Annotated in this window: 38 protein-coding genes; 22 read left to right on the forward strand and 16 right to left on the reverse strand. The window is 71.7% G+C overall.

From position 1 onward, the window contains the following. Window positions 1–264: 264 nt before the first annotated feature. The 3 genes from GEV28_RS18215 to GEV28_RS18225 all read right to left on the reverse strand — a co-directional run bounded on the left by GEV28_RS18215 (window position 265) and on the right by GEV28_RS18225 (window position 3175). Window positions 265–1041, reverse strand: a complete 777-nt coding sequence (locus GEV28_RS18215; RefSeq protein ID WP_291413283.1) for an ABC transporter permease — start codon at window positions 1039–1041, stop codon at window positions 265–267. Between the two features lie 205 nt (window positions 1042–1246). After that, window positions 1247–2281, reverse strand: a complete 1035-nt coding sequence (locus tag GEV28_RS18220) for an ATP-binding cassette domain-containing protein (RefSeq protein WP_291413284.1) — start codon at window positions 2279–2281, stop codon at window positions 1247–1249. A gap of 240 nt (window positions 2282–2521) precedes the next feature. After that, on the reverse strand, window positions 2522–3175 hold the full coding sequence (locus tag GEV28_RS18225; RefSeq protein WP_291413285.1) for a PadR family transcriptional regulator: 654 nt from the start codon (window positions 3173–3175) through the stop codon (window positions 2522–2524). A gap of 77 nt (window positions 3176–3252) precedes the next feature. Here GEV28_RS18225 and GEV28_RS18230 point away from each other — a divergent pair, with 77 nt between their 5' ends. Then, a complete protein-coding gene (locus GEV28_RS18230; RefSeq protein ID WP_291413286.1) occupies window positions 3253–3951 on the forward strand; it encodes a histidine phosphatase family protein in 699 nt (232 codons plus the stop codon). 3 nt (window positions 3952–3954) lie between these two features. Here GEV28_RS18230 and GEV28_RS18235 read toward each other — a convergent pair whose 3' ends face one another. The 3 genes from GEV28_RS18235 to GEV28_RS18245 form a co-directional block, all read right to left on the reverse strand. Then, window positions 3955–4899, reverse strand: coding sequence for a LamG-like jellyroll fold domain-containing protein (locus tag GEV28_RS18235; RefSeq protein ID WP_291413287.1), 945 nt, complete (start codon window positions 4897–4899; stop codon window positions 3955–3957). A 5-nt stretch (window positions 4900–4904) separates the two neighbouring features. After that, a complete protein-coding gene (locus tag GEV28_RS18240) occupies window positions 4905–6977 on the reverse strand; it encodes a PQQ-dependent sugar dehydrogenase (protein ID WP_291413288.1) in 2073 nt (690 codons plus the stop codon). A gap of 163 nt (window positions 6978–7140) precedes the next feature. Beyond that, window positions 7141–7794: a TetR/AcrR family transcriptional regulator gene (locus GEV28_RS18245; protein ID WP_291413289.1), complete on the reverse strand. Its 654-nt coding sequence runs from the start codon at window positions 7792–7794 to the stop codon at window positions 7141–7143. A gap of 64 nt (window positions 7795–7858) precedes the next feature. Between GEV28_RS18245 and GEV28_RS18250 the strand changes: the two genes are divergently transcribed. Further along, window positions 7859–8170, forward strand: coding sequence for a hypothetical protein (locus tag GEV28_RS18250; RefSeq protein ID WP_291413290.1), 312 nt, complete (start codon window positions 7859–7861; stop codon window positions 8168–8170). On the opposite strand, the gene GEV28_RS18255 is transcribed toward GEV28_RS18250, so the two are convergent. The 4 genes from GEV28_RS18255 to GEV28_RS18270 are packed head-to-tail and all read right to left on the reverse strand — an operon-like array spanning window position 8163 to window position 12069. Continuing rightward, window positions 8163–9455: an extracellular solute-binding protein gene (locus GEV28_RS18255; RefSeq protein ID WP_291413291.1), complete on the reverse strand. Its 1293-nt coding sequence runs from the start codon at window positions 9453–9455 to the stop codon at window positions 8163–8165. The two genes, GEV28_RS18250 and GEV28_RS18255, sit on opposite strands and share 8 nt — an antisense overlap. A 15-nt stretch (window positions 9456–9470) precedes the next feature. After that, on the reverse strand, window positions 9471–10373 hold the full coding sequence (locus GEV28_RS18260) for a carbohydrate ABC transporter permease (RefSeq protein ID WP_291413292.1): 903 nt from the start codon (window positions 10371–10373) through the stop codon (window positions 9471–9473). Then, on the reverse strand, window positions 10370–11278 hold the full coding sequence (locus tag GEV28_RS18265; RefSeq protein ID WP_291413293.1) for a carbohydrate ABC transporter permease: 909 nt from the start codon (window positions 11276–11278) through the stop codon (window positions 10370–10372). Before GEV28_RS18265 ends, GEV28_RS18260 begins: the two co-directional genes overlap by 4 nt. Then, window positions 11275–12069 (reverse strand): IclR family transcriptional regulator, encoded by a 795-nt coding sequence (locus tag GEV28_RS18270; RefSeq protein ID WP_291413294.1) that lies wholly within the window; start codon window positions 12067–12069, stop codon window positions 11275–11277. Before GEV28_RS18270 ends, GEV28_RS18265 begins: the two co-directional genes overlap by 4 nt. Window positions 12070–12166: 97 nt before the next feature. Here GEV28_RS18270 and GEV28_RS18275 point away from each other — a divergent pair, with 97 nt between their 5' ends. The 10 genes from GEV28_RS18275 to GEV28_RS18320 all read left to right on the forward strand — a co-directional run bounded on the left by GEV28_RS18275 (window position 12167) and on the right by GEV28_RS18320 (window position 26115). Next, on the forward strand, window positions 12167–13321 hold the full coding sequence (locus GEV28_RS18275; RefSeq protein ID WP_291413295.1) for a mandelate racemase/muconate lactonizing enzyme family protein: 1155 nt from the start codon (window positions 12167–12169) through the stop codon (window positions 13319–13321). Between the two features lie 13 nt (window positions 13322–13334). Continuing rightward, window positions 13335–14228, forward strand: coding sequence for a dihydrodipicolinate synthase family protein (locus GEV28_RS18280; RefSeq protein ID WP_291413296.1), 894 nt, complete (start codon window positions 13335–13337; stop codon window positions 14226–14228). Further along, entirely contained in the window at window positions 14228–14938 is a 711-nt protein-coding gene (locus GEV28_RS18285) for an SDR family oxidoreductase (protein WP_291413297.1), read from the forward strand. The genes GEV28_RS18280 and GEV28_RS18285 overlap by 1 nt, the downstream gene beginning before the upstream one ends. 100 nt (window positions 14939–15038) lie before the next feature. Continuing rightward, window positions 15039–15851 carry a DeoR/GlpR family DNA-binding transcription regulator gene (locus GEV28_RS18290; RefSeq protein WP_291413298.1) on the forward strand — a complete coding sequence of 271 codons (813 nt, stop codon included), beginning with the start codon at window positions 15039–15041 and terminating at the stop codon, window positions 15849–15851. Window positions 15852–16008: 157 nt separating this feature from the next. Further along, window positions 16009–17094 carry an ABC transporter substrate-binding protein gene (locus GEV28_RS18295; protein WP_291413299.1) on the forward strand — a complete coding sequence of 362 codons (1086 nt, stop codon included), beginning with the start codon at window positions 16009–16011 and terminating at the stop codon, window positions 17092–17094. Window positions 17095–17115: 21 nt separating this feature from the next. After that, window positions 17116–18660, forward strand: coding sequence for a sugar ABC transporter ATP-binding protein (locus GEV28_RS18300; RefSeq protein ID WP_291413300.1), 1545 nt, complete (start codon window positions 17116–17118; stop codon window positions 18658–18660). Then, on the forward strand, window positions 18653–19615 hold the full coding sequence (locus tag GEV28_RS18305) for an ABC transporter permease (protein ID WP_291413301.1): 963 nt from the start codon (window positions 18653–18655) through the stop codon (window positions 19613–19615). Before GEV28_RS18300 ends, GEV28_RS18305 begins: the two co-directional genes overlap by 8 nt. Before the next feature lie 50 nt (window positions 19616–19665). Then, the gene (locus GEV28_RS18310) at window positions 19666–20634 is read left to right on the forward strand and encodes an ABC transporter permease (RefSeq protein WP_291413318.1); all 969 of its coding nucleotides are present in this window, start codon (window positions 19666–19668) and stop codon (window positions 20632–20634) included. Between the two features lie 114 nt (window positions 20635–20748). After that, window positions 20749–23169, forward strand: a complete 2421-nt coding sequence (locus tag GEV28_RS18315; RefSeq protein ID WP_291413319.1) for a LamG-like jellyroll fold domain-containing protein — start codon at window positions 20749–20751, stop codon at window positions 23167–23169. 3 nt (window positions 23170–23172) lie between these two features. After that, entirely contained in the window at window positions 23173–26115 is a 2943-nt protein-coding gene (locus GEV28_RS18320) for an NEW3 domain-containing protein (protein WP_291413302.1), read from the forward strand. A 2-nt stretch (window positions 26116–26117) separates the two neighbouring features. Here GEV28_RS18320 and GEV28_RS18325 read toward each other — a convergent pair whose 3' ends face one another. Beyond that, a complete protein-coding gene (locus GEV28_RS18325; protein WP_291413303.1) occupies window positions 26118–27260 on the reverse strand; it encodes a glycoside hydrolase family 16 protein in 1143 nt (380 codons plus the stop codon). A 14-nt stretch (window positions 27261–27274) separates the two neighbouring features. Then, a complete protein-coding gene (locus tag GEV28_RS18330; protein WP_291413304.1) occupies window positions 27275–28072 on the reverse strand; it encodes an IclR family transcriptional regulator in 798 nt (265 codons plus the stop codon). A gap of 66 nt (window positions 28073–28138) precedes the next feature. Here GEV28_RS18330 and GEV28_RS42390 point away from each other — a divergent pair, with 66 nt between their 5' ends. Further along, window positions 28139–28423, forward strand: a complete 285-nt coding sequence (locus GEV28_RS42390; protein WP_367115123.1) for a YbaB/EbfC family nucleoid-associated protein — start codon at window positions 28139–28141, stop codon at window positions 28421–28423. A 9-nt stretch (window positions 28424–28432) separates the two neighbouring features. Further along, entirely contained in the window at window positions 28433–28921 is a 489-nt protein-coding gene (locus GEV28_RS18335) for a gluconokinase (protein ID WP_291413305.1), read from the forward strand. Here the strand turns inward: GEV28_RS18335 and GEV28_RS18340 are convergent. Further along, the gene (locus GEV28_RS18340) at window positions 28918–30354 is read right to left on the reverse strand and encodes an Nramp family divalent metal transporter (RefSeq protein WP_291413306.1); all 1437 of its coding nucleotides are present in this window, start codon (window positions 30352–30354) and stop codon (window positions 28918–28920) included. The genes GEV28_RS18335 and GEV28_RS18340 overlap by 4 nt on opposite strands. Before the next feature lie 133 nt (window positions 30355–30487). On the opposite strand from GEV28_RS18340, the gene GEV28_RS18345 reads away from it, so the two are divergent. The 6 genes from GEV28_RS18345 to GEV28_RS18370 all read left to right on the forward strand — a co-directional run bounded on the left by GEV28_RS18345 (window position 30488) and on the right by GEV28_RS18370 (window position 40813). Next, entirely contained in the window at window positions 30488–31471 is a 984-nt protein-coding gene (locus GEV28_RS18345; protein ID WP_291413307.1) for an o-succinylbenzoate synthase, read from the forward strand. 139 nt (window positions 31472–31610) lie between these two features. After that, entirely contained in the window at window positions 31611–32573 is a 963-nt protein-coding gene (locus tag GEV28_RS18350; RefSeq protein WP_291413308.1) for a hypothetical protein, read from the forward strand. A gap of 102 nt (window positions 32574–32675) precedes the next feature. Continuing rightward, window positions 32676–34247, forward strand: a complete 1572-nt coding sequence (locus GEV28_RS18355) for a TIGR02677 family protein (RefSeq protein ID WP_291413309.1) — start codon at window positions 32676–32678, stop codon at window positions 34245–34247. Next, window positions 34244–35437: a TIGR02678 family protein gene (locus tag GEV28_RS18360; protein ID WP_291413310.1), complete on the forward strand. Its 1194-nt coding sequence runs from the start codon at window positions 34244–34246 to the stop codon at window positions 35435–35437. The genes GEV28_RS18355 and GEV28_RS18360 overlap by 4 nt, the downstream gene beginning before the upstream one ends. A gap of 2 nt (window positions 35438–35439) precedes the next feature. After that, window positions 35440–39591 carry a TIGR02680 family protein gene (locus tag GEV28_RS18365; protein WP_291413311.1) on the forward strand — a complete coding sequence of 1384 codons (4152 nt, stop codon included), beginning with the start codon at window positions 35440–35442 and terminating at the stop codon, window positions 39589–39591. After that, a complete protein-coding gene (locus tag GEV28_RS18370) occupies window positions 39575–40813 on the forward strand; it encodes a TIGR02679 family protein (protein WP_291413312.1) in 1239 nt (412 codons plus the stop codon). Before GEV28_RS18365 ends, GEV28_RS18370 begins: the two co-directional genes overlap by 17 nt. A 73-nt stretch (window positions 40814–40886) precedes the next feature. Here the strand turns inward: GEV28_RS18370 and GEV28_RS18375 are convergent, their stop codons facing one another. Further along, window positions 40887–41780 carry a ribokinase gene (locus GEV28_RS18375; RefSeq protein WP_291413313.1) on the reverse strand — a complete coding sequence of 298 codons (894 nt, stop codon included), beginning with the start codon at window positions 41778–41780 and terminating at the stop codon, window positions 40887–40889. Beyond that, window positions 41777–42805, reverse strand: a complete 1029-nt coding sequence (mgrA, locus tag GEV28_RS18380; protein ID WP_291413314.1) for an L-glyceraldehyde 3-phosphate reductase — start codon at window positions 42803–42805, stop codon at window positions 41777–41779. Before mgrA ends, GEV28_RS18375 begins: the two co-directional genes overlap by 4 nt. 45 nt (window positions 42806–42850) lie before the next feature. Here mgrA and GEV28_RS18385 point away from each other — a divergent pair, with 45 nt between their 5' ends. Beyond that, entirely contained in the window at window positions 42851–43435 is a 585-nt protein-coding gene (locus tag GEV28_RS18385) for a DUF1361 domain-containing protein (protein ID WP_291413315.1), read from the forward strand. 146 nt (window positions 43436–43581) lie between these two features. On the opposite strand, the gene GEV28_RS18390 is transcribed toward GEV28_RS18385, so the two are convergent. Beyond that, entirely contained in the window at window positions 43582–44013 is a 432-nt protein-coding gene (locus tag GEV28_RS18390) for a DUF6319 family protein (RefSeq protein ID WP_291413316.1), read from the reverse strand. A gap of 138 nt (window positions 44014–44151) precedes the next feature. Between GEV28_RS18390 and GEV28_RS18395 the strand changes: the two genes are divergently transcribed. Next, on the forward strand, window positions 44152–45135 hold the full coding sequence (locus GEV28_RS18395) for a hypothetical protein (RefSeq protein ID WP_291413317.1): 984 nt from the start codon (window positions 44152–44154) through the stop codon (window positions 45133–45135). The last annotated feature ends 64 nt before the right edge of the window (window positions 45136–45199 follow it).

The raw sequence follows: 45199 nt of genomic DNA on the forward strand, positions 1-45199 counted from the left end.
AACCAGACCCGACGTTGCCGCTCAGTCAGGTGCGGCTTGACCGCGTCATAGCGGCGGGCGAGAGAATCCATGACCAAGCTCATAGCACAGACCGTAAGCGCCCCGAGGCCAGAAACTAACTTATTTCGCTACGGGCCCTTATCTCGCCGGCCCAGCTTCCCGCCAGCCGCCGCGCGGGCGCCGGAGGTGGTGTCGAATCTCCGACTCAGGACACTAGAGGTGCCCTGCCGGAAGTCACCGGCAGGGCACCGTGTCCCGACGGGTCTACATCGAGCGCTGGTAGGAGCGGAACGCCCGGGTCGCCAGCCAGACGGCCACCACGGCCACGACCAGCAGACCGCCCATGCGGGGCCAGACGGCCGACCAGTCCGGGTCGGCGGACAGGGCCTCGCGGCTCGCGACGACCGTCCAGTCGACCGGGTTGTAGCTCGACACCGTCTGGATCCACCCTGGCGCGGCCTCGCGGGCCATCATCGCCGAGGACAGGAACGACAGGGGCAGCGTCAGCATCGTCGAGAAGCCGATCAAGGACTCCTGGGTCCGCACGATCAGTGCCATCCCGTTGGACAGCGACGCGAACGCGGCCGCCAGCAGGACCGCCGCCACCAGCATGATCAGCACGCCGAGCACCCCGCCGGAGAACGACGCGCCCAGCAGCAGGCCGATGACGACCACGATCAGGCCCTGCACGACGATCGTCACCGCCTGGTTCGCCACCGACGAGATCATCATCGCCATCCTGCTCACCGGCGAGGACAGCATCCGGTCCATCACCCCGCGGTCCATGTCGTCGATGAACGCCATGCCGGCCCACCCGCTGGTGAACAGCACGGTCATCACGACCACGCCGGGCGTGAGGAAGTCGATGTAGGACCCCGACGCGAAGCCGGGCAGCTCCACCACCCGCTTGAACAGCTGCCCGAACAGCAGCAGCCAGATCATCGGCTGGATCAGCATGATCACCACGAACGCCGGCTGGCGCCCGGTGGCCCGCAGCAGCCGAGCGGTCAGGTACGCCGAGTGCGGCAGCACTGTAGTCATGGTCGCTTGGCCCCTCCGCTACTCGCCGTCTTCCTCCGTGCGCTCCTCGGCGCTCGTCCCTCAGGCCTGCGGTGCCCTGTATCCATTGGCTCGCTGCGCTCCTCCACTACTCGCCGTCTTCCCTCCTCCCGTGCTCGGCGCCGGCGCGCCTGCGCGCGCTCGTCAGTCCAGACGGCGAACGCTCCGTCGCTCTCGCTCATGCTGGTCATCGGACCGCCACCTCCTCCGCGGCGGCGAACGAGCGGCCGGTGTGGCGCAGGTAGACGTCGTCGAGCGCGGGCCGCGCCACGGTCACCGCGGCGACCGCGACCGACTCCCGTTCCAGTGCGGCGAGCACGGCCGGGACGGCCGAGGCACCGTGGTCGACCCGGGTGCGGATCGTGCGGCCCTCGACGGTGACCTCGCGGGTGCCGGCGAGCTCGTCGACCGCCGCGTTGGCGATCGCCAGGTCCGCGTCCGGCGCCAGCTCGATCACCACCGCGTCTCTGCGCAGCTCGCTCTTGAGCTGCTCGGGCGTGCCCTGCGCGACGGCCTCGCCCCGGTCGACGATCAGCAGTTGGTCGGCGAGGTGGTCGGCCTCCTCGAGGTAGTGCGTGGTGAGCATGACCGTCAGCTGCTCGTGCTGGGCGAGCCGGGCGATCTCCGCCCACATCTCCGCGCGGGCCTGCGGGTCCAGCCCCGTCGTCGGCTCGTCGAGGAAGAGCACCTTCGGGCTGTGCACCAGGCCCATCGCGACGTCGAGCTTGCGCTGCATGCCGCCGGAGTAGGTGCGCACCACGCGCTTGGCGGCCGCTGTGAGGCCGAACCGCTCGAGCAGCTCGTCGGCCCTGGCCTTGACCGCCTGGCCGCGCATGCCGTGGATCTTGCCGGCCAGCAACAGGTTCTCCCGGCCGGTGGCCTGCGGGTCGGTGCCCGACCCCTGCGTGACGACGCCGATCGCGCGGCGCACGTCGCCCGGCCGGCGCAGCACGTCGACACCCGCCACGCTCGCCGTGCCGCTGGTCGGGCGGGACAGCGTGGTGAGGATCTTGATCGTGGTCGACTTGCCCGCGCCGTTCGGGCCGAGCAGGCCGAACACGGTGCCGGTGGACACGGTGAAGCTCAGCCCGGCGAGCGCCGTGACGTCGCCGTAGGTCTTGACGAGCGAGTCCGCCTGGATGGCCGGCTCCCCCGCCGGTCCTGTGCTGGCCGTGGCGTCTGCCGCGGGTCTGGCGGTCGCCCGCCCTGTGGGCACTGTCATCTACGTGGACCTTCCTGGGTCGGTGACCAGGTCGATCCGCGCAAAACGGCCAGCTATGGTGGAAAGTGCAGCCTGGGTCAGCGAGCCTTCGCGGGTCGAGCCTGGGTTTCTGGTCGCCGGCCGGGTGTTGCCACACCCGGCCGGCGCTGTCTTCGGGATTCCCCTCTTCGAGAACGTATATCCGAGTTCGAGTATGGCGCTGACGTCAGCGTGACGTCAATACTGATGTCACCGCGATGCTCAGTTGACGCTGCGTAGGTCCGCGACGGCGCGTTCCCAGTCGCTCTCGGCCGGCAGGCCGCCACCCTCGTGCACGTGCCGCCACACGTCGACGCCGTCCAGCGAGCCGTCCTTGATCTTGTCGATCAGCCCCTCGACGAACGCGAGAGCGGCCCTGCGCAGCACCTGCACGTAGTCGGCCTCGATCGCCCACAGGTAGGGCATGCCCTGCTTGGCCATCTCGTCGATCACCGCGGCCGTGCCGGCGACCTCGGCGGCCAGCCGGATCCGCCTGGTCTCCAGCAACCGCACCACCTCGTCCGTCGGCAGCGCGGGCATGAGCGACAGCGCGGCCTCGAACTGGGTGAACTCCTTGACCGGCATGGAAAGCAGCTCGCTCTCCCAGTCCACGAACTCGATCCGGCCGGCCTCGGTGATGGCGTAGACCGTGCGTTCGGGGCGGCGCCCCTCGCGAACGGTCTCGTGCACGTCGATGAGCCCGTGCCGGCGCAGCGACTCGACCACCGAGTACAGCGAGCCGTAGTTGAGCTTGATGCTCTCTTCCTTGGCCCGCTCCCGCAGGGTGTTGGACATCTCGTACGGGTGCATCGGCTTCTCGGTGAGCAGGCACAGCACCGCGAGCGCGAGGGGGTTGGAGACTTTGCGCTTGCCCATGCCGACATCGTAGCCCAAATATCCGAGTCGGAATATTTCGGTCGGATACTCAGCGGACGGTGATTGAATGGGGCACCGTGACAGAACCCCAGACGGAGTACCGCCAGTTCCGCTTCACGCTGCCGCCCGGCGGCACCGACCTGCTGCTCGTGCGCCACGGCGAGTCCGCGCCGGCCCGCGAGGACCACCCCTTTCCCATGGTCGACGGGCACGGCGACCCACCGCTCGCGGCGGGCGGCGAGCGCGAGGCCGAGCTCGCCGGCGACCGGCTGGCGGTCGAGTCGATCGAGGCCATCTACTCCTCCGGCCTGCGCCGCACCAACCAGACCGCGGCGCCGCTCGCGAAGCGGCTCGGCCTCACCCCGGCGATCGAGCCCGGGATGCGCGAGGTGAGGCTGGGCGACTGGGAGGGTGGTCTGTTCCGGATCAAGGTCGCCCAGCACAACGACATCGCCCAGCAGATGTTCACGACGCAGCGCTGGGACGTCATCCCGGGCGCGGAGTCCACCGAGGACCTGGCGGCCCGGGTGCGCGCCGCGATCGAGCGGATCGCGGCGGCGCACCCCGACCAGCGGGTGGCCGTGTTCACCCACGGCGGCGTGATCGGCCAGGTGGTCGCGACGGCCACCGGCTCGGCCCCGTTCGCCTTCATCGACGCCGACAACGCGTCGATCACCCAGCTCGTGGTCGTCGGTGATCGCTGGATCGTCCGCCGCTTCAACGACACCGCGCACCTGCACCCGTCGTTCAGCGTCCGCGCGGAGCCACCCGCGTAGCCGCTAACGGCGGGAGACCAGGTACTGCAGCCACACCTCCCGCGGCGACGCCGCCCGGTCGAGGAACATCAAGCCGTCCATGCGGCAGTCGCACGGGTTCCGCTCGTTGGTGTTCTGGGGAAAGCTGCCGCCGATCTTGATGCCGGCCGGGTCGGACGCCGTCGTGACGTCCGGCTCGGGCGGCCCCTCGACCACCCACGGGTCGCCCGGGACGGTGTAGAAGCCGTCCAGCGGGCGGCCGTTGCGGTACAGGGCCATCTCCCCGGTGTCGAAGTCGAACGTCGCCGCGAGGTGGACCCACCGGCCGCGGGGCAGCACGGACTGCCAGTCCATGGACGCCGCGAACGTCTGCGAGCTCGCGCCGTCCACCCGGCGGCCCAGAGCCACCACCCGCAGCTCGCCGGCGACGTCGATCACCTCGAGGAGCGCGCGTACCGCGTGGCCGTCGGAGTCCCCGGTGAGCACGCCGGCCAACCCGATCGCGTTGTACCGGTCGTCCGGCGCGGGGGTCGTGGAGTTGAGGGCCGGCAACGGGCCGGTCACCGTGAACCAGCCCATCACCGTGGCCTCCCGGGCCGCGTTGAACGCGCGCAGCGACGGCAGCCCACCGGCCGAGAACATCCCCGCCTTCCAGTCGTCGTTGCCGGCGACCGTCGGGTCGATCTGCCTCGTCTGGATCACGTGCCCGCCACGCTCACGCACCCGCATGCCGGCACCGCCGTTGACCAGCGGCATGTCAGTGCCCGAGTGGCCGAGATCCCGTTCCAGCGCAGGGTTTCCGCGCACCGGATGCTCGAAGTCGTAGTACGCCACGAGATCCGGCACGAGGCTCGGGAAGACCCCGGCCCGGGTGCCCGCGGGGGTGGCCCCCGCGGGCACCGGGACCGACAGCACCGCGAGCGCCACACACGAGGACACCGTTGTCACGTGGCGAACGAACCGGCGCATCACCATCACCCCCGGGCCGCCGTGCCGGTGACGCGGAACTCCCGCGCCCTGCCGATGTTGTCGAACGAGCCGAACCCGGTCCGGCCGGAGCCGAACGTCGGGTCGACCGCGGTCATCAGCGGTTCCCGCGCGCCGTCCACGTACACCGCGATCTCACCGGATCCCGCGCAGTGCACCACGCGCACGTCGTGCCAGTCCGCGTCGGTGATCGCCGGCTCGGCGCCGCGGGACAGTGCCTCGTCCCACTGGTCGTCGATGCGCAGCCGGTCCGCGTCGTTCACCACGAAGATCCCGTTGTGCGGGTAGATCGTGTTGTCCGTGGAGAGATGCGCGTAGTAGTACCGGGTGTCCGACCGGTACCCGAACACGATGATCACGTCCCGGTTCGTCACCTCGACCGGCGTGTCGAGGCGCACCTCGGCGTCGATCCGCGTCGAGGTCAGCTCCGGTCCCTTGTCCAGCACCGCGTACTCGAACGGCCGGCGCGGACCCGGCGGGGCCACCCCCGCCTCGGCGAGGATCACCTGGTCGCCGCGGAACTGCCACTTCTCCGGCGTCACCGGCGACCAGCTGCGCGCGCCGCCCGTGCCGGAAACCCTGGTGTGGCCCACGTCGCAGCTCGCGAACCGCTTGGTGCCGGTGACCGTCCAGACCTTGCCGTTGGCCTTCGCGAGCAGGAACAGCTCGCCGTCGCGGTCACTGCCGAAGCGCAGGTCGACGCGGGCGTCGCCGGCCAGCTGCTGCATCGTGGTCCGCTCGCCCGCGGCGTTGTAGACCATCAGCTCGTGGATCTCGGCCATCGGCCGGCCGCGGCGCATCTCGCTCGCCTCGGTGTAGAAGATCCGGCCGTCGACGAGGTCGGTGAACACGTACTTCCCGCGCAGGTCCGGCAGGTCGTGGCCGCGGTAGACGAAGCCGCCGCTGATCGCGTGGCCGGAGTCGGAGCAGAGCGGGTGCCCCGGCGGTGGGTTGTGGTCGAACGCCGCGACCGGGTAGACGTAGCCGTACTGCTCGTCGTCCTCGGGCAGCGGGTAGACGCCGCACTGCGGGTCGCCGCGCTTGTACGCGAACGGGCCTTCCCGCTCGCTCCAGCCGAAGTTGTCGCCGGGGCGCACGTCGTAGACGGACTCGATCCGGTGCTCGCCGATGTGCCCGAGGAACATCCTGTTGCCGGCGCCGGAGTCCCAGCTGAACCGGTGCGGGTCACGCATGCCGATCGCGTAGATCTCGTCGAGCACGCCGTCGTCACCGGCGAACGGGTTGTCCGGCGGGATGCCGAACTGGCCGCCGGTCCCGTTGGTGCCCAACGGATCGATGCGCAGGAGCTTGCCGTAGGGGTGGTCGAGCTCCTGCGGCCCGGTGGTGGACGCGCCCTGCCCGCCGTCGCCGGAGGCGATGTAGAGGACGCCGTAGTCGCGGCTGCCCTTACGCGCGGTCGGGTTGAAGTCGATCTGCTGGATCGCGTGGACCTGGCCCCTGAAGCCGATGCGGACCACCTCGCGGTGGGTGCCGCTGAACGTGTCCGCGGCCGGGTCGTCCGCGGTCCACTCGGTGATCACCGAGTGCAGGATGGGCGTCGGCTGGGAGGGCCAGGTCGTCGGCTTGGCGAGTCCTGCGCCGTTCTCGCTGTGCACCGTGTACAGCTTGCCGTTGCGCTTGAAGTCCGGGTGGAAGGCCATGAACCCGGAGCCGGTGCCGAGGCCGCGGCCGGAGAAGAAGTCCGGCGCGAACAGGGTGCCGATGTCGAGGTAGACATGCTGGGTTCCGTGGTCGATCAGGTACATCTTGCCGTTGAGGTCCGGCACGTACAGCCGGCCGGAGCCGTCGGGGACCTCGCCGAGGTAGTTGATCCGCGCGTGGCGCATGAGCCGCGGGTCGATCGGCGGCGGAACGGGTTCGGTCTTGGGGAGCTGCGCGAACTCCTCGACGGTCAGGCCGAGGCCGGACTGCACGGGATCCGGTAACGGATCTTGGATCGGTTCGTCGGCGGCCTGCGCGACCGCACTGGTCGGCGCAATCAGGCCGGCGGTCAACACCGCACCGGCGATCGCCACCAGCCACCGTCTCGATTCCGACATTTCGCCCACCACCTTGGGGGTCGACATGGTCAGGAGTGGAGCAGGAAAGCGCTTTCCGGCAAGCGCTTTCCTGACCCTACCGACGGCCTCCACCCCAACGCAAGAGCTGACCCCGCGAGTCCAACCCCCAGAACCCGCGGGTCCGGAACGTTGGACACGCGGGCTATCGGTGGTCGAGGAGCAGGCGGGTCCAGGCGTCCACGAGCCATGCGCCGTACCGCTGGGCGGTCCAGCCCCGGTCGTGCACGAGAAGGGTGTAGTACTCGGCCGCGTTCATGCTCCAGATGATGTCCGCCACCTCACCGTCGGACAGGTCCTCGCGCAGCTCGCCGGTCGCCCGCAGGTCCGCGGCGAACATCCGCATGTTGGCCGCGCGGCGCTCGGCGATCTCGGTCCACAGCGCGGCGCAGTCGGCGTCGGTGACCGCCGCGTCCCGCAGGGCCAGGAAGATCGGCGCGAGCCGCGGCTGCAGCTCGACCATCCCGTCGGCGTACGCGGACAGCTTCTCCGCCGCGGTCGGCGCCGCCCGCGCCCGCCGCACGTAGTCGCGGCGCAACGCGGGCACCGGCTCGTCCTCGCCGGAGAGCGCGACCTCGACGAGCTCGCGCAGCAACGCGGGCTTGCGGCCGATCGTGGCGTACACGGTGTCCACCGCGACCCCGGCCGCGCGGGCGATGTCGGCGACCGTCGTCGCGGCGTACCCCTTGCCGACGAGCTGCTCGCGTGCCGCGACCAGCACGGCGCGCCGGGTCTCGGCGGCCTGCCGGGCACGCCGCGGCGAGTGGTAACGCCGCGACCCCTTGACCGAGTCCGACATCCAACCTAGCCTTCCTGTATTCATCCGATACAGATTCGGACTAATACTACCCAGGAGGGTCGCCGTGGTCTACGCCTACACCCAGGACGTTCCGATCAAGGAAGACGTCTACCGCCGGATCGTCGAACGGCTCGGCACCGAACCGCTCCACGGCTCGCTGTTGCACCTGTGCGTGCGCAGACCCGACGGCGGCCTGCGCTACATCGACGTGTGGGAGTCCGAAGAGGACTGTGCGCGCGCGTTCGAGGAGCGGGTCCATCCCGCCGTGCACGGCGTGTTCCGCGAGATCGGCTTCGACCCCGGCGCGGAGCCCGGCGTCGACCACCTCGAGGTACTCGACGCGACGGGCTCGCTGCTCAGCCGGGCGACTACTTGATCAAGGCCTGCACGCCTTGCCTGGCCGTGCGCATGGCGTCGGCCGGGCTCGCGCTGCCGATCAGCACCGCCTGCACCTGCTCGGCCACCACCGTCTCCATCTGGGCGTACTCCGGGAACTTCCAGAACGGGCTCGGGCTCGCCGTCGCCGTCACGCGTTCGCCGAACGCCTTCGTGTAGGGATCGCTCGCCACCGCGGCCGAGGCGAGGCCGCGCTCGGTGGTCGGGGGCAGCGCCAGCTTCTCGAAGAACGCCGACGTCGCCTCGTCGTCGGAGGTCATCCACTGCGCGAAGCTGGTCGCGGTGTTGGCCGCCTCGCCCTCGATCACCACGATCACGTGGCCCCACAGCAACGCCTGCGGGGTGTCGCCCGACGAGACGATCGGGCGGGCGATCGGGTCCAGCTTGTCGGCCAGCTCCTTGTCCGGGGAGTCGGCCACCACGGCGCCCTTGCCGACGATCGCGTCGTCGTAGATGGCCGCGCGGCCCTGGCTGAACAACGCGCGGGCGTCGAACCGGTCCACGTCGGGTGCGATCAGCTTCTGGTCGTACAGCTTCTTGTACCACGTCACCGCGTCGACCGAGGCCTCGTCGCCGATCGTCACCTCGTCGCCGTCGAGCAGGGTGCAGCCGAACGTCTGCATCCACACCATGATGTCCTTGAGCTGCGCCACCTTCGTCGACGCCGCGTAGGGCACCACGCCGTTGCCCAGGCCCTTCAGCTCGACCAGCGCCGCCTCGAAGTCCTCGATGGACCGTGGCTGCGCGCCGATCCCCGCCCGGTCCATGAGGTCCTTGTTGGACACCAACCCGATCGCGCCCGTCGTCCACGGCAGACCGAACTGCTTTCCCTCGTACTGGCCCGAGGTGAGCGCGGTCTGCGTGTAGCCGCGGCCGGCCGCGGCCGGGCCGAGGTCACGCAGCTTGCCCAGCGACGCCAGCGCGCCGAGCCACGCGATGTCCAGCTGGGCGGCGCCGACCAGCTCGCCGCCGCGCACCTGCAGGGTCAGCTGGTTGAGATACTCGTTGTAGGGGTAGGAGATCCCGTCGATCGTCAGCCCGTCCCGCGCCGACACCGTGTCCAGCAGTCCCTGCACGACCGGTTTGCCGGCCTCCTCGTTGAGCGTCCACGACGCGAACGAGAACGACTTCTCGTTGGCCTTCGGGTCGTCGGCGGCCAACGGCGCGGTCGCCTCGGGCGTCGGCGCGCATGCGGCGAGACCCGCGGCACCCAGGCCCGCGGCACCCATCAGCTGGAGCATCCGGCGGCGGCTGTAGGTAGTCATGGTGACCTCCGAGAGTTAGCCCTTGACGGCGCCGGCGGTGATGCCGCCGACAAGGAAGCGCTGCAGGGCGATGAACGCGATCACGACGGGCAGCGAGACGACCAGCGACGCGGCCATGAGCTCCGGCCACGCGGTCTGCGCCTCGCCGAGGTAGGTGTTGGTCAGGCCGGGCGGCAGCGTCTGCTTGTCCGGTCCGGCAAGGGTCAGCGCGAAGATGAAGTCGTTCCACCCGCGGACGAACGCGAACAGCCCCGCCGCGACCAGACCCGGCCCGGACAGCGGCACGACCACGGCGTGGATGATCCGCAGCTGCGACGCGCCGTCGATGCGAGCCGCCTCGATCAGCGAGTCGGGGATCGTGTCGAAGAAGCCCTTCAGCATCCACACGCACAGCGGCAGGGTGAACGTCGTGAACGACAGCACCAGCGCGAGGTAGGTGTTGAGCAGCCCGTACGCGTCGAACAGCGCGTACAGCGTCACCAGGAGCAGCGCCTGCGGGAACATCTGCGAGGACAGCACCAGGTACATCAGCGAGCGCCGGCCGCGGTAGCGGAACTTCGAGAACGAGTAGGCCATGTAGGCCGACACGACCACCGACAGCACCGCGGTGGCGACCGACACGACCGCGCTGTTCACCAGGTACTCGAACAGCTGCGAGTTCCCCGCGATGGCCGCGAAGTGCTCGAACGTGACCGACGACGGGAACAGCGACGGCGGGTAGGCGAACGTCTTCTCGTTCGGGGTCAACGAGGTGACGAGCATCCAGTAGATCGGCAGCAGGCCGAACCCGCCGAACACGACGATCGTCGCCCACGCGGCGACCCGCACCCCCGGCCGTTCCCGGTCCAGCACCGACCGGCGCCGCGGGCGTGGCGGCTCGACCAGCACCGGGGCGGGAGCCGGCATCGTGGTGGTCACGACCTCTCCTCCCGGTCCACGACGCGGAGGTAGACCACGACGAGCACGAGAAGCAGCACCATCCACAGCAGACCGATGGCTCCCGCGCGACCGAGGTCGTGTCCTTTGTAGAACGTGTCGTAGACGGCGACCGCGAACGTCTCGGTGGTGCCGGCCGGGCCGCCGCCGGTCATCACGTAGATCGTGTCGAAGTGCTGGAAGTTCCAGATCAGCTCCAGCAGGAGGACCAGCCCGATGATGCCGCGCAGGTGCGGCAGCGTGACCGAGCGGAACCGCCGGACCGTGCCGGCACCGTCCACCTGGGCCGCCTCGTGCAGCTCCGGCGGCACCGTCTGCAGGCCGGCCAGCAGCATCACCATCATCCACGGGAAGCTGGCCCAGGTCTTCGCGATGATCACCGCGGCCATGGCGGTGCCCGGCCGGGACAGCCACGCCCGCGGCTCGTCGATGACGCCGAGCGCCTCCAGCAACCCGTTGGCCACGCCGTAGTTGGCGTTGAAGATCCACAGCCAGAGGAACGACGTCACGACGGCCGGCACCAGCCACGGGAACAGCAGCGCGCCACGGAGAATCGCCCGACCCCGGATGCGTGTGTTCAGCGCGAGCGCGAGACCGAACCCGACGACGAACGGCACCAGCGTCGTGCCCGCGGTGAACACGAGCGTCTGGCGCAGCAGCGGCCAGAACTCCGCGTCGAGCACCGAGCGCAGGTTGTCGAACCCGACGAAGGTGCGGCCGGGTGCGACGAGGCTCTGCTCGAAGAACGCGGTGACCAGCGAGGAGACCAGCGGGTACAGCACGACCGCGGCGAGCAGTGCCAGCCCGGGCAGCACCAGCACAATGGCGAACAAGCCGCCCGACAGCGGGTGCCCGCGGTGGGTGGCGGTGGTCGGCGCGGTGGTCACCGCCGGCCCCCCGAATGCACGGGACCGAGGTAGCCGAGGCCTACGCTGATCGAGTCGGCCGCCTCGATCACCCGACCGGCCAGCTCCTCCTCGCGGCGGTCGAGGTCCATCGCGGACAGGGGGCCCGAGATCGAGATGCCGGCGACCACACTGCCGGTCCGGTCGAGGATCGGCGCGGCGATGCACGCCCGGCCCAGCGCGAGCTCCTCGACCTCGGTGGCGTAGCCCTGGGTGCGCACCTTCTCGAGGACGCGGTCGAGCTCGTCGTGGCCCGCCGTGGTCGACGGGGTGAACCGGCGCGGCTCCGGGCCGAGCAGCTCGCGGCGGTCGTCGGCGGCCACACCGAGCAGCAGGCACTTGCCGATCCCGGTGGCGTGCAAGGGGTTGCGCTGTCCCATGAGGACGAACGACTTCGGCGCGAGCCGGCCCTCGAAGTTGCACAGGTAGAACATGCTGTCCTCGCGGCGGACGGCCACGTTGGCGCCGAGGCCGAGCGAGCACGCCAGGTCCTGGGCCCGCTGCCGGGCCTCGCGGTGCACCGGGTGCTGGTTGATCGCGACACCGGCGAGCGTGATCAGCGCCGGGCCGAGCCGGTAGAGGCTGCTCACCGGGTCCCGCTCGACGAACTCGATCTGCTCGAGGGTGGCCAGCAGGCGCGACGCGGTGGACTGGCCGAGCCCGGAGTGCTTGGCGACATCGGACACCCGCAGCTCGGCGCGCCCGTCCAGGAACGCGCCGAGCACCGTGGCGGCGCGCTCCACGCTCTGGTTCGTGCCTGCTTCGGCGGCCACACCGGCTCCTCATCGACGCTGATCGGTTGAATGCACCCGCAACATGTGCGACTCTTGCGCACATGCTGGATGGCGTCAAGCGCATGTTGGATACGAAATGAAGATAGTGGATGTCGATACCTACATCCTGAAACTGCGCGCCGACAGTGCCTACCTGGGCGCCCTCGCCGACGGGTCCGCGCCGAGCACGGGCTACGCCGTGCGGCCGCCGTGGCGCAGCATCTACTCCGACCGCTACGAGACGCTGCTGGTCCGGGTCACCGCCGAGGACGGCACCGCGGGCTGGGGCGAGGCACTGGCCCCCGTCGCGCCCGAGGTGCCGGCCGCGATCGTGAACCTGTTACTCGCGCCGGTGCTGCCCGGGATGGACGCCACCGCGCCGCGGCCGGCCTGGTCCCGGCTGCGCGACCTCATGCGCGAGCGCGGCCACCTGGTCGGCCACCAGGCCGACGCGCTCGCCGCGGTCGACATCGCGTTGTGGGACCTGGCCGGGCGGATCGCCGGCCTGCGGGTCGTGGATCTCCTGGGCGGCGCGTTCCGCGAGGATGTGCCGGTCTACGTCTCCGGCCTGCCGAAGCCGACCGACGCGGAGCGTGCGTCGCTGGCCGCGGAGTGGGCCGGGCGCGGCGCGCGCCGGGTGAAGCTGCACCTCGGCCACGGCGTCGCCGCCGACCTGGCCACTGTGGACGCGGTACGCGCGGCCGCGCCGGACCTGCGGATCGCGGTCGACGCGCACTGGGCCTACGCGGTGACCGACGCCCTCCGGCTCGCCGACGGGCTCGCGGCGCGGGACGCCTGGTTCCTCGAGGCGCCACTCCCACCCGAGGACGTGGCCGGCCACGCCGAGCTGGTCGCGCGCTCCACGATCCCGATCGCGGTCGGCGAGGCGCTGCGCAACCGGTACGAGCTCGACGGCTGGCTCGCCGCCCGCGCGCTGCGCATCGCCCAGCCCGACGTCGCCCGCACCGGCATCACCGAGGCGATGGCGATCGCCGAGCTGTGCCAGGCCAAGCACGTGCCGGTCGCGCCGCACCACTCGGTCGGCCTCGGCGTCGCGCTGGCCGCCGGGCTGCACGTGTCGGCCGCCGTCGAGGACCTGGTGGCGTTCGAGTACCAGCCGACCTCGGCGGCGGTCGGCGCCCGGATCCTTCGGGCCCCGCTGATGCTCGGCGCGCACACCATGCCGCTACCCACCGGCCCCGGCCTGGGCATCGAGGTCGACATCGACAAGGTCATCGAGCTTGCGCAGTAAGGAGTCCCAGCCAGTGCCGCACACCGTGCACGGTCTCGTTCCCATCCTCGCCACCCCGTTCCAGCCCGACGGCACGCTCGACCTGCCGAGCCTGCGCAGGCTCACCGAGTTCCAGCTCGTGTCCGGTGTGGATGGTGTGGCGGTGTTCGGCATGGCGAGTGAGAACTTCGCGCTCACCGCGGCCGAGCGGGCGGTGATCCTCCGCGAGGTCACCGGGGTCGTCGCCGGGGCGGTGCCGGTCGTCGCCGGGGTCGGCGCGACGGGCACGGTCCCCGCGATCGAGCAGGTGGTCGCGGCCGAGGCGGGCGGGGCGAGCGCGTTGATGGTGCTGCCGCCGTATCTCGTCAAGCCGGGGCCCGCGCAGCTCGTCGACTTCTACGCCGACGTCGCCGCCGCCGCCGGCATCGAGGTGATGGCACAGGACGCCCCCGGCGCGACCGGCGTCCAACTGCCCGTGCCGGTGGTCGTCGAGCTGTCGAAGCTCCCCCGGGTCACCTCGGTGAAGGTCGAGGCACCGCCGACCGCACCCAAGGTCGCGGCCGTGGTCGACGCGGTCGCCGACCCGGAGTTCGCCGTGCTGGGCGGGCAGAACGCGCAGTTCTGCCTGGCCGAGTACGCGGGCGGCGGGGTGGGCACGATGCCCGCGTGCGAGTTCCCCGACCTGCTCGCCCCGGTACTCGCCGACTGGACCGCCGGTCGCACCGACGACGCCCGCGCGGCGTTCCGCGGGCTGCTGCCGCTGGTCCTCTGTGGACTCCAGCAGGGCGTCGCGTGGGCGATCCACAAGGAGGTGCTCGTGCGTCGCGGGATCATCGACCACGCCACCGTCCGCGCCCCCGCCGCCGTCCCGACCGCGGCCACGCTAGCCGAGCTCGACGCCGTGCTCGCCGACCTCGGGCTCGGCTGATGCGGGGCGTGCTCGTGGTCGGCGCAAGCTCCGACATCGGGGTCGCGATCGGTCGGGCGTTCACCGTCGCGGGCGACCGGGTGGTCGGCGTGTCCCTCGAGCGGCACCGGGATCCGGCCTTCGTCGAGACGTTCGCCGCCGACTGCGCCGACCCGGCCGCCGCGACCACCGCGGTCGAGTCCGCGCACAACCTGCTCGGCCGGTTGGACGTCGTGGTGCTCGCCGCGGCCGCCCAGCCGGTCGCCGCGGCCGTCGACACCACCGACGAGCAGTGGCGGCTCGCCATCGGCTCCACAGTGGACTCGGCGTTCTACGTGTCCCGCGCGGCGCTGCGCCGGTTGCCGACCGGCGGCGCGATCGTGGCGGTGTCGTCGGTGAACGCCACGCTCGCCGCGCCCGGCCTGCCCGGCTACGCGGCCGCCAAGTCCGGAGTGGAGGGTCTGGTGCGCCAGCTCGCGCTCGAGTACGGGCCGGCGGGCGTACGGGTGAACGCGGTGGCACCCGGGATGATCGGCAACGCGGACCTGCCGGGGGTGGCCGAGGGCTACCCGCTCGGTCGGGTGGGCCGGCCGGACGAGGTCGCCGCGGCGGTGGTGTTCCTCGCCGGCGCCACGTTCGTCACCGGTGCCGTGCTCCCGGTCGACGGCGGGCTGTCGATCTCCTCGCCGGCCGCGTGGTTGCGCCCGGACCTGCGCGCCCGCTGGCTGTAGCGAACGTTGGACTCGCGGGTCCTGGGTGTTGGACTCGCGGGTCCTGAGCGTTGGACTCGCGGGTTTGTTGGGCTGGTGTTTGACGGTGGGGGTTACTGTCGTGTCCGTGTTCGCGGCGGAACGACGGCAGCGCATCCTCGAGCTCGTGCGCTCGAGCGGCGCCATCTCATTGCGGGAGCTGGCTCGCCAGGTGCAGACCTCGGAGGTGACGGTTCGCCGCGATCTTCGGGCCCTCGAGGCACAAGGGCTCCTCGACCGCCGGCACGGCGGCGCGGTGCTGCCCGGCGGCCTGTCGCACGAGCCGTCGTACTCGGAGAAGTCGCTGGTCGCGGCCGACGCGAAGGCAGCCATCGCCCAGCTCGCGACCGAGCTCGTGAGCGACGGCGACGCGATCGTCGTCGGCGCCGGGACCACCACCAAGGCCTTCGCCGCGCGACTCACCCGGCACGCGGAGCTGACCGTCGTCACCAACTCGCTGCTGGTGGCCGAGGGCCTCGCCGGCGCGCGTGGCGTGGACGTCGTGGTCACCGGCGGCTCGCTGCGCGGCTCGATCCACGCGCTCGTCGGCGGCACCACCGAGCAGGCGCTCGCGACCGTGCAGGGCACCCGCGCGTTCATCTCCGGCAACGGGCTGACCGCCGCCCGCGGACTGTCCACGCCGAACCTCGCGGTGGCCGGCGTCGACCGGGCGCTCGCGGCGGCGGCCGACGAGGTCGTCGTGCTCGCCGACCACACCAAGATCGGCACCGAGGCGCTCCTGCAGACCGTCGCCGCCGAGGACATCCAGCACCTGGTCACCGACGACCAGGCCGATCCCGGCGAGCTGGACGCGCTGCGCGAGCTCGGCATCCAGGTGCACGTGGCCGGTGTGCCGGCCGCGCCGCGGCCCCGGGCCGCCCGCAAGTCCGGCTGATCCGGACTTCGTTCACCCGCTGAATTTGTTCGACCTCTGATCGAACATGTGGGAAAATCGCGCGCGGTCTTGACAGATAAGTTTCGGTTGTGACTGAATTTGATCGGCGAGGTCGCCGATCCGGCTGCGACCTCCGTGATCGGCCAGGAGTGAGCCAATGGCGGCCTTCCATTCCCTTCGCCCCGTCCGCCTCGCCGGCGCCGCCGCCCTGTGCGCGGCGCTCGCGCTGAGCGCCTGTACCAAGTCCGAGGACTCCGGCGGCGGCGACTCGACGCCGGGCACCGGCGGCCAGCAGGTGGCGGAGACCCCGAGTGGTGAGGGCCCCACCTGCACGCTCGACCAGTACGGCGCCATCAAGATCGACCTGGCGAGCGCGATCGTCGGCTTCTCCCAGTCGGAGAAGGAAGCCAACCCGTTCCGGATCGCCGAGACGCAGTCGATCAAGGACGAGGCGGCCAAGGTCGGCGTGAAGCAACTGCTCACGACCAACGCGAACTCCCAGCTGAGCAAGCAGATCTCCGACATCCAGGACATGATCAACAAGGGTGCGCAGGCACTGATCGTCGCGCCGCTGAACTCCGACGGCCTGGAGCCGGCGCTGGACGCCGCGCGGGCCAAGAACATCCCGGTGCTCACGATCGACCGCAAGGTCAACTCCGAGCCGTGCAAGGACTACGTGGCCTTCCTCGGCTCGAACTTCGTCGAGCAGGGCAAGCGGGCCGCGCAGGAGATGGCGAAGGCGCTGGACAACAAGGGCAAGGTCGCGATCCTGCTCGGCGCGTCCGGCAACAACGTGACCACCGACCGCACCAAGGGCTTCGTCGACGAGATGGCCGACATCGCGCCGGACATCGAGATCGTGGCGCAGCAGACCGGCGAGTTCGCCCGGGACAAGGGCCAGCAGGTGATGGAGCAGATCATCCAGGCCCAGCCCGACATCAACGGCGTGTACGCGGAGAACGACGAGATGGCGCTCGGCGCGCTGGTCGCGTTGACGAGCGCGGGCAAGGCCCCGGGCACCGACGTGCAGGTCGTGTCGATCGACGGCACCCGCAACGCCGTGCAGAAGATCGTCGACGGCGAGATGTACGCGGTGGTCGAGTCGAACCCGCGGTTCGGCCCGCTGGCCTTCGAGACGCTGCAGACGTTCCTGTCCGGCGCGCCGGTGTCCCAGGACGTCGTGATCAGCGACAAGCTGTACGGCCAGAACAACGCCGGCGGCGAGGTCGCGAACGCGTACTGACGGCCGGGACGGCACGAGCCCATGGAAGACAGCACGGTAGCCAGCGGCACGGCGGTGCTCACCGCCACCGCGATCGGCAAGCGGTTCCCCGGAGTCGTCGCGCTGTCCGATGTGGATCTGGCGCTGCACGCCGGTGAGGTGCACGCCCTGGTCGGGGAGAACGGCGCTGGGAAGTCGACCCTGATCAAGGTGCTCACCGGGGTGTACGCGCCGGACGACGGCTCGCTGACCTACCAGGGCACACCGGTCCACTTCGGCAACAACCCGTCACACGCGCAGGCGGCCGGCATCAGCACGGTGTACCAGGAGGTCAACCTGGTGCCGCTGCAGTCGGTGGCGAGCAACCTGTACCTCGGCCGCGAGCCACGGACCAGGTTCGGGCTGGTCGACTTCCGGGCGATGAACCGGGCGGCGCGGACCCTGCTCGACTCCTACGGCGTGCGGGTCGACGTCACCCGGCCGCTGCGCACGCTCGGCATGGGCGTGCAGCAGATGGTCGCGGTGGCGCGGGCGGCCGATACCAAGGCCCGCGTGGTGATCCTCGACGAGCCGACGTCCTCGCTGGAGCCGCGCGAGGTCGACACGCTGTTCGCGATCATCGAGCGGCTGCGGGCGGACGGCGTCGCGGTGCTCTACGTGAGCCACCGGCTCGACGAGCTGTACCGGATCTGCGACCGGGTCACCGTCCTGCGCGACGGCCGGCTCGTGCACACCGGGCCGCTGACCGACCTGCCGCGGCTGCGGCTCGTGGCCATGATGCTCGGCCGCGACCTGGAGGAGGTTCGCCGCGAGGGCGCCACCAAGTTCGACGGCGAGCACACCGCGGCCGAGACCGAGCCGGTGCTCGACGCCACCGGGCTCACCGCCAAGCACCGGCTCGACGGCGTGGACGTCACCGTCCGGCCCGGCGAGATCGTCGGGCTCGGCGGGCTGCTCGGCGCGGGCCGCAGCGAGACCGCGATGGCGATCGCCGGCGCGCTGCCGCTGGACTCCGGCGTGGTCTCGGTGGCCGGCAAGCGGTTGCGCACCGGCTCGGTGGCCGCGGCGATGCGGGCCGGCGTCGTGATGCTGCCCGAGGACCGCAAGGCCGACGGCATCCTGCCGGAGCTCTCGGTGCGGGAGAACATCGTGCTGGCCGCGCTCCCCCGGCTGTCCGCGGCCGGGCTGGTGTCGCGCCGCCGCCAGGACTCCATCGTGGACACGTTCATGCGCCGGCTGCGGATCAAGGCGGCGAGCCCGGACCAGCGGGTCGGCGAGCTCTCCGGCGGCAACCAGCAGAAGGTGCTGCTCGCGCGCCTGCTGTGCACCCGGCCCAAGGTGCTGCTGCTCGACGAGCCGACCCGCGGCATCGACGTGGGCGCCAAGGCCGAGGTCCAGGCGCTGGTCGACGAGCTGGCCGCGGACGGCCTCGGCGTCGTGCTGATCTCCTCGGAGTTCGACGAGGTCGTCGAGGGTTCGGACGCGATCGTGGTGCTGCGCGAGGGAAAGGTCGTCACCCGCCTGGAGGGCGACGAGGTCAACGAGGCCGCCCTCCTGGCCGCGCTGGCGGAGGATGCCGATGGATAGCACCGTCACCGCCCCGCGCCGCACCACCGGCACCCGGGCTTGGTTGCGGGACAACGGGGTCTACGCCGCGATCGCCGTGCTCGTCGCGTACAACCTCGCGTTCACCACCAACTTCGCCACCGTCGCGAACCTGAACACCCAGCTCGTTCAGGTCGCGCCGGTGCTGATCGTCGCGCTCGGCATGGCCATGGTGATCGGCACCGAGGGCGTGGACCTGTCGGTCGGCTCAGTGATGGCGATCGCCGCCGCGATCCTGCCGCTCTACCTGGGCTACGGGATCCTGCCGGCGGTCGGGCTCGCACTGGTGGCGGGTGCGTTGTGCGGCCTGCTCAACGGCACCCTCGTCGCGGTCGTCGGCATCCAGCCGATCGTCGCGACGCTCGCGCTGCTGGTCGGCGGCCGCGGCCTCGCGCTCGTGTTCGCGGACGGCCAGCTCAAGGACATCCGCAACGCGGAGCTGCTCGACCTCGGGTCGGCCAAGGTGCTCGGCATCCCGGTCGTCGTGTGGATCGCGGCGCTGCTTGCCGCACTGGGGTGGCTCCTGGTGCGGTACACGACGTTCGGCCGGCAGCTGGTCGCGGTCGGCGGCAACAGGTCGGCGAGCGCGCTGGCGGGTCTGCCGGTGCGCCGGGTGCTGATGATCACCTACGTGCTGAGCGGCGTGCTGGCCGCGATCGCCGGGATCGTCGCCACCGCCCGGCTCACCGCGTCCGACCCGTCCGCGATCGGCAACCTGTACGAGCTGTCCGCGATCACCGCGGTCGTGGTCGGCGGCACGCCGCTGTCCGGCGGCCGGGTGCGCATCCTCGGCACGGTCGCGGGCGCGCTGCTGATGCAGATGATCACCGCGACGCTCATCAAGCACAACCTGCCGGACTCCACCGCCCAGATCGTCCAGGCGGCGATCATCGTGGTCGCGGTGTACCTGCAACGGACCCGGGCAGGTGGCCGGTGACCGCGACCGAGCAGGCACGCACGACCGACGACTCGCCGGCCGCGGCCGAGATGACCCGCAAGGAGTGGCTGGCCGGGCTGGTGCAGCGCCGCGGCTCGGTCGTCGTGCTCGCGCTGCTGGCGGTGGTCGCGTCGTTCTCCTTCGACGCGTTCGCCACCCTCGGCAACGCGCAGAACGTCACGATCCAGAGCGCGTTCCTCGCGATCGTCGCGCTCGGCATGACGTTGGTGATCATCTCCGGCGGCATCGACCTGTCCGTCGGCTCGGTCTACGCGCTCGGCGGAGTCCTTGCCGCGTACGGGAACCAGTGGGGCGGCATCGTCGGACTCCTGCTGCCGCTGGTGGTGTGCGGCGCGATCGGGCTGCTGAACGGTTTCCTCGTGGCATACGGGCGGCTGGCGCCGTTCATCGTCACGCTCGCCACCCTGCTCGGCGCGCGCGGGTTGCTGCTGGCGATCACCGACGAGGGCGCGACGACCCGGCTGATGCCGCGCGAGGACTGGCTCACCCGGCTCGGTCAGGGCACGTTCCTGGGCTTCGGCATCCCGGTGTGGATCACCGTCGTGCTGTTCGCGGTGGGCGTGGTCGTGTTGCAGCGCACCAGGTTCGGCCATTCGGTCTTCGCGATCGGCGGCAGCCGGGAGGCGGCCACGCTGATGGGCCTGCCGGTCGCGCGCAACACGATGCTGCTCTACGTCGGCAGCGGGATCACCGCGGGCCTGGCCGGCGCGCTGGCCGCGGCCTACTCGGCGTCGGGCGTGACGATCGTGGGCGAGGGCCTCGAGTTGGAGGCGATCGCGGCGGTCGTGATCGGCGGGACGCTGCTCACCGGCGGCGCCGGCACGGTCGGCGGGACGCTCGCCGGCGTGCTGCTGCTGCGCGTCATCCAGAACGTGATCAACCAGATCGGCACGCTGTCCACTCACCTGCAGTCCGTGGTGAGCGGCGCGTTCCTGGCCGTCGTGGTCGCCGTCCAGGCCTATCTGAGCCGCGCCTACCTACGTGGTGGGAGGCGGTAGCGGCCCGTTCCACCCAACCGGAGGAGGTCGATCCCTGCCATGAGGACCCCCGTTCGACGAAGAGTGCTCGGTGCGCTCGCGGCTACTGTCACCACCGTGGCACTGATACCCGCGATGGCCGCGCCCGCGACCGCGGACCAGGTGTGGCAGCCAGGCACGCCGCCGCTGTCCACGCCGTGGACCGACCAGGTGGGACCGGACAACGCCTTACCGGAGTACCCCAGGCCGCAGCTGACCCGCGACCGCTGGCAGAACCTCAACGGAGTCTGGGAGTTCGCCGCGGCCGGCTCGCTGGGCACGCCACCGGTGGGCGAGACGCTCGGCGAGCGGGTCCTGGTGCCCTACCCGATCGAGTCGGCACTGTCCGGGATCCAGCGCAGCGAGGACCGGATGTGGTACCGCCGCACGTTCGAGGTGCCGTCCCGCTGGCGCGGCGACCGGCTGATGCTCAACTTCGGCGCGGTCGACTACGAGGCCAAGGTCTGGGTCAACGGGAAGCTCGTCGCCGCGCACCAGGGCGGCTACGACAAGTTCAGCGCGGACATCACCGACGCACTGACCAAGCGCGGCCCGCAGGAGGTCATCGTCGGCGTCGAGGACCTCACCGACGCGACCTGGCAGCCCGTGGGCAAGCAACGCCGCACGCCCGACCGCGGCATCTTCTACACCGGCAGTTCGGGCATCTGGCAGACGGTGTGGCTGGAACCCGTGGCGCCCAAGCACATCACCCAGCTCGACATGACCCCGCACGTGACCGACGGCGGCCTGGCGCTGACCGCCCGCACCTCGGGCGGGTCCGCCACGGTCGAGGCCGTCGCCTACGACGGGCGGCGTGAGGTCGGCCGGGTGCGCGGGCCGGCGAACAGCGAGCTGCGGCTGCCGGTGCCGCACGCCACGCTGTGGTCCCCGGAGTCACCGTTCCTGTACAACCTGAAGGTCACGCTGCTCGACGGTCGCAAGAAGACGGTCGACAACGTGGGCTCGTACTTCGGCATGCGCGAGATCGGCATGAAGCCGGGTGCGGACGGCAAGCTGCGGATGACGCTGAACGGCGAGATCCTCTTCCAGATGGCCACCCTGGACCAGGGGTTCTGGCCCGACGGCATCCACACCGCGCCCACCGACGAGGCGCTGCGGTTCGACCTCGAGCAGCACAAGGTGATGGGCTTCAACGCGGTGCGCAAGCACATCAAGGTCGAGCCGGACCGGTGGTTCTACCACGCCGACCAGCTGGGCCTGTTGGTGTGGCAGGACATGCCGGCGATGAAGACGTCGAACGAGCTCCCGCCGAAGTACGCGCAGACCCAGTTCGAGGCCGAGCTGCACACGATGGTGGACCAGCACAAGAGCTGGACGTCCGTGGTGGCCTGGGTGCCGTTCAACGAGGGCTGGGGCGAGTGGGACCGCGGGGCCACCGGGCGCATCGCCGACGAGGTCAAGGCGCAGGACCCGAGCCGGCTCGTGAACGCGCACAGCGGGGTGAACTGCTGTGCCTCCAAGGGTGACTCCGGCCGCGGCGACATGATCGACCACCACGCCTACACCGGGCCCGCCCAACCGGTGCCGGACGCGCGCCGGGTGTCGGTGGACGGCGAGCACGGCGGCTTCGGCCTGGAGGTCGAGGACCACATGTGGTTCGGCGAAGGCCACGCGTACGAGATGACGCCCGACTCGGAGACGCTCACCCGCCGGTACGTCGAGAACCAGCGCGACGTGCTCGCCTCCGCGCAGAGCTGCGGGATCTCCGCGGCGATCTACACCCAGATCACCGACGTGGAGCACGAGGTCAACGGCTTCTTCACCTACGACCGGCAGGTGGAGAAGATGGACTTCGCGCAGGTGCGGGCGGTCAACGAGGAGATCATCGCGGGCGCCGACGGCTCCGGGGACAGCGCGGAGCCGCCCCCGCCCGGCACGCCCGGCGAGGACGGCATCCACTACTACCCGTTCAGCGAGGGCTCCGGCACGACGACCGCCGACGAGGTGGGCGACGCGGACGGCACCCTGGTCAACGGTCCCACGTGGACAGAGGGGCACGACGGCCAGGCGCTGCAGTTCGCCGGAACGGCCCATGTGGACACCGGGACCCCGCTGCTGGACACCACGGGCAACTACTCGGTCGCCGCGTGGGTGAAGCTCGACAGCCTCGGTGGGTTCGCCACCGCGGTGAGCCAGGACGGCACCGCGGACAGCGGGTTCTTCCTGCAGTACTCGGGTGCGGACAACCGGTTCGCGTTCAGCTTCGTCGGCGTGCGCGCGCTCGCACCCGCCGCGCCGGAGACCGGACGCTGGTACCACCTGGTCGGCGTCCGGGACGTGGTGTCGGGGACGATCAAGCTCTACGTGGACGGTCAGCCGGCCGGCCAGCAGACCGCGTGCGTCGGCAGTGACGCGACGGGGAACACGGTGATCGGGCGGGCCAAGTTCGGCGGCAACCCGGTGGACTACTGGCGCGGCGCGATCGACCAGGTCCACGTGTACGACCGGGCGCTGCCCGACGCCGAGGTGGCCTCGCTGTACCAGTCCGGGCGGTAGGCCATGCGCCGCATCGCCCTCGCGATCGCGGCGGTGCTGGTGACGACGGTCGGGTCGGCCGTGGCGTCCTCGAGCGCCACGGCCGGCCCGGCCGGGTCGTCGCCGTACCCGTCCATCGGCCGCGGCACCTCGTTCCTCGATCACGACGCCCTGCTCGCCGGGTTCGCCGAACCGGAGTGGTACAAGGCGAACATCCCGTTCCTGGAGGTACCGGACTCCTCGATCCAGGACGTCTACTACTACCGGTGGAGCACGTACAAGCGGCACCTGCGCTACACCGACCAGTCCACCGGCTACGTCGTGACCGAGTTCCACAACCCGCCGGGCTACTCGGCGCCGCTGGGCGGGATCGTCGCGGCGGCCGGGCATCACATCGCGGAGGGCCGGTGGCTGCGGGACCGCGGTCCGCTCGATGACTACCTGCGGTACTGGTTGCAGGGTCCCGGCGCCGGCCCGAAGCCGAAAGAGGACTACCTCAACGAGGACACCGACGACTGGGCCCACCAGTACGCGTTCTGGGCCGCGACCGCTGCCTACCAACGGTATCTGGTGACCGGGGACCGGTTCGAGGTCGTCGGGCTGCTGCCGGACCTGGTGCGGCAGTACGACAAGTGGCGCCACCAGTTCAACCCCGAGCTGGGGCTGTACTGGTCGGTGCCGGTGTGGGACGCGATGGAGTTCACCGCGTCGTCCTACGAGACGGACCCGGCCGACCCCTACCACGGCGGCGCGGGCTACCGGCCGACGCTGAACGCCTACCAGTACGGGGACGCGCGGGCGATCGCGGCGATCGCCCGGCTGGCCGGCCGGCCCGACGTCTCCGCCGACTTCGAGCACCGGGCGTCCGCGTTGCGCGACGCCGTGCGCCGGTGGCTGTGGGATCCCTCGCGGAAGTTCTTCTACCACAAGGCACGCGCCGACCTGGATCCCGCCGAGGGCCTCGTGTCGTCGCGGGAGGAGGTCGGGTTCGTGCCGTGGATGTTCGACATGGCCCGGCCCTCGACCGACGCGGCGTGGGCATCGCTGACCGACCCCGAGGGGTTCGCGGCACCGTACGGTCCGACCACTGTGGAGCGCCGGTCGGACTGGTTCATGCACGACGCGCTGTCCGGGTGCTGCCGGTGGAACGGGCCGAGCTGGCCGTTCTCGACCTCGCAGACGCTGACCGGCCTCGCGAACCTGCTGAACGCGCGGCCGCGGTCCGCGGTGTCCCGGGAGGACTACTACGCGCTGCTGCGTGGCTACGCGGCGACCCAGTACAAGAACGGCCGGCCCTACGTGGCGGAGGCGCATCACCCGGACGAGGACCGGTGGATCTACGACAGCCGCGGGCACAGTGAGCACTACAACCACTCGACCTTCACCGACCTGGTGATCAACGGACTGATCGGGCTGCGCCCCGGCGACCGGTTGACGGTGAACCCGCTCGTACCGTCCACATGGGACTACTTCGCGCTGGAGAACGTCCCGTACCGCGGGCACAACGTGACCGTGCTCTGGGACCGCGACGGCACGCGGTACTCGCGGGGCGCGGGTCTGCAGGTCTTCGTGGACGGCCACCGGGTCGCGCGGCGCCCGTCGCCGGGCGCGCTCTCGGTCGAGGTCCGCACCGCCCCGGTGGCCGAGCCGGTCCTGGTGAACGACGCGGCCAACCCGTACGGCACGGGCTACCCGCGGCCCTTCGCGTCCTACACCAACGCGATCGACAGCACGTGGGAGGCGGTGGACGGCCGGATCTACTACGACGACATCCCGCACAGCCGGTGGACGAACTACAACTCCCCCAACGCGTCGGACCACCTGGGCGTGGACTTCGGCGTGCCGACCCCGGTGAGCGACGTGCGCATGTACCTGTACGACGACGGCGGCGGGGTGCGGACTCCCGCGGACTACTCCCTGGAGGCGTGGGACGGCACATCGTGGCGCCCGGTGACCGGCCAGCGCCGCTGGCCTGCCGCGCCGACGGGGAACGCGCTGAACCGCATCACGTTCCCCACCGTGGTGACGTCGAAGATCCGGGTGCTGTTCACCAACCCACCTGGCGCTCATGTCGGCGTGCCGGAGCTGGGTGCGTGGTCGTCCTCCACCGGCACGGTGTCGGTCTCCCCCGACCTCACGACCACCTTCGTGAACGACACCCGCCACCCGGCGGTCGACGTGCGTACCGCGCTGGCCGTGCCGGACGGCTGGACGGCCCGGCCCGCGAGCCCTTCGGCCACGCATGTCGTGCGCCCTGGCGGGCGCTTCAGTACGAAATGGACGGTCACGCCACCGGAGGGCGCCCGTCCCGACCGCTATCCGATCCGCGCGTACACGACGTTCAAGGGCGGCCGGGCGTCGAGCCCGTACGCGTGGTACACGGTGCCGCTCGACCCGCTGGCCTACCCGTCCGTGGACGCGCAGGACACCTTCGACACCGACACGTCCGCGTCCTACCGGCCCAACCCGTCCGAACGCCTGCCGACCCTCACGGCCGGCGGCGGCGCGTACACCGCGAGCTCCTCCGACCCGTTCTTCGCGGTGGTGGCCGGTCCGACTCCGGCACCGGGCACCGACGCGATCTCCATGGTGACGATCGGCGCGATGGCCGGGACGGGCGCCCCGGAGGACAGCGTGTTCGTGGGCTGGGCCAAGGACGCCGACAACTACGTGACGGCCTGGTACAACCACACCCGTCACCAGTCCGGCATCAACGTCCGGGTGAACGGTGAGTTCCTGGACACCCCGGGCGACGCGCCACTCACCCTCACCCCGGGTGACCGCTTCGCGCTGACCGTGTCCGGCGACGAGATCAGGTCCTACGCCTATACCGACGGCGGGTGGCAACCCTTGCGCACCAACACGATCGGCGACGTGGTCACCGGCGAGCTCCGCTACGGCTTCGGCCTCCGCGGCTCGTCCGGCAGCATCTCGCTGGCCGCGTTCGAGGGGAGGTCCCGCGCGTAGCCTCAGGCGCGGACGAACTTGACGGCGTCGGCGCGGGCGCAGCCGGTGCCGCTGGCCGTCAGCTTGACGTACCCGCTGGTGCCGGCGGGAAAGCTGTAGGTGCCGAGCGACACCCACCCGCTGGCGCCGTTGGTGCCGTTGACGTAGGTCGTACTCGTCGCTCCATTGTGGACGACGTCGTAGCGGCCGTTGGGGTCGCTGCCCGAGTGTGCGATCTTGTGGACGGAGACCTGGTAGGTGCCGGCGGTGTTGAGGTTGGGCCGCCACGTGGCGGTGTTGCCGATGGCGTGGCATGTGGCGTAGCGACTGGGCGAGCCGTAGTTCCAACCGGCGAGGGCGGAGTCGAGCCAGGTGCCGGTCTCGCTGTAGCCGTACGCGGCGGGGCCGTCGTTGTCGAGGTAGTAGTCCTTCTGCCAGTAGCGCACGTAGTCGAACTGGGCGACGGACGGGCCGCTGGCGGACTCCGGGTAGGCGATGCTGGTGAGCCAGACGTTGAGGTAGTCGTGCGTCCACTGGCTCGGCGAGTACGGCGCGGTGTAGCGGAGCACACCGTCCACATAGTACTTGGCGCTCGTCTCCGACCAGTCCACGCCGTAGGTGTGCCACTGGCGCAGGTCGAGCCCGGAGTCGTAGGTGGTGCCAGGGCTGATGGGCCCGTGGACGCCGCTGCCCTTCCAGGTGATGACTCCGCTGTGGACGGTGCGCTGGTTGGCCGAGTCGTTCTCGAGGACGTCGATCTCGGTGCGCTGCTCGGGCGGGAAGGTGGTGGTGCCGTTGCCGGCCTGGAGCCAGAAGGAGGTGTGCCAGCCGCCGACGGTGGCGATCTTGGCGCGGGTCTCGTAGTAGCCGTACCGGAAGGCGCGCTTGCTGACGAGGCCGCCGCCGGTCCAGTTCTTGCCCTGCACGGCTTCCTGCTTGAGGTTGATGGTCATCACGCCGTTCGCGACGGTGACGTTGCGCGCGAGCTGGGCGCTGCCGGCCTTGACGTCGGTGCGGAAGTTCCACTTGGCGGTGTCGGGGGCGGTGCCGTTGAACTCGTCGCTGAAGACGAGGGCGTAGCCGGTGGTCGGTGGGTCGGCGCCGGCCGGTGCGGCCGCGGTGACCGTCGCCGCTGTCACTATGACTGCCGTGATGGCGCGCCTCATCCTGGACTCCTTTGTCAGGCTTGTAACGCGGACAGTGTCGAAGCCGTGTAGCCGAGTGCGGTGCTGATGGTGTCGGCGGTCTCCACGACGGTCTGCGCCAGCTCGTCCCGCCGGGCGCCGAGGTCCAAAGCGGACAGTGAGCCGGACACCGACACGGCGGCCACCACCTGGCCGCCCCGGTCCCGAACGGGCGCGGCGACGCACGCCCGGCCGAGGGCGAGCTCCTCGACCTCGGTGGCGTAGCCCTGCTTGACCGCGGCCGAAAGCTCCGCTTCGAGCTTGTTCCGCGTGGTGATCGTCTTGGCGGTGAAGGCGGTGAGCTCGTCCCCCAACAGCTCACGCCGATCCGTGGCCGACATGCCGAGGAGAAGGCACTTGCCGAGCCCGGTGGCGTGCAGTGGGTTGGTCTGCCCCAGCAGGGTGAACGAGCGGGGCGCGAGCTGCCCCTCGGCGTTGACGAGGTAGACGAGCCGATCCCCGTGCCGCCGCGCGACGTTGACCCCCAGCCCGAGCCGGGCCGCGAGGTTCTGCACGACCTGCCGGGCCTCCCGGTGCACGGGCGACTGGTTGGCGGCCGCGCCGCCGACCTTCATGGCCAGCGGCCCGAGCCGATAGAGCGAGGTGACGGGATCCCGCTCCACGAAGCCGAGCCCCTCGAGGGTGGCGAGCAGCCGGGAGGCCGTGGAGAGCCCGAGCCCTGCGGCAGTGGCGAGATCAGAGGCCCGTACCCGGACATGCCCGGCGTCGGCCAGAGCCGTCAGAAGCTGAGCGGCCCGCTCGACCGACTGGTTGGTCCCACTATCGACGGCCATTGTCCTCGATCCTGCAACTAGGATTGCAATATCCGTCGATCATAGGCGGTTGACGACAACCGGTCAATCAAACATTGCCGGAAACTACACCCTCACACCGGTTCGCCACCCGCACCAGCCGCCGCCACGACCGCCACGGCGACGACGACCGGCGGTGCCGTCACCGTCACCCTCTCGCCCACCGGCGCGCTGCAGGGCATCTCCTTCTCCGCCAAGGCATCCGCGCACAAGCCCGAGGCGTTGGGACCGCTGGTGACGCGCACCGTCCAGGACGCGCAGCGCCCTGCCTCCGCGCGGGTCGATGCCGCGCGGGCGCGCCTCGACGACCACGAAGAGCCCGCCGGTGCCTAGGGTGGACGCATGCTCGTCGTCGTCATGGGAGTGACCGGGTCGGGGAAGTCGACCGTCGGCGAGGCGCTCGCGCGGCGGCTGAACGTGCCGTACGCGGATGCCGATGACTTCCACAGCGCGGCCAACGTCGCCAAGATGGCCGCCGGCACTCCGCTCGACGACGCCGACCGGCTGCCGTGGCTGCTGGCCATCGGCGCGTGGCTCGCCGAGCATGCGGGCACGGGCGCGGTGGTGACCTGTTCCGCGCTGCGGCGCGCATACCGGGACACGCTGCGGGAGAAGGCGCCGGACGTGGAGTTCGTGCACCTGCACGGGGACGAGGAGACCGTGCGGCGGCGGGTCGCCGGCCGGGCCGGGCACTTCATGCCCGAGGCGCTCGTCGACTCGCAGTTCGCCGCGCTGGAGCCACTCGATGCCGACGAGCGCGGGGCCGTGCTCGACCTCGACGCGCCCGTCGACGACCTCGTGACCGCCGCCGCACGGTCCATACAGGACTAGAACAGCTTCGAACCCTGGTCGATGATCGTCAGGATGCTCAGCACGCCGAACAGCGCCATCGACCAGCCCAGCACGGCCAGGCGACCGCCCCGGATCTTGATCTCCTCCGGCAGCACCCGGCGGTTGACCAGGATCAGCAGGCCCGAGTAGATGAACATCATCAGACCGCCGACGCACGCGGAGATCACCAGCAGGATCAGTGGCTGCGCGAAGCCCACGAGCACGATGACGCACCCGACGAGCACCAGACCCCACACGATGCCGAAGTAGATGTAGCTCTCCTTCGCCTTCTGCGCATAGGAGGTCTTGACGACGTCGGCCACGAGCCGGCTCGTGTAGTCCACGATGCCCAGTGCGGCGGCGAAGAGCGCGAGCGCACCGATGATCCAGAAGAACGTGCCGAACCAGCTGCCGACCGTCTCGCTCAGGACGTTGCCCTCGATCTCGAGGAAGCCGATGCCGTTGGGCAGGTCGTCGCGGCCGTACACGGTCGAGTACGCGAGCAGCGACGTGAACAGGATCGACACGAACGTGATGAGCACGAACGTGTAGAGCTGCTCCCGGTTCGCGAACCGCCACCACGACCGCCAGCGGCCCATGTGCTCGTCGGTGGGCTCGAAGATGAAGCCCGTGCTCGGCGCGGCCTCGGGCTTGCCGGTGACCGGGCTCTTGATCCGCGGCACGTAGCGGCCCATGCCGAAGCCCTTGTCCCGGATCCAGTTGCTCTGCACCAGGTTCTGCCCACCGCCCGCGCCCGCGAACGCCAACGCGCCGAGCAGGAGGGCGAACCCGAGCTCGGTGGGGACACTAGCCTGCGTCACGATCTGTGGCACGTCACCCCATGCCTTGGCGGAGATGGCGACGAACGCGCCGACGATCAGCAGTACCAGCACCGCCGCGACCTTCAGCATCTCCGCGCGTTCCAGCACGACGTAGACCACCGGCGCGAGGGTCAGGATGAGCCCGATGGCGACCAGCATGCCGACGGTGATCCACGTGACGTCACCGCCCCACAGGTAGGTGACGAGCGTGGCCGAGCTGGTCGCCCAGCCGGGCCACAGGTTGGCGAGGATCGTGAGGATCGCGAACACGAGGCCCCAGTGCCGCCAGAACCGGCTGAACCCGGTGAGCGCGGTCTCGCCGGTGGCGAGCGTGTAGCGCTCGATCTCCATGTTCAGGAAGAACTGCGTGACGAGGCCGACGAGTGCCGCCCACACGAACACCAGCCCGACCTGCGAAGCGATGTACGGGAAGAGGATGAACTCGCCGGACGCCAACCCCACACCGGCGGCGATGATGCCGGGACCGATGATGCGCCAGGTCGAGGTCGGCGGCTCCGGTAACGGCCGGAGCTCCGGTTTTGCCAGGTGTTTTGCGGGAAACCGGTCGACGACCGAGGATGTCACGTCATCGTGCTGCCTGGTCACTTTCATCCCCTTTCACCACAGGGTCTGTTGGGGAATTTTATCCATGGTTCCGCCCCGACGACCTAATGATCCTTTGTGGACAGATGTTTGTCCTGGTCGTCGTTCGGCGTGGGGCGTGATCGGGTAGCGTCCGGTACTGATGAAGACGATGATCGACTTTCCCACCGCACGGACGTTCGCCATCCCGATGGCCACCAGGTTCCGCGGGATCGACGTGCGTGAGGGCATGCTCATCGAGGGCCCTGCCGGGTGGGGCGAGTTCTCCGCGTTCGCCGAGTACGACGACCGGGAGTCGGCGTCCTGGCTGACCGCGGCCATCGAGGCGTGCACGGTCGGCTGGCCGGACCCGGTGCGTGGGCGGGTGCCGATCAACGCGACGGTGCCGGTGGTCGAGCCGGAGCGGGCGCACGAGATCGCCGCCACGTCAGGCTGCCGGACGGTCAAGGTCAAGGTGGCCGAGGGCCCGCTCGCCGCGGACATCGAGCGCCTCGCGGCGGTGCGCGACGCGCTGGGCCCCTCGGGTGCGGTGCGCTGCGACGCGAACGGGGCGTGGGACGTCGACACGGCCGCCACGGTGATCCCCGCGCTGGACCGGGCCGCGGGTGGGCTCGAGTACGTGGAGCAGCCGTGCCCGACGATCGACGAGCTGGCCGCGGTGCGCCGCCGGGTCGACGTGCGGATCGCCGCCGACGAGTCGATCCGCCGGGCGTCGGATCCCCTGCGGGTGGCCGTCGCGGAGGCCGCGGACATCGCGGTGATCAAGTGCACGCCGCTCGGCGGGGTGCGGCGGGCGTTGCGGGTCGCGGAGGCGTGCGGGCTGCCGTGCGTGGTGTCCTCGGCGCTGGAAACGAGCGTCGGGCTCGCGGCCGGGCTGGCGCTCGCCGGCGCGTTGCCGGAGCTGGACTTCGCGTGCGGGCTCGGGACCCTGTCGCTGCTGACGTCGGACGTGGTGGGCGAGGCGCGGTCGCTGCGGCCGGTGGACGGGTACCTGCCGGTGGCGCCGGTGCCGCCCACACCCGACCCCGAGCTGCTGGACCGCTACGCGATCGCCGACCCCGCGCGGGCGGCGTGGTGGCACGACCGGCTCGCCCGGCTGGTCGAGCAGGGCCGCATCCTCGACTGACGACGAGCCCCTTGCCGCATGCCCTGAACGACGCGTTCGGGACGTTGAACGTCTCGAGCGCGTCGTTCAGGGCATTGGACTTGTCCACAGGTTGGGCGGAGGGGTGTTGCTGGGCGTGCGCGCGACCGACCATCGGGTCATGCGAAGGGGACATTGGGCGGACGATCAGCAGGTGCTGCAGCAGGCGAGCCGGCACGGAGCGATCCGGGTGGCGACCCTCGCGGAGCTGGGTGTGCCGCCACGGACCGCGTACCGCCGGTGCGTGCCAGGAGGGCCGTGGCAGCGACCGCTGCCCGGCGTCCTGCTGCTCGGCAACATGGATCCGACCAGGCGGCAGCTGACCGAAGCCGCGTTGCTGTACGCCGGGCCGGACGCGCTGGTCACCGGACTGGAGGCGTGCACGCGACACGGGCTGCGGAACACCCCGGCGGACGAGCGGGTGCACCTGCTGGTGCCGGACGGGCGCAAGGTGCACAGCAGCGGCTACGTGGTCATCGAACGGACCAGACGACTCCCGGAACAGGTGGTCCGCGACGGTGTACCGCTCGCACCACTGACCAGGTCCGTTCTCGACGCGTGCCGCCGGCTCAAGGCATTCGACCCGGTCCGAGCGCTCCTCACCGAGGCCGTCCAGCGCGGCGGACTGCATCCGCATTGGCTGCTGCACGAGCTGGAGATGGGCAGCCAGCGAGGAACGGCCATTCCCCGGGAGGTGCTCAAGGACGTCACAGCCGGCGCGCGGTCGGTCGCGGAGATCGACGCGATGCGGGTCTGGCGCCGCACCGGCCTGCCTCAGCCCGTGTGGAACATGCCCTTGCACCACGACCACGGCGCGTACGTCGCCACCCCGGACGCATGGTGCGACGAGGTCGGCCTGGCCTGGGAGATCGACTCCTTCGAGTTCCACTTCCGGCGCGCGGACTACGCCGACACGGTGAGCCGCAACGCCAGGTATGCGGCGGCCGGCGTCGTCGTCGTGCAGACCGTGCCCAACCGGTTGCGTAACGAGCCGGACGCCGTCGCCGCCGAGCTGGTCGCCGCCTACCGAGCCGCCGAAGCCCGCCCCAGACCACCCGTCCACCTCCGACCCCGAGCGAGCTGACCCGTGCCCTGAACGACGCGCTCGAGACGTTGAGCGTCCTAAGAGCGTCGTTCAGGGCATGTGCTCCGCGGGACTGTCGGGGGGCCTCGATACCCTCTGGCGGTGCGCGAACGTGACCTCAAGCCGTTCAGCTATCTCACCGCGCCCAACGCCGAGCTGTATCGCCAGGTGATGCTCGCTTTCGTGGCCGCGAAGCGCCGGTTCATCGTGCACCTGCGCCCGGAGGACGTGCACGACACGCTCGACTCGTCGACCGACCTGGCCGCGGTCGCCGACGCGCTGGAGAAGCTGGAGAGCTGGGGCAACCTGCGCTCGGACCCGGACACGAGCCGGGTCACCACGGTCGAGGACTTCCACCGGGCCCGCTACCTCTACCAGCTGACCAGGGCCGGCGAGGCGGTCGAGGACGCGCTGGCGACCTACGACGAGGCGCTCGGCCGGCGCGGCGCGCTGCAGGCGGTCGCGCTCATCGACATCGCCACCCAGCTCCGTGCGCTGCGGGAGCTGCTCGCCGACCCCGACCCGGCCAAGGTGTACCTGCTGCTGCGCGGGCTGGTCGACCGGTTCACCGACCTCGCGAGCAACGCCCAGGCGTTCATGGGTTCGCTGCAACGCTCGATCGACCTGCACGACGCCGACGCGGACGCCTTCCGCGCCTACAAGGACCGGCTGATCGACTACCTGCAGCGCTTCATCGCCGACCTGGTGGCGACCGGCGCGGAGATCGCCGAGCTGGTCGCCGACCTCGAACGCGAGGGCGCCGGGAAAGGCATCGGCGACCTGCTCGACCTCGCCGCCTGGCGCGAGGCGGCGGACGCCGCCCCCGGCGACACCGAGGGGGCCGACGATCCCCGGCGCGCGGAGTACGAGCGCGGGCGGACGCTGTGGGCCGAGCGGTGGCGCGGCTTCCGCGGGTGGTTCATCAGCGAACCCCAGCACCCGAGCCAGGCGAAGCTGCTCCGGTCCCAGGCCCGCGCGGCGATCCCGCAGCTCCTGCAGGTCGTGGCCACGCTCAACGAGCGCCGGGCGGGCCGCTCGGACCGGTCTGCCGACTTCCGCACCCTCGCGCTCTGGTTCGCCGAGGCGCCGGACGAGGCCGCGACGCACCGGCTGTGGCGCGCGGCATTCGGGCTCAACCCGGCCCGGCACATGTCGGTCGACGCCGACACGCTCGCCGCCCGCGCGGACGACCCGATCCCGGCCACGACCCAATGGGCGGACGCGCCCCCGCTGGAGATCAGCCCCCGGCTGCGCAAGACCGGCAGCTACGAGCGACGGGGCCGGCCGAACCGCGTGGTGGACCGCTCGGAGCTGCGCCTGCGGCTCGCCGAGACCGCCGCCCGCCAGACCGCCGAGACCGCGGCCGCCCGCGCGGCACTCGCCACGGCGCACCCGATCCGGCTCGCCGATGTCGGCGAGCTGCCGGCCGACGCGTTCGCGCTGTTCCTCGGCCTGCTGGGCGACGCGCTGGCCGCGCGGACCCCCGGCCGGCGCAGCGTCACGACGTCCACTTCGGACGGAAGCATGGAGATCCGGCTGACCGCGCTGGACTCCGGCGAAACGGCCACGATCGTCACACCGCACGGCGAGTTCCACGGACCCGACCACATGGTGCACATCATCGACCGCACCACCGACAGCACCATCGACAGCGTCCACGAGCGGTCGGCATGAGGGCCTCGCTGTCCGAGGCACTGGACGCATCCCGCGCCGACGACCTGCGCCGGGCGGCCCGCGCGCTGCTCAAGCGTCCGGTGCTGCGCGCTCGCGGGCCGGGCGGCGACGCACTTGTGCTGGTGCGCCGGCACGCGGGCGAGCTACGCGACTGGTTCGACCGCAACACCGGCTGGCGGCTGCACGTCGACAGCGAGGTCGCGCGGCTGGTGAAGGTGCCGGTGGGCACGGACCACACGCACCCGGCCCGGGACGTCCGCACCCACCTGCCGTTCCACCGCAGGCGCTACGTGCTGGCATGCCTCGCACTGGCCGCGCTCGACCGCGCCGACGCGCAGATCACCCTGGGCCGGCTGGCGGAGCACATCGTGCTCGGTGCGGCCGACCCGGCCCTGGCCGCGGCGGGGGTGGAGTTCACCCTCGGCAACCGGGAGCAGCGCGGCGACCTCGTCGCCGTCGTGCGGCTGCTGCTCGACCTCGGTGTGCTCGCCCACGTGGCCGGCGACGAGGACGCCTTCGTCAAGGACGCCGGCGACGCGCTCTACGACGTCGACCGGCGGGTACTGGCCACGCTGCTCGCCAGCCCCCGCGGTCCGTCCACAGTGGACGCCAACACCTTCGACAAGCGGCTGCGCGAGCTGACCGGGGAGCTGGAGCCGACCACCGACGAGCTGCGCAACCAGCGGCTGCGCCACCGGCTCACCCGGCGTCTGCTCGACGAGCCGGTGCTGTACTACGCCGAGCTGGACGAGGCGGAGCTCGCTTACCTCACCGGGCAACGGCATGCCATCACCTCGCGGATCACCGAGCTCACCGGGCTCGCCGCCGAGATCAGGGCGGAGGGCATCGCCATGGTCGACCCGGCCGACGACCTCACCGACGTCCGGATGCCGGAGAGCGGCACCGAGGGGCACGCGACGCTGCTGATCGCCGAGTACCTCACCGCACGGTCGGGCGAGCCGGTCCCGCTGGCCGACCTCCGCGCGCACACGAGGGAGCTCGCCCGGGAGCACCGCACCTACTGGCGCCGCAACGCCACCGAACCGGGAGCCGAGGCCGAACTGGTCGACAAGGCGCTGGCCCGGCTCGAGGCGCTGCGGCTCGTCGACCGCGCGGGCGAGGTCGTCCACACCCGGCCCGCGCTGAGCCGCTACGCCGTGACCGCGCCGACCATCACCGTGACGAGGTAGGCATGAACCGCCCGCTGCCCGCACCGAACAGGAAGCGCTGGCAACCGCTGCGCGCGGGCCTGGTCGACCTGTTCTACTACGACGCCGAGGAGTTCTGGTTCCACGACGGCCGGCTGCTGCTGCGCGGCAACAACGGGACCGGCAAGTCGAAGGTTCTCGCGCTGATGCTCCCGTTCCTGCTGGACGGCGAGCTCTCACCGCACCGGGTGGAGCCCGACGCCGACCCGAAGAAGCGGATGGAGTGGAACCTGCTGCTCGGCGGCGCGCACCCGTTCCCCGAGCGCCTCGGCTACACGTGGCTCGAGTTCGGCCGGCTCGCCGACGACGGCACACCTGAGTTCCGCACGCTGGGCTGCGGGATGAAAGCCGTGTCCGGGCGCGGTATCGCCCGGCACTGGTTCTTCGTCACCTCGCTGCGCCCAGGAGCCGGACTCGAAGTGGTCGACGCGACCGGAACGGCGCTGCCCCGCGACCGGCTCGCCGACGCGCTCGGCACCGACGGCACCGTGTTCGAGACCGCGCGGGCCTACCGGCGGGCGGTCGACGAAGCACTGTTCGGGCTCGGCGAGCAGCGTTACGGCGCCCTGGTCGACCTGCTGGTCCAGCTGCGCCAGCCGCAGCTTTCCAAGCGCCCCAGCGAGAAGGCGCTGTCCGACGCGCTCACCGAGGCGCTGCCGCCGCTGGACCAGGCGGTTCTCGCCGACGTCGCGGAGGCCTTCCGGAGCCTGGAGGAGGACCGGTCCGAGCTGGACGCGATGACGAGGGCGCGGACCGCGGCGACGACGTTCCTCGGCCACTACCGCCGGTACGCCCGGATCGCGGCGCGGCGCCGGAGCGCGCTGGTGCGCCGGGCGCAGTCGGCCTACGAGTCGGTCAACGCCGGCCTGCGCGACGCCGAGGCCCGGTATACCGCCGCCGAGACGCGCATCGGGTCGGTCGACGAGCGGCTGGGCGCCCTGGATCTGGAGGGGACGAAGCTCCGCGCCCGCGACGAGGCGCTGCGCGCCAGCCCGGAGATGCGCAGCCAGCTGGAGCTCACCCGCGCCGCCGAGAAGGCCGCCGCACTCGCCAAGGCCGCGGAGCGCGCCGCTCGGCAGGCCGTCCAGTCCGGCGACCGGATGACCACCGCGGCGGCGAAACAGGCGCGGGTCGTCGAGGAACTGGCCGCCGAGCTGGCGACCGTCGCCGCCGCCCGAGTGTCCACACAGGACGCGGCGGACGCGGGTCGGGTCGGGCGCGTGCACCGCGAGCAGGTCGACGCGCACCTCGACGGCGCGGACGACCGGGCGCTCGCCCGGCTGCGCACCGAGGCCGACACGATCGCGACGCGGCAGGAGGGCGCGGTTCGCCATGTGGAAGGGCTGGTCACCGCGCTGGCCGGCGCCACAGAGGCGGTCACCGACGCGCGCGGCGCGGTGGCCTCGCTGGCCGACGACGCCGTGGACCTCGCCGAGCGGCGGGAGGCGGCCGAGGCGGCCGTCTCGTCGGCCGGCGCGGAGCTGGTCGCCGCCACCCGCGGCCACTTCGACGGCCTCACCGAGCTGACCGTCGCCGACCCGGCCGGCGCGCTCGCCGCGCTGGAGCTGTGGGTGCACACCCAGGACGGGGCGAACCCCGGCCGGGCCGCGGTGGAGGCGGCCGGGCACGACGCGGCACGTCGCCACGCGTCGGAGGAGGCGCGGCTCGACCAGGTCGAGGACACGGCGCGGACCCGGCGCGCCGGGCTCGCCACGGAGCTGGCGGCGCTCGAAGCCGGCGAGGACACGGCGCCGCCCGCACCGTACACCCGCGATCCGGCGGCCCGCGCGCACCGCGCGGGTGCCCCGCTGTGGCGGCTCACCGACTTCGCGCCGGCGGTGAGCGACGCCGACCGCGCCGGGCTCGAGGCGGCGCTCGAGGCGGCGGGCATCCTCGACGCATGGGTGTCGCCGGACGGGGTGGTGACCTCGGCCGACACGAACGACGTCCTGGTGCGGGCGACCACCGCGCCGCGCCCGACCCGCGGCCTCACCGGGGCATTGGTCCCGGCCGTCGACCGCGACGAGCCGGGGGCGGCCGCCGTGGCCGACGAGACGGTCACGGCCGTGCTCGCCGCGATCGGCCTCGGCGAGCACGAGCACGGCGAGACGTGGGTGGCCCAGGACGGCCGGTTCGGTCTCGGTGTCCTCAGCGGACGGTGGAGCAAGGACGCGGCTGAGTACGTCGGCCGTGGGGCCAGGGAGGCGTCCCGCCGGCAGCGGATCGCGTTCCTGCAGAGGGATATCGCGGCGGTGGACGCCGAGCTCGCCGGCTACGCGGAGGAACGCGCCGCGCTCGCCCGCCGCCGGAGCACCGCGGCCGGCGAGGTCGCGGCCGTTCCGGGCGACGACGCCGTGCGCAACGCCCACGCCGACGTGCTGACCCTGGCCCGCGAGCACGACAAGCTCGGCCGCCGGCAGGCCGAGGCAGACCAGACGCTGTCCCGCGCGGTCCACGGCGAGCAGCAGGCGCGGCGCACGCTCGCGGAGACGGCCGCGGAGCTGGACCTGCCCGACGACCGGGCGTCGCTCGGCGAGGTGGCGGCCGCGCTGAACCGCTACCGGGTGGAGATCGCCGGGCTGTGGCCCGCGGTCCGGTCCGTTCGCGAGACGCGGCGCCGGGCCGCAGAGCTGGCGGCGGAGGTCGCCGCGGCGACGGCGGAGAACGAGGACGACCGCGAGCACGCCGTCGAAGCCACCACCGAGGCCGAGGCCGCCGACGAGCGCCACCGGACGCTTCGGGCGACCGTCGGGACGGCGGTCGCCGAGCTCCAGCGGCAGCTCGGCGACATCGGTGCGCGGCTCCGCCGCGTCGGCGAGGAGAACAAGACCGCGGCGCGCGAGCGGGACGGCGCGGTCGACGAGCGCGGCAAGGCGTCCGGGCTGCGAGAGCAGCTGACCGAGCAGCTGCGCCGGGCGACCGATGACCGCGCCGCCGAGACCGAGTCGATGCGCCGGTTCGGCGCGACCGGGCTGCTGACCGTCGCGCTGCCGGACCTGGCGGTGCCCGACCCGGCCGACTCGTGGGCGCCGACACCGACCGTCGTGCTCGCCCGCCAGCTCGACAGCGAGCTGGCCGACGTCGCCGATGACGACAACACCTGGGACCGCGCGCAGCGCCGGGTCACCGACGAGCTCAAGACCCTCACGGACACCTTGGCCAGCCAGGGAAACACCGCGTCGGCCCGGCTGCAGGAGGACGGCATCGTCGTCGACGTCGTGTTCCGCGGCCGGGCGCTGTCCGTCCCGGAGCTCGCCGAGGCCCTGGCGGTCGAGGTCGCCGACCGGCAGCGACTGCTCGACGAGCGGGAGCGGGTGGTGCTGGAGAACCACCTGGTCAACGAGGTCGCCAGCACGCTCCAGGACCTGATCACCGAGGCCGAGCGCCAGGTGGCGACGATGAACTCGGAGCTGGCGGACCGGCCGACGAGCACCGGCATGCGGTTGCGCCTGGTGTGGCGGCCCAGGGAGGACGGGCCGGCGGGGCTGGACGCGGCCAGGGAACGGCTGCTCCGGCAGACCGCCGACGCCTGGTCGGAGTCCGACCGGGCGGCCGTGGGTGAGTTCCTGCAGGCGCGCATCGCCGACGTGCGCCTGCGTGACCCGTCCGGTACCTGGCTGGAGCACCTGACGGCGGCGCTGGACTACCGCGCCTGGAACAGGTTCGTCATCCAGCGGCACCAAAATGGACAGTGGCGGTCGGCTACCGGCCCCGCGTCCGGTGGGGAGCGGGTGCTCGCCGCGAGCGTGCCGCTGTTCGCCGCCGCGTCCGCGCACTACGAGTCCGCCGGCAACCCGCACGCGCCCCGGCTCGTCACGCTCGACGAGGCGTTCGCCGGGGTCGACGACAACGCGCGGGCCAAGTACCTCGGGCTGCTCGCCGCGTTCGACCTGGACGTCGTGATGACGAGTGAGCGCGAGTGGGGCTGCTACCCGGAGGTCCCGGGCCTGTCCATCGCCCAGCTGTCCCGAACCGACGACGTGGCGGCCGTGCTGGTGACCAACTGGCGCTGGGACGGTCGGTCGAGGACCGAGCAACCACGCCCGCACGCCCTGCCGGCGGCCACGCCGGCCGCGCCGGCCGCTTCGGTGGCGGCGCAACAGCAGGAAGGCCCGTGGGGTGCCGACCGACCGTGAGCGGCTGGCCCGGCTGCTGGGTGGCGAGGACATCCGCTGGCTGGTCGACCGGGTACGCAAGCGGATGGCGCGCAGGGAGCCGCTCACCACGTCGGTGACGTTGCGCGACGCGACCCGGGAGCAGCGGCTCGCCGTGCAGCGGCTGCTCGGCCGCCCGCAGCGGGACGGCACCGCGCTGACGGTCTCCCTGGTGTCGGTCGACGAGGTGGTGCGGCGCTCGGGGGCTTGCCCGGACGGCCTGGCCGTCGCGGTCGTGGCGCTGCACGGGCCGGTCACCGACCGGGTCGCCGAGGCCGACGAGCTGGAAGCGGCGTGGCGGCGGGTGTTCGAGCCGGTCGAGGCGGTGATCGGGGCGGACTTGGCGGGCTGGCTGGCCGGCATCAGGGCGACCGGTCTCGTGCGGCGGCTCGCACCGGACCCGGCGACCGCGGCCGGCCTGCTCGCCGATCTCGCGAAGGTGCTGACCGCGCTGCCCGGTTCCGGCGAACCGATCGGCCAGTTCGCCGCACGGGTCCTCCGCGGCGCACACGACCTGGACGACGACCGTCCACTGACGACACTCGTGCTCGGCGCGGCGCGTTCGCTGCGGGCATTTCCGGACGGTTCGGGTGCCGAATGGCGGCGGGAGGTGTGGGCGTCGGTGGGGCTGCTGCGCGACGAGCTGTCGAGCACGGCGCTGTGCGTCGGCCTGCCCGGCGACCCGGACACCGGGACCGGCCGGATGCTGGGCGCGCTCGGCGAGTCGGGGCAGCCGGCCGTGCTCACCCTGCGCCAGCTGGTCACCGATCCACCGCGGCTGCGCCTGCGCGGTCGGGTCGTGTCGGTCTGCGAGAACCCGGCGGTCGTCGCCGCGGCCGCGAGTCGGCTCGGCGCCCGGTGCGCACCCCTGATCTGCACGAGGGGCCAGCCGGGTGCCGCGGTCATGGTGCTGCTGCGGGCGGTGGCCGCCGCCGGTGCGGAGCTCAGGTACCACGGCGACTTCGACTGGGGCGGCCTGCGCATCGGCAACACGATCTTCGGCCGCACCGCGGCACGACCGTGGCGGTTCGGCGCGGCCGACTACCGCGACGCCGCCGCGAGCTGGTCCGGCCGGACGCTCACCGGGCCGCCCACGGCGGCGGCCTGGGATGCCGAGCTCACCAGCGCGATGGCCGCGACCGGCACCGCCGTCGACGAGGAGCACGTCATCGACGACCTGGTCGACGACCTCAGCGAAGCCTGACCGTCCCAGCTCCCGTCGTCGAGCGATGCCCTGAACGACGCTTTCGGGACGCTCAACGCCCTGAGCGCGTCGTTCAGGGCATCGGGGTCCGCTTGGCCTGATCGCGGGTCGGCATGCCGGACTGGGCGCCCCAGCGGGTGGTCGAGATGCCGGCCACCCGCACCGCCCAGTGCGCCGCGTCCACCAGCGACCGGCCACGGGCCAGACCGTCGGCCAGCGCGCCGCAGAAGGCGTCGCCGGCACCGGTGGCGTCCACCGCCGCCACCTCGATCGCGGGGACGTGCATGGTCTGTCCGTTCTGGACAACCAGGGCGCCGTCCGAGCCCAGGGTGACCACCGCGGCCGGGACCGGCAGCGAGCGGGCCTGCACGGCGGCTTCGCCGATCGTCGTGGGCTCAGGATTCCCCGTCAGGAACCCGAGCTCCGAACGGTTCGGGACCAAGACGTCCACTTCGGACAGCAGGCCCGCGGGCAGTGCGCGGGCCGGGGCCGGGTTCAGGACCACCTGCCCGCCCGCGGCCGACACGGCGGCCGACACCACCTCGGGGGCGATCTCCAGCTGCACCAGCGTCACCGCGGCCCCGGAGAGAAGGTCGGCCGCCCCGGAGATGTCCGCCACGCCCAGCCGGGCGTTGGCTCCCGGGCTCACCGCGATGGTGTTCTCGCCGCCCTCCGCGACCGTGATCAGCGCGATCCCGCTCGACGCGGCCGGCACCCGGCGCAGCCACGACAGGTCCACGCCGGAGCCGGACAGGGCGCCGGTGATCGTGGCGGCCAGCTCGTCGTCACCGACACAGCCGACGAAGGCGACCGGACTGCCCAGGCGGGCCGCGGCCACCGACTGGTTGGCGCCCTTGCCGCCGGGCGTGCGCAGGTGGTCGCCGCCAAGGACGGTCTCCCCCGGCGCCGGCAACGCGGCCACCGGAATGACGAAGTCGACGTTGCAGCTTCCGACCACGGCGATCATTGGGCGGAAGACCGCGCCCAGAGGTTGATGCCGCGGTCCTCCGCATGCCGGTCGATCTCGGCCAGCTCGGCGTCGGTGAAGGCGAGGGTGTCCAGTGCCGCAAGGTTGTCGTCCAGCTGGCGCACGCTCGACGCGCCGACGAGCGTCGAGGTCATCCGCGGGTCGCGCAGTGTCCAGGACAGCGCGAGCTGCGCCAGGGTCTGCCCGCGGCCCTTCGCGATCTCGTTCAGCGCGCGGATCCGGTCCAGGTTCGCCTCGCTCAGCATGTCCTTCGACAGCGAGCCGTCCCGGCTGGCGCGGGAGCCAGAGGGGATGCCGTCGAGGTAGCGGTCGGTGAGCATGCCCTGCGCGAGCGGCGAGAACCCGATGCAGCCGACGCCGAGCTCGCCGAGCGTGTCCAGCAGCTCCGGCTCGATCCAGCGGTTGAGCATCGAGTACGAGGGCTGGTGGATCAGCAGCCGCACGCCCATGCCGGCGAGCAGCGCGTGCGCCTCGCGGCTCTTGGCCGGCGAGTACGACGAGATGCCGACGTAGAGCGCCTTGCCCTGCTGGACGGCCGACGCGAGCGCGCCCATGGTCTCGTCGAGCGGGGTGTCCGGGTCGAACCGGTGGGAGTAGAAGATGTCGACGTAGTCCAGGCCCATCCGGGACAGGCTCTGGTCGAGGCTCGCGAGCAGGTACTTGCGCGACCCACCGCCCTGGCCGTACGGGCCGGGCCACATGTCGTAGCCGGCCTTGGTGGAGATCACCAGCTCGTCCCGGTACGGGCGGAAGTCCTGCGCCATCACCTCGCCGAAGTTCGACTCGGCGGAGCCGTAGGGCGGGCCGTAGTTGTTGGCCAGGTCGAAGTGGGTGACGCCGCGGTCGAACGCGCGGCGCAGGATCGCCCGGCACAGCTCGAGCGGGACCTCGGTGCCGAAGTTCTGCCACAGGCCCAGCGAGATCGCCGGGAGTTGGAGGCCACTGTCACCGGTGCGGCGGTAGGACACCTGGTCGTAGCGGTCCGCTGCGGCGCCGAAGCTCATCTTGTCGCGTCTCCTCGATCTGTCGTCGCGGGTAGCGTGCATGGTATGTCCGAGCTGGTGGACAACGTCGGCTGGATGGGCTGGAACCTGGTGCTCGCGCTGGTACCGCTCGGGCTGGCGCGTTTCCTCTTCGGTCACCGGCCCCGCCCGCCATGGCTGCTGTGGGCCGGTGGCGTGGTGTTCGTCGCGTTCCTGCCGAACGCGCCTTACGTGCTGACCGACGTGCTCCACCTTCCGGGCGAGCTGGCGGCCACGCACGGTGACCCGTGGCTGGCGGCGGCGCTGCTCGCGCAGTACGGCTGCCTCATCGGCGTGGGCTTCGTCGCCTATGTGCTGTCCCTCGTCCGGTTCGAGCGGTGGCTGGCCGAGCGTGGTGTGCCGCGGCGGTCGGTGCGGCTGGTCGACCTGGGGCTGCACGCGCTGTGCGCGGTGGGGATCGTGCTCGGCCGGGTGTTCCGGTTCAACTCGTGGGACGTGGTGACCGACCCGCGTGGGCTGGTCGACGTGCTCGCGGTACCGCAGCCCCGGACGATGGCCGTGCTGGTGGTGCTGTTCGCGGTGCTCGCCGGCGGGGCGGCAGTACTGCGCGCCCTGCCGGCGATCGTCGCTAGTCCGCCTCCCCGGGACTAAAAGTGTTGGTTGCGTTCCGGCGGAGGGTGCGGACCTCTCGTGGTTGGTGGCTGGGTGGCGTCACGGTCCCCTGAGGTTGCGTTGGTCGGCGCGAGGCTTGTGCCAAGCCATGTCAAACCCGTACGCGATGATCCACGGGACTTCCCCTAGCTCTCCTGGAGGTCCGCGAGGGCCTGCTTGACCTTGGTGAGTTCGGCCTCGAGCTCGGCCAGCCGCGACTGGTGCTGCTGGCGGGCGGCGTCGAGCACGCTCTCGATGGCCTTGGAGATGTCCTCGTGCAGCTCGGCGGCCGCTCGGGACACGGCGGCGGCCGGGATGGACAGGCTCTGCAGCATGCGAGTGCCGCTCTGGGACAGCTCGGCCTGCCACTCACCGTCCATGGTGCCGGTGACCGTGAGGGTCAGCTCGACGGTGCGGGTCTTGCGGGCGGTGCTGCCGGGCTTGCGCCCGCGCTTGCGCGGCTCCTCGGCCGGCGCCGGGGCGGCGGCCGGCGCGTCGGCGGTGGACTCGGCCGCCGGCGCCGGGGCGCCGGTCGGCTTCTTCGCGTCCGCGTTGGCCTCGCTCGGGGTGGATACCATCAGGCTCCTTCGTCATGAAACACGTGCGGGACGCAACATTAGAACATGCGTTCACCCGGCGCATCCGCACCCGGCCGAGCGGAACCGCGGCACCCGTGTTGATCGTCCAGTATGGTGCACGCGGTGGAGGAGTGTCACATGCGATTCGCCCGGTTCATCCTGTTCGCCCTAACCGCCGGCCTGGTCCTGACCGGCTGCTCGACGAGGGTCGAAGGCGCCCCGAAGGACGACGGCCGGCCCACCGGCCGGCTCACCGCCGACGCGCTCGGCGACCTCCGCACGATCAACCCCTGCAGCCTGACCGGGCCGTTCGCGTTCGACGACTACGGCAAGGCGAAGATGCCGGCCGACCCGACCATGGACGTGTGCCGGATCACGGTGACGATCGACGATGCGGACGCCGTCATCGAGCTCGGGCTGCTCCAGCACGTCGACGCGCTCCCCTCGGGCCGGCGGGACGTCCGGCAGCTGACCCGGGGAGCCACGATCGCCGAGGTGCCGACGCAGATCAGCGGCGCCTGCTCGATGGCGCTGTTGCTGGCCGACGACACGGCCATGTCCGCGACCGCCACGGCAGAGCTGTTGGACACCGTGCCGCAGGAGACGTTGTGCACGCTCGCCCAGGCGGGCGCCGAGGGGATCTTCGACGCGGTGGGCAACAACCTGGTGCGGCACTGGGAGCCGGCGCACAACTCGCTGGCCCGGGTGTCGGCGTGCGGGCTCCTGCCGGCGGACGAGGTCGCCACGCTGCTGGGCATCACCGGTGACCGGGTCTCCCTCTACCCCGCGGAGCACCAGTGCCGCTGGGGCCGCACGGGTGGCGACACCGCGACGGTGAAGCTGGACTTCCCGGTCGGCAACTCGCCCACCGTGGCCGGCGTGCCGGACGGGATCCCGAGCGAGCCGATCGCCGGCCGCACGACGTGGGTCGACGCCATCGGCACCAGCGACCTCCTGGTGTGCACAGTGGTCACCGAACACATCCCGTTCGGGCTCGGCCGGGACCTGCGGGAGTACGCGGCGCTGCGGGTGAGCGTGCCGGCGTCGACCGGCAAGGACGCCTGCGCGATCGGCCGGGACCTGGCCACCTCGGCGTGGGCCCAGCTCCCGGCCCGGGACTAGTGTCCCCCGCCGGAAGTTCGTCACCTGATTCGCCGGCCCAGCTTCCTGCTGGCGGCGTTGCCGG

The organism is Actinophytocola sp. (assembly GCF_009379765.1).
In the GTDB taxonomy this organism is placed as follows: domain Bacteria; phylum Actinomycetota; class Actinomycetes; order Mycobacteriales; family Pseudonocardiaceae; genus Actinophytocola.

Excerpts from the sequence above, each read along its gene's own strand:
- GEV28_RS18220 (WP_291413284.1), bottom strand. The coding sequence starts at position 2,281 with ATGACAGTGCCCACAGGGCGGGCGACCGCCAGACCCGCGGCAGACGCC.
- GEV28_RS18330 (WP_291413304.1), bottom strand. The coding sequence starts at position 28,072 with ATGGCCGTCGATAGTGGGACCAACCAGTCGGTCGAGCGGGCCGCTCAG.
- GEV28_RS18350 (WP_291413308.1), top strand. The coding sequence starts at position 31,611 with ATGCGAAGGGGACATTGGGCGGACGATCAGCAGGTGCTGCAGCAGGCG.
- GEV28_RS18275 (WP_291413295.1), top strand. The coding sequence starts at position 12,167 with ATGAAGATAGTGGATGTCGATACCTACATCCTGAAACTGCGCGCCGAC.
- GEV28_RS18320 (WP_291413302.1), top strand. The coding sequence starts at position 23,173 with ATGCGCCGCATCGCCCTCGCGATCGCGGCGGTGCTGGTGACGACGGTC.
- GEV28_RS18345 (WP_291413307.1), top strand. The coding sequence starts at position 30,488 with ATGAAGACGATGATCGACTTTCCCACCGCACGGACGTTCGCCATCCCG.
- GEV28_RS18285 (WP_291413297.1), top strand. The coding sequence starts at position 14,228 with ATGCGGGGCGTGCTCGTGGTCGGCGCAAGCTCCGACATCGGGGTCGCG.
- GEV28_RS18225 (WP_291413285.1), bottom strand. The coding sequence starts at position 3,175 with ATGGGCAAGCGCAAAGTCTCCAACCCCCTCGCGCTCGCGGTGCTGTGC.
- GEV28_RS18305 (WP_291413301.1), top strand. The coding sequence starts at position 18,653 with ATGGATAGCACCGTCACCGCCCCGCGCCGCACCACCGGCACCCGGGCT.
- GEV28_RS18255 (WP_291413291.1), bottom strand. The coding sequence starts at position 9,455 with ATGACTACCTACAGCCGCCGCCGGATGCTCCAGCTGATGGGTGCCGCG.
- mgrA (WP_291413314.1), bottom strand. The coding sequence starts at position 42,805 with ATGAGCTTCGGCGCCGCAGCGGACCGCTACGACCAGGTGTCCTACCGC.
- GEV28_RS18325 (WP_291413303.1), bottom strand. The coding sequence starts at position 27,260 with ATGAGGCGCGCCATCACGGCAGTCATAGTGACAGCGGCGACGGTCACC.
- GEV28_RS18315 (WP_291413319.1), top strand. The coding sequence starts at position 20,749 with ATGGCCGCGCCCGCGACCGCGGACCAGGTGTGGCAGCCAGGCACGCCG.
- GEV28_RS18245 (WP_291413289.1), bottom strand. The coding sequence starts at position 7,794 with ATGTCGGACTCGGTCAAGGGGTCGCGGCGTTACCACTCGCCGCGGCGT.
- GEV28_RS18215 (WP_291413283.1), bottom strand. The coding sequence starts at position 1,041 with ATGACTACAGTGCTGCCGCACTCGGCGTACCTGACCGCTCGGCTGCTG.
- GEV28_RS18335 (WP_291413305.1), top strand. The coding sequence starts at position 28,433 with ATGCTCGTCGTCGTCATGGGAGTGACCGGGTCGGGGAAGTCGACCGTC.
- GEV28_RS18235 (WP_291413287.1), bottom strand. The coding sequence starts at position 4,899 with ATGCGCCGGTTCGTTCGCCACGTGACAACGGTGTCCTCGTGTGTGGCG.
- GEV28_RS18395 (WP_291413317.1), top strand. The coding sequence starts at position 44,152 with ATGCGATTCGCCCGGTTCATCCTGTTCGCCCTAACCGCCGGCCTGGTC.
- GEV28_RS18240 (WP_291413288.1), bottom strand. The coding sequence starts at position 6,977 with ATGTCGGAATCGAGACGGTGGCTGGTGGCGATCGCCGGTGCGGTGTTG.
- GEV28_RS18360 (WP_291413310.1), top strand. The coding sequence starts at position 34,244 with ATGAGGGCCTCGCTGTCCGAGGCACTGGACGCATCCCGCGCCGACGAC.
- GEV28_RS18310 (WP_291413318.1), top strand. The coding sequence starts at position 19,666 with ATGACCCGCAAGGAGTGGCTGGCCGGGCTGGTGCAGCGCCGCGGCTCG.
- GEV28_RS18385 (WP_291413315.1), top strand. The coding sequence starts at position 42,851 with ATGTCCGAGCTGGTGGACAACGTCGGCTGGATGGGCTGGAACCTGGTG.
- GEV28_RS18365 (WP_291413311.1), top strand. The coding sequence starts at position 35,440 with ATGAACCGCCCGCTGCCCGCACCGAACAGGAAGCGCTGGCAACCGCTG.
- GEV28_RS18295 (WP_291413299.1), top strand. The coding sequence starts at position 16,009 with ATGGCGGCCTTCCATTCCCTTCGCCCCGTCCGCCTCGCCGGCGCCGCC.
- GEV28_RS18300 (WP_291413300.1), top strand. The coding sequence starts at position 17,116 with ATGGAAGACAGCACGGTAGCCAGCGGCACGGCGGTGCTCACCGCCACC.
- GEV28_RS18375 (WP_291413313.1), bottom strand. The coding sequence starts at position 41,780 with ATGATCGCCGTGGTCGGAAGCTGCAACGTCGACTTCGTCATTCCGGTG.
- GEV28_RS18340 (WP_291413306.1), bottom strand. The coding sequence starts at position 30,354 with ATGAAAGTGACCAGGCAGCACGATGACGTGACATCCTCGGTCGTCGAC.
- GEV28_RS18390 (WP_291413316.1), bottom strand. The coding sequence starts at position 44,013 with ATGGTATCCACCCCGAGCGAGGCCAACGCGGACGCGAAGAAGCCGACC.